This is a genomic window from Candidatus Saccharibacteria bacterium oral taxon 488 (assembly GCA_010202465.1).
Taxonomy (GTDB): domain Bacteria; phylum Patescibacteriota; class Saccharimonadia; order Saccharimonadales; family Saccharimonadaceae; genus Nanosynbacter.
In genome coordinates this window covers 572,982-630,652 of record CP047919.1, presented here as the reverse complement: position 1 = coordinate 630,652, position 57,671 = coordinate 572,982, and the positions used below count along the sequence as shown (strand labels likewise).

Genomic DNA, 57,671 nt, shown 5'->3' with positions numbered 1-57,671 from the left:
TCAAGACTTATGTCACTAAGCAGGGCGATACAATTGACTCGATTGCTAAGAAGTTTAATGTGACGGCCCAGACGGTGCGCTGGGCGAACAATACGACATCTGATGCGGTTGAAGCTGGCAAAACATTGATTATCCCGATGGTTGACGGCGTGGTCTACACTGTTAAGGACGGCGACACCGTCGAAAAATTGGCAGAAAAGTATAAAGCAAATCCTGAACGAGTGGCATTGTATAACGACTTGGCAAATGGGGCGGCACTAGCCAAAGATACACGAATTGTTCTGCCGGGTGGCGTATTGCCAGAAAATGAGCAGCCAGGTTACGTGGCGTCCCGCTCTGGCCGTCGGGGCTATGCAGGGCGGACAACGGGCGGCGCAGTCAGTGGTATCAGCTATGGTTACGCTCGAGCATCAGTTGGCAACCGATACGCTCTTGGCAACTGTACATGGTACGTGTACGAGCGGCGGGCAGCACTTGGTCGACCAATTGGTAGCTTCTGGGGCAACGCGACGTCGTGGGCAGCAAGTGCTCGGGCAGCCGGTTTTGTCGTTAATCATACGCCGGCACCAGGGGCAATCTTCCAGACAACATGGGGCGGTGGTGGTCTTGGTCACGTCGGTATGGTCGAGCGGGTTGAAGGTGGCACGATCTACGTTAGCGATATGAATTACGCTGGGTATAACGTCGTGACGCATCGAACGATCCCGATGTCTGAGGTTGGTCGATATAACTTTATTCACTAGGATGCTCTAAGGCAATAAAGCGCCTCCGCTATCTCTCGGGGGTGCTTTTTGATATACTAAAATTATGTTTGTAGATACAGCGAAAGTATTAGTGCGAGCTGGCAAGGGTGGTAACGGCGCAGTCAGTTTTCGGCATGAGAAATATGTTGATAAGGGTGGTCCTGATGGTGGCGATGGTGGCCGCGGCGGTGATGTTGTGTTTTTGGCGACCAAAGACCTGAATACACTGCTGAATTTTCGGTACAAACCAGAGCTAAAAGCAGAAAATGGCGGCGATGGCAGTAAGCGCAACAAGCGCGGCAAAAGCGGTTCGCCACTGGTCGTCAAAGTGCCAATGGGCACGTTAGTCAAGCGCGACGGCAAGGTAGTGGCAGATTTGACAGCAGACCAGCAACAAGCAGTGGTCGCTCGTGGTGGTGATGGCGGCTTTGGTAACGCACACTTTACGTCCAGTACGCGCCAAGCACCAAAGATGGCTGAGCTTGGCGAGGCGGGTGAAGAATTTGAGGCTGAGTTGGAGCTAAAATTGCTGGCCGATGTTGGTTTGGTTGGTTTCCCTAATGCTGGTAAATCGACGTTCCTTAGTGTGGTTTCTAATGCTCGCCCGGAAATTGCTAATTATGAATTTACGACGTTGACGCCAAATCTGGGCGTGGCGGATGTGGATGATGGTTCAGTGTTGATTGCTGACATCCCGGGTCTGATTGAAGGCGCTTCGGAAGGTAAGGGTTTGGGCGATCAGTTCCTGCGCCACGTTGAGCGGACAGCCGTGTTGCTTCACATGATTGATGCGTATAGTGACGACCCGGCGGAAAAATACCAGACTATTCGCCGTGAGCTGGAAAAATATTCCGAGGAATTGGCGACGCGCCCAGAGATTATCGCTTTGACGAAATGTGAAGGATTGGATGATGAAATCATTGCCATGCAGTCGACAGCGTTACACAATGTAGCCAATGGTTCGCCAGTGGTGGCGATCTCCTCTCAGACACATGCCGGCGTGACGGAATTGCTACGCCTACTGCGTCGTGAGGTCACGAATTATCGAGTACGGGAAGCTGAGTTGACCGAAGAAGAGGACAGCGATTTGCCGGTTATTGCATTGGATGCACAAGCAGCGTCTGACGCCTGGACGGTAGAACGGGTGGTTGGCGCGGAGCCTGAAAATGCGGACGATGAAGATGCGGTCAGTTTCATTATCCACGGTGTTAAAATTGAAAAGTTTGCTCGTCGTACTAACTTTGATCAATTTGAATCGGTCAATCGCCTGCGCGACATCATGCGAAAAATGGGTATCACTCACGAGCTAATCCGTCAGGGCGCAGTCGGCGAGACCGTGGTGCAGATTGGCGAATCGACGCCGTTTACGTTGGTTGAGTAGTAGGTTTGGGTGTCATCTCGTAGCTTTGCTATACTATAGGTATGGCGCAAACATTTTTCTTCTACGACCTCGAGACGAGTGGATTAAATCCACGGCAAGACCGCATCATGCAGTTTGCTGGGCAGCGGACGGACATGAATCTCGAGCCGATTGGTGAGCCGTATAATCTATTGGTGACGCTGAATGATGATACGTTGCCGAGTCCTGATGCACTAATGGTGACTGGCATCACACCGCAAAAAACGGTTGAAGAAGGTTACACCGAGGCGCAGTTTGCCCGGATGTTGAGCGAGGAGATTTTTACGCCGGACACCATCGCGGTTGGCTTCAATAATATTCGGTTTGACGACGAATTTATTCGTCATTTGTTGTGGCGTAATTTTCATGATCCGTACGAGTGGAGCTGGAAAGGCGGTCGCTCGCGTTGGGATTTGCTGGATGTAGTTCGGCTGACTAGGGCACTGAGGCCGGAGGGAATCGAGTGGCCGCTTGATGACAAGGGTGAGCCAAGCAACCGCCTGGAATTGATCACTAGCGCCAACGGTATTGCGCATGAGAATGCTCACGACGCTCTAGCGGACGTGACAGCGCTGATTGCCGTGACGAAATTGATTAAGCAAAAGCAGCCACAGCTGTATGATTACTTGCTAAAAATGCGTGACAAAAAAGCAGTCCAACAGCTGGTCAACGTGGATGACAAAAAACCGTTTGTTTACGCCAGCGGGCGTTACGACAAAGAGTTCGCCAAAACCACGGTGGCCTTTCCACTGACGACCAGTCGAAACGGCGGTGTGGTCGTCTATGACTTGCGGTATGATCCGATACCGTTTGTTGGGCTGAGTGCGGAGGAATTAACAAAGAAAATCTTTGCGTCGTGGGAGGAGCGGCAGGCTGAGGATTTCGTCAAATTGCCAGTCAAAGAGCTGCAGTACAATCGCTGTCCGGCGGTGGCACCGCTGGGTGTGCTGGAGCAGGGCGATGGCTGGCAGAAAATTTCGCTTAGCACAGAAATTATCCAACAGCATCAAAATATTTTGCTGAATCACCCAGATTTTGCCGAAAAATTGCGCAGTATTTTTGAAAATAAACCAGCCTTCAAAAAGATGCCCGATCCAGAAGCACAACTGTACGATGGCTTTTTGCATGACCGCGATCGTATCCGTGTCGAAGCGGTGCGTAATGCTGATGAGCGCGAGCTGGCTGATTTTCATCCAGAATTCCAGGACGAGCGGCTGGCGTCACTACTGCTGCACTACAAAGCGCGCAACTTTCCGCGCTCGCTCAGCGAAGATGATTTAGTGCAATGGGAAGCATGGCGGGCTCAGCATCTGCAGGCGCAGCTACCGCAGTTTATGGCGTCTCTACAGCGGTTGGCGCCGACAGCGACTGACGAGCAGCAGTTTATCTTGCAGGAATTACAGCTATGGGCGGAGGCGATACTGCCCACTGAGGACTAAGATGCGGTACTTAATTTATGGTGCGGGAACAATCGGTCTGACGTATGCACATTTATTAGCGGTACACCATGATGTGGATGTGCTCGTATTGCCTGAGCGGTATGAAGAGGTGTCGCAAGGCGTGCCACTTGCTATAAAGGATTTGCGTCAGCGTGACAATACGTATCAGTCGACGGTATTTTACCCACAGTGTGTCACATCGCCAGTAGGTTATTACGACGTTATATTAGTAACGGTTAATCGCTGTCAACTTCAATCGGTACTGCCGATACTAGCAAAGTATCAGCCGAAGGCTAGGTGGATTGGATTTATGCAAAATAATTGGAATCTGGCCAGTGAGGTTGATCAATATATATCGCCTGATGATTATTTTATTGCCTTCCCTTCCAGTATTGGCGGTGGGCGAGATAATAATGGCGTGAAGGTTATTATATTTCCAACACCGACGCGGGTTGGTGGTGCAAGGGCGGGAGCAAAGTTATTCATGCAGCACTTAAAAGAAGCTGGGGTAGCGAGCAGCTATGATGCTCGTCTGCTTGATTGGATGAAAGTTCATTATCTCCAGCAATCAGCAACTGCTGGCGCCATAGCTAGTAGTGGCAGTTTTTCGGCATTAACGCATGATCCAGGGGCGATTCGTCAGCTAATTATGGCACTTCGTGACGGTATGTCTCTATGTCGTCACCAAGGTGTTGCGGTGTGGCGAGTTTTCCCTTTCAATGTACTATCAATGATGCCGCTAAGGGTAGCTACTGCAATAATGCGGCATGCACTTCAACAGCCCGATGTAGTCGATATGGTAACGGGTCATATGAAGCACGGATTTAACGAATGGCTAGCTGGGTATGATGAAGTATTGGCTGACGGCAGGCGGTTAGGGGTTTTGATGCCGGCATGGCAGGCATATAATCCGGCTGTTCAGCGCTATAAGACAACTATACACTAAGTTTATAATAACCCTTGCGATAGCTAGTCACGTGGTGTATAGTAAGAGTATGAATGCACAGTACACACTTCTTGGGTTTTTAGCGTAAGGATCAAACTATGGATATGAGTTAAAGAAGAAGTACGATGACTACTTTGGTAAAGATAAGCCAATTCTAGCCGGGTAGGTATATTCAATATTGGCGCGGTCAAAACATGATGGCAAGGTTAAAGAAATTGTCGATACTGGCACCTCAGGTGGTCCAGACAGAGTTCGTTATGCTATCACTAAAAAGGACATTATGAGCTACAAGCATGGTTGGAGACTCCTGAAGCACCATCACCCCAACTACAGGCAACGATGTACATTAAGTCGGTACTCGCCATTCTCAAGGAGGGAGACGCTGCACCATACCTCGATAATCAGCGTACCGCACATATCCAACGCATGCGTGAGCTGACTGTTCAGCGGCGCGATAGTGACTTGTCAAATATGCTATTGATTGATCATGCGTTATTTCATTTGGAGGCAGATTTACGATGGATTGAACTGACTATCTCACGCCTAACAAAGTTAAAGGAGGAATTATTACATGGGCAAGCCAATTATTAGTGCGAGGAATATCAAGAAATCATTTGGACAGGCGCAAGCGCTGCGTGGTGTATCGCTTGATGTTATGGCCGGCGAGGTGCTAGCAATTATGGGGCCAAGTGGCTCGGGCAAATCAACATTATTGCACAGTCTAGCAGCGGTTATCGGTGTTGATAGTGGCGAGATTCATTTTGATGGTCACCGTATTGATGCAATGAATGATGATAAACGTAGTATCTTGCGGCGGACTCGCTTTGGTTTCGTTTTTCAGTTTGGACAGCTCGTGCCAGAATTGACCAGTCTCGATAATGTAGCCCTGCCTCTGCTGCTCAATGGTGCTAAGCGACAGGAGGCTTACAAGCAAGCTGAGCACTGGCTCAAAGCGGTCGGACTCAGCGACAAGGCTGGCAGCATGCTTGGTGAATTATCGGGTGGTCAGATGCAACGTGTAGCGATTGCTCGTGCTATGGTGACCAATCCAACCGTACTGTTTGCCGACGAGCCAACCGGATCGTTGGATAGCCTTAACTCGGAGAAGATTACGGAGTTATTTATTGCAACCGCTAAAGAGCATGGAACAACGGTTATCATGGTGACCCATGAACCGACGATTGCTGCGTATGCAGACCGTGAGATCATTGTTCGTGATGGTCAAATTGCAAGCGCTGGACATGTACAATCAGTGAGCTCTGATGCTCATAGCAGGAGGGTTATATAATGAGCATTAGTTGGATGCTTCTTCGTAAATCTGGTCGCCAATCAATGGCCCGCCTCGTGCTGACATCGGCAGCTATCGCACTTGGTATAGTGTTGGTTTGTTATTTTGTAGCCGGTGTAAACGGTCTACTGAAACGGACCGACCGTGCGATTATTAATACGGCTAAAGAATGCTGCACCGCAGCAGCGACAACGAGACACCACCGTCAAGCCGCTAAAGGCGTCAAACGTACAGCTAGGTAATTTGACGAAATGGCGCGATAAAAAAATTGATGTACTGTCACTCTATGGCGTAGAAGGGTCGGTCCAGCTTGCTCAATTACCAACACCAGCATCTGGTGAATATTATATGTCAAAAGCTCTGGCCGAGAGGGTCGCCCAGCATCCCGAGGATAAGATTATTGATAGATTTGGCAAGCATACAAAGTATCTTGGTACGATCCCTGATGCGTACCTACAAAGTCCAGACGCACTGATGCTTATTCGAGGGGTGAGTACTGAGGAAGTTGCCGCCACGGATAAGGTTGCTCAGTCTCGTGGGCAATCATCATACTTTACCGATATATACTAAACTGATGCAACGGCTGGTCATCGCCAAACAATTAGGTGGCGTACAGCGTGAGAAACGCTATGCAGCCTTGCGGTTGATTGGCGCCACAAAAAAGCAAGTGACACGCGTGATTCTCCTCGAGTCACTCATAGCCTCAATTGTCGGAGTTGTTATCGGTCTCGTAGCGTTTTGGCTGTTTCAAGCACCGCTACAGAATTTTGAGATGGGTGGTGTACGATTCTGGCCGGCCGATTTGCAGCTAACCTGGCTACAGTATCTGTTAATCATTGCATTGACACTGGCGTTAACTATTGGTGTGAGCTGGCGGCGGATGCGGCGAGCACAGATTTCACCGCTTGGCGTAGCCCGGACACAAGAAAAAGTAAAGAAGTTGCGCATTTGGCGAGTACTGCCACTAGCAATAGGTCTTGGTATCTTTGCCTGGGCCTCAACCCCTGCGGGACATCAGTGGCTTCATGAGCAAGCAGATAGTTCATTAGGAGCAATGATGGTGCTCGCAGCGGGAGTGATGCTTGTTATGTTTGGCCTGGTATTGGCCGGTGGTTGGCTGACGAATTGTATCGCACGATGGTGTGCTCGGTGGGCACGCAGCGGTTTGGTGTTGATCGCAAGTAAGCGCATTGCGGTACATTCACGGGCTGTATTTCGCAGCGTCAGTGGCGTCGTCTTGGCACTATCTGCAGGGAGTTTTTATCTAACGGCAGTTAGTGGCATTGAAATGCTGAGCGCATCATCAGTTAATAATAATGGCTACTCACAGCTGAAGGGTAATACCGCGATAATTATCGGTGATTCACTGCCGCAGTCAATGCAGCAAATGCTTAATAGGCAGCAATATATCGTAAATAGTGCAGCAGTATATCCTCTCGAAAAAGGCCACGCTATGCGGTGTAGCGATTTAGCATCATACACTGAGCATACGTGCCCAAGTGGTGCTCGTCCAGATCAATTTGCACTCATTAATTTTGATGCGCCAGTTACGAAGTCGGTGACATTGATGGATACTGTTGAGACAAAGGGTAACGTTAATTATCTCGTAACTCTACAAAATGCAGTTGATGTTGATCAGTTACGAGGCCTAGTTGGCGAGCGGCTACAGTCAGCCAATCCAATGTGGATCGTTAGTGGTACTGATGCTAAACGGCCAGCCATTAATCCAGTCATCAAAAACTTCGCTGATCTTGCCTATGTTGGTATGGGCGTGACACTGTTTGTCGCTGTGGCAAGTTTAATTGTATCGACGATTGGTGGACTCTTGGAGCGACGGAGATCACTGTTTACGTTGCGACTAGGTGGGATGAAACTCAGTCAACTAAAGCGCCTTATCGGCTTTGAGTCATTAGTGCCGTTGGTGAGTGTCTCCCTACTCTCGTGTGCTATCGGTGTGTGGATGGGCTTGGTATTTATTAGTATTCTTCCAACCTCGCTAAAGCCAGTTATCACACCATTATATTGCCTGATTGTTGGCGCTGGATTAGCAATGGCCATTGTCGGTATCTATATCATATTGCCAATGATCAAGAAGCTGACATCACCAGAAGCAAATCAGACTGAGTAAGCGGTGTGGGCTGATATCTTTAATTTGTTGCGACGGCCAATCGTGCTGTAGATTGGTCGTCAACCTTGGGAGCGGCATCGGCTTGCGCTAGATGGCGTTGCGTTATGACGAGCCATGTTGCAACCATAGCCAGACTGACATGCTGTACTGTCGCGTGACGAGAATTTGCTGCTAGACGGAATTGTCGATTGATGCGACGCTGATCAAACTTTCCGAGCATCTCGATGCTGCTCCAAAATGCAGCACTAATCGATTTTGCCCAGATAATACATACCGGCACAATGATCATCCAAAAACCCATCATCACAGCCGCTGGCAGAATGATACCGGTGAACGGAAGTCTGCCGATAACCACGAATGAAAACCACTCCTCGCGGGTCAGGTAAAATAAGGTTGCGACGGCAACGGCAATTCCACAGATGATCACAAACCTCTTCATGTGTTTTACTATAACAGCCGATTATTATATTTGCAATCATAAGCTTAATATGTTTTTATAAATACATTTATAGTGTGGTGCCAGGGGAAATTATCTCGCCCACTGCAACTGGAAAAATGAACGTCTATTCGGTATAATAGACCAGATATGCCAGAGGTAATTCGCGTCAAGGGCGCTCGTGAACATAATCTGAAAAACATTGACGTGGAGATCCCGCGCGATAAATTAGTGGTGATCACTGGTCTCAGTGGCAGTGGTAAGTCGTCGCTAGCGTTTGATACGATTTACGCCGAGGGGCAGCGCCGCTATGTTGAAAGTCTGTCGAGTTATGCGCGGCAATTTTTAGGCATTATGGATAAACCGGATGTTGATAGCATCGAGGGGTTGAGTCCGGCAATCTCAATTGACCAAAAATCAACCAGCCGCAATCCGCGCTCGACTGTGGCAACGGTAACTGAGATTTATGATTATTTGCGCCTCCTATTTGCGCGGATTGGTACACCACATTGTCCGGCTCTTAGGCCAGACGGCACGCGCTGCCATAAACCAGTGTCGCGCCGTACAGCCGAGGCGATCATTCAGGAGATCGCCAAGCAATATGAGGGTAAGCGATTGCTGCTGCTCGCACCAATTGTCAAAAATAAGAAGGGTGAATTTGCGCATATTCCAGAGCAGTATCGGCGGTTAGGTTACGCCCGGGTGCGCGTGGATGGCGTGGTGTATGCGCTGGATGAGTTTCCGCAGTTACAGAAAAGCTACAAGCACAGCGTTGAGTTAGTGGTTGATCGCCTAGTGGTGAACAATGACCTGACTAGCCGGTTGAGCCAGAGCGTCGAGCAGGCACTGGAGCTTGGCCAGGGCGTGGTTGAGGTGTTGGATGCTGATACGGATGAATTAAAGACGTTTTCGCAGCGTTATGCCTGTGTTGATCATCCGGATGAGGAGATTCCAGAGCTTGAGCCGCGTCTATTTAGTTTTAATGCACCGCAAGGGGCCTGTCCGAGCTGTACTGGACTAGGTAGCCGGCTGGAGGTCGATCCTAATTTAGTACTGAATGAGAATCTGACGATTGCCGAGGGTGCGATTCGGCCATACAACCGGATCAATGTCGATAACTTTTACATGCGCAAGATTTCGGCGGTAGCCGAGGCGCATGGTTTCAGTATCCGGACACCGGTCGGGCAGTTGTCTGATGAGGCGCGCCAGAAGGTACTCTACGGTACGGGCGATCAGAAATATCCAGTACAGCTTGGCAATGGGCGGCATTACGATACAACCTATGAAGGAGTGATTCCCAATTTGGAGCGGCGCTGGAAAGAAACCGATAGCGAATTTATGCGTAAGGACATTGAGCGGTTTATGCGCCAGCGGGATTGTTATGTTTGCGGCGGTGCGCGGCTGAAGCCGGTTGTCCTGGCGGTAGCGGTGCAGGGTCTGAATATTATGGATATTTGCGATCTTGGCGTTGATGACGCGCTTGATTTGTTCACTCACAAGTTAACATTAAACGATCAGCAGGCAATGATCGCGCGGCTTATTTTGAAAGAGATTACCGCCCGCCTCGGCTTTATGAGTAATGTCGGGCTGAACTATTTGGAGTTAGGGCGCGCGGCTAATACACTAAGCGGTGGCGAGGCGCAGCGAATTCGGCTGGCGACACAAATTGGTAGCGGCCTGCAGGGTGTGCTGTATGTGCTGGATGAGCCATCAATTGGCCTACATCAGCGCGATAATGATCGGCTGATTGCTACCCTGAAGCGTCTGCGCGACCTCGGTAATACAGTGCTGGTAGTCGAGCATGACGAAGATACCATTCGCCAGAGTGACTTTTTGATTGATATGGGCCCAGGCGCTGGTGTGCATGGCGGCTCGGTGGTGGCACTGGGTTCTCCTGAAGAGGTAGCCAAATGTGCAGATAGCGTGACTGGCCGGTATCTGTCGGGTGCAGAAAAAATTGCCGTACCAAAACATCGCCGCCAGGTTGATGCCGGCCGCCAGCTGATCGTCCGCGGCGCTCGTGAGAATAATTTGAAGCATATCGACGTGGCGTTCCCCTTGGGCCTGATAACAGTGGTGTCAGGTGTCTCAGGTAGCGGTAAGTCGACGTTGGTTAATGATATTGTTGCCAAGGAATTAGCAGCACGGCTCAATCGAGCCAGTGATGTGCCAGGGGCACACGATAAAATTGAGGGTATCAAGCAGCTAGACAAAGCCATCGTCATTGATCAGTCACCAATTGGCCGCACACCGCGCTCCAACCCGGCGACCTACACTGGTATTTTTACGCCAATTCGTGAACTGTTTGCCAGCACCCCTGAGGCTAATGTCCGCGGTTATAAAGCGGGTCGGTTCAGCTTTAATGTTAAGGGCGGCCGCTGCGAAAATTGCCAAGGCGACGGTATGATCAAGATTGAAATGCATTTCTTGCCGGATGTCTACGTCCAGTGCGACGAATGCCATGGCCAGCGCTATAACCGTGAGGCGTTGGAAATTAAGTATAAAAATAAGACGATTGCTGACGTGCTGAACATGACAGTTGAGCAGGCAGCCGATTTCTTTGATAGCGTACCAAATATCGCTCGGAAACTACAAACGCTGGTGGAAGTTGGCCTTGGTTATATCAAGCTCGGTCAGCCGGCAACCACCTTTTCGGGCGGCGAGGCGCAGCGGATTAAACTGGCGACGGAACTGTCCAGGCGCTCGACGGGCAAGACGATGTACATTCTGGACGAGCCGACAACTGGGCTACATTCTGCCGACGTCAAGCGGCTGCTGGGGATTTTGCAACAACTGGTTGACGGTGGTAATAGCATGATTATTATTGAGCACAATTTGGATGTCATCAAATCGGCTGACTGGATTATCGATATGGGGCCTGAGGGTGGCCTCGGCGGCGGTACGGTGGTGGCAAGCGGCACGCCAGAAGAAGTCGCCAACGTGCCAGAATCATTTACTGGTATGTATCTGAAAAGTTTGCTCTAGTTGGACGTATAGCTACTAACGAGCAGGCTTCATCATGAAGGCTTATTGCTTTTTGCGGCGAGTCTCGCCGAGCAGGACTGATACTTGTTGGCGTAGCGCCGCGCGAGTGTGCTCCTGCTTGAGGGCATGAATGATCATTGGCAGCACTGACAAGAAGATGATAATTAGTGCGGCGACTTCTATATTAACACCAGCGTCGGTAAGCGCCTTGCCAGCAAAGAATCCGAGGTAGGTGAAAAGTGTGGCCCAAATAACGCCACCGATAATATTAAAAATAATAAAAGTTCGATAGTGCATCTTGCTAGCGCCGGCCACGATTGGCGCAAACGTACGCACAATCGGTACAAACCGCGCCAGCACCACAGTAAGTGAACCATGCTTTTCGTAAAACTTTTCGGCTTGCACGAGATATTTCTTCTTAAAGAAGCGAGAGTTTTTGCGTTCAAATAATTTACGGCCAACTTTATGTCCAAATGCGTAACCGACGCTATCGCCAAGGATAGCCATTAGCGAGAGTAACAGCGCAAAGAAGTGGATGTCAATTGGTAGAATATGCTGCTGCACCATATAGCCAGCCGTGAACAGCAGACTGTCACCCGGAAAGATGAAACCAAAGAGTAGGCCCGATTCGGCGAAGACAACCAGCAAAATCGCGACAACACCAAAATGAACAATAAAATCAATAAACGCGTGCATCATATCATTATGCATTATAGCATACTATCTAGAGACTGTGCTGGTTAGGCGTCAATAAAGCCGCCAGATTGATGCTGCCACAGTTTTGCGTAGTGGCCGCCATGCTTAATGAGCTGCTCATGTGAGCCATCCTCGACTATCTTGCCATTATGCATCACGATGATTCGATCAAGCTTGGCGATTGTTGAAAGTCGATGAGCGATGACGATTGAGGTACGGTTTTTCATCAGTGCCTTGAGTGATTTTTGGATCAGAACTTCTGATTCAGAATCAAGCGCCGAGGTCGCCTCGTCGAGGACCAAGATTGGCGCATCTTTCACGATGGCCCGAGCGATAGCGATGCGCTGGCGCTGTCCGCCCGATAACTTTACGCCGCGCTCACCGACTAGTGTGTCAAAGCCATCCTGCAACTGAGTAATAAAATCATAGGCCCCCGCCTTTTTGGCTGCTTGTTCAATCTCGGCATCAGTAGCGTCGGCCTTGCCATAGGCAATGTTCTCACGCACCGAACGGTGAAACAGCAGTGGCTCCTGTGGCACGTAAGCGATCTGCGAACGGAGGCTGGCCTGTGTGACCTCGGCAATGTCCTGCTCGTCAATCATGATTGTGCCCGAGTCGATGTCGGCAAATCTCAGCAGCAATTTCGTCAGAGTCGTCTTGCCCGAACCACTAGAACCAACCAACCCGACCTTTTCGCCCGGCGTAATATGCAGTGAAAAATTGTGGAACAACGTTGCGCCTTTACCCTCGTCATGCGTAAAGGTCACGGCATCAAAATCAATGACACCGCGATCAACATGAAGCTTTTTATCACTTCTATCAACAAGTGATGTTGGTGTGTGTAATATCTCGACCATCTCATGGGCGTCACCAATAATACGGTTATAATTGCGCATAATGCTATTCATATTCCACAGCTCACGAGCGACACTGCCAGTGTAGGTGATGATTAAGTACACCGCTGCAACCGAAACGATATTATGCTGTGCTGCATAAATAGCGAACACGATAGCGCCGATTCGGATGCTGGTATTTATTGTTGAGTAAACACTGCTGACAGTGAGGAATCCTCGCATGGTGGCCAGGCTAGCCTTGCGCCATGCACGATTCGTTTTATCAAATCGCTGCTGCTCGATTTTTTCAGCGCTGGATGACTTGACAGCAAGCACATTTGACACCATGTCAGCAAGGTTGCCGCTTACTTTGTTGCTGGCCTCCGCCTCATGTCTACTTAATTTGGCCATCGGGCGCGATCCAAAGAAGACGGCTACGCCAAAGATGATTGAGAACATGAATAGAAAGAGTGCGTACTGCCAGAGTAACATTGACAGGATAACAATTGATCCGGTGAGTGAGATGACCAGCGGCAGTACTGCCCATACTAGCTCATCCCAAAATCGTTCAACACAGCTACTGAGCTTGCTGTTTTGGCTGACAAGCGAGCCACCAAATTTGTTGGAGTGGAAAAACATGGTCTCACCAGATAGCTTGGCGAATACCTTGTTTGCGATGTCGCGCTGCATAATGGTTTCTAGCGTCCACATCAAATATAGTACTATCCGCCACCCAATAATCTCTGACCATAGTTGACTGAGGCCATAGAGAATCACAAGCGTCCACACAGAGCCGGTCTGTAGCTGACCATGTTGAATCATATCCAGGAGCTGTGCGATAATCAGTGGCCCGACAATCGTACCTACCGCTAAGGTTAAGGTAGCTGTAATGAGCGCTAGATTGCGTCGCCATTTGTACGGACGTGACGCTCGCCATAGTAATTGTAATGTTGTTTTTGCGTGTTGTTGTCGCAAGGTAAAACTCCTTAGATTTATATTTTGATATAAAGATAGGTCATCCACGACCCGCTATGGTGGGATCGGGTGGCCAAGACTCACGATAATAATGCAAACTTCATTGTATAACAGAGGTGGGTCGGCTGTCAACTGATGGGAGAATTGTCAGAGTTACTATTTATTACCCGATAAATATGGTATAATAAAAACATGGAACGCGAAATTAAAAAAATCTTTACCGAAGATGGCCGTAAAATACTAACGCAAGAAGCGATACCGGTCAAACATGAGGACATAGGGAGCGATCATGTGCAGCAGACCATAACAGATATGCTTGATACGCTGCGTTCACAGGGTCCCGAGGGCGTAGGTATCGCTGCCAATCAAATTGGGAGCAATCTCGCGATCTTTGTTATCGATGTGCGGCCGCCCGAGGATGCTGAAGCCGAGCCATTTCGGCTCGTGGCAATTAACCCCAAGATCGTTAAATATAGCGGCAAACCTGTGGAGAGCTCAAACCCAGAGGGCTGCCTGAGCGGAGTGACGGGTGATCCCAAAACGACACCAATGGGCTTTACCACGCGTTACCCTAAGGTGACGTTGCGATGGACAGACGAGCGGGGCGAGACGCATGAACAGGACTTTGTTGGTATGTTTGCTTGGGTTATCCAGCACGAGATAGATCATCTGAAGGGTATCTTTTTTACAGACAGGATAGAACGTGGGCCGCGGACAGAGGAGGCCGCCCTGGCTGAGTTTGCGATCCGCAGCGCGTCGGCTGACAGTACTCAGGAATGATGTAGCTATTGAGATTATCTAATCTCTGATTTTATGAGAGGAGTGTGACGCCTCTACACTAGGGAAGTCGACTTCCCTAGTTTTTCTAACCTGATCGCGCTACACTAGAGCCAAAAGGAGGCGATATGAGTTTTGAAGCAAAGATCCATGAGGCACAAACGAAAATTTTGCGGGAATTGTTATTTTTGCCAGCGGCTAATTTCGCAACACTACAAAAAGCGAGCGGCCTGGAAAGCGATCATATCAAATTTCATATCAAACGGCTCGTTGAGCTAGGTTATGTGCAGAAAGTCGACGGCGGGTACTGTCTCTCGGTCAAGGGCAAGGAGTACGCGAATAAGCTTGATACTGATGCCGGTGTTATTGAGCGGCAGCCAAAGGTGGCGGTTATGCTCGTTATCGAGCGTGAGCGTAATGGAGAAAAACAGTATTTATTGCAGCAGCGGCTCAAGCACCCCTACTATGGGTTTTGGGGTGCGCCTACTGGCAAAGTGCGGTGGGCCGAGTCAATCGTCGATGCGGCCTCGCGTGAATTGATTGAGGAGACGGGTTTACGGGGTGAGTTTGTTCATCGCGGGGTGTACCATGAACGTGTGCGCCATGCGCAAACAGGTGAAATTATCGAAGACAAGATCTTTCACCTGATGTTTTGCAAGGTATTTTCGGGTAAATTGGTCGTACAGTTTGAGGGCGGCAGAAATGCCTGGCGTACACTCGACGAGATGCGTGATGAGCCAAAAAAGTACAAGAGTTTTTTGCGAGAAATCACGGCGTGTATCAACGGGTGCGGCGAGTTGACTGAAATAATATATGAATATGGTAGTGCGGAGTTCTAGGCCGCGGGCAGCACGTGCGGTATTGTGTGGGTCGTACAGGCGCGATATTGACGGGTTGCAGCGAGCTTATGATGAGCTAGCCGTAACTGGCTGTCAGGTATTGTCACCGCGACGAGTGGACTTTAGGGACGGTGAATTTGTTGTTGATGCTGCAGAAGTTGGCCTGTCGCCTCGAGAGATAGAAAACTGGCATTTACGGGCTATTGAGCAGTCTGACTTTATCTTACTGCATGCCCCCAAAGGCTATGTTGGCATAAGTGCTGCGATGGAGATCGGTTATGCTCTCGCATTAAAGAAACCGATCTTTTCACGAACAGCACCGGTTGATATCATGCTGCGCGAACTAGTTTACGTTGTTCCGAGCGTGTATGATGCATTATGCACCTTGGGATTTCGTAGCTAATAAATAGATTTACGTCCATAACTTGCATGGGGGTGTATAATAAAGTCTATGAACAAATCAATGACGATAGTAAGACGGGAAGTTTGCCGACTGCTTGGCGGCGATACGTCAGGCCATAGCGACGATCACGTTGAGCGTGTAGCACGACTAGCGGAGCGATTCGCGAATGAGCATAAAGAAGCGGTTGTGATGGACGAAGTGCTACTGACGGCATGGCTGCACGATGTTGATGATTATAAAATAGTTGGCAAAAAGCAAGCGGATGAACTCAATAATGCCACGTCAATTATGGTAAAAGCTGGTGTTGCGGCTGATTTGCAGGATGCGGTGCGTCATAATATTGCTCGGATTGGCTATAGCCGTTATCTACATGGTGTGCGGCCAGAGCGTCTAGCTGGTCAGCTGGTGTCTGACGCTGATATGTGTGATGCGATTGGGGCGTGCGGTATTGAGCGGGCGCTTATTTATGCGGTGAATCACGATAGCTGCCCAATATTTGATCCAACTGTTTGGCCTGATGTGAACATTGATGCGCATCGATATAACGCCAATGGTGGCACGCATGATGGCGATAGCTTTATTAATTATTTCTTTGAGAAGTTGTTGAAGCTACCAAAGATTATGATGACCGACCCGGGCCGAGACGAAGCGTTAATTCGTCAGCAAACTATGGTTACTTTTCTTCGTGCCTATTTTCGAGAAAAGAATGTACCGGAGTGGAGCAATTTCCTGGAGGAATATCTTATCTCGCTGGATGAGTAGAGGTATATTGTTCTTCCCAGGTCGTTATAGCCTGCCAAGTTGTTTCGTTGATTACACTGCATAGCTCAGCTACCGTGGCGATATCCGATGAAAACTCACTGTCTGCTTGTTCGGCTGATGCTGCATGTAATTCGTCAGCCAGTTTGTCGAATAGCAGCATACGTTGTTGGACATAGGTGACCAGTGGCTTGATAGTAAAGGCGATATGCTGCCGCCGTGAACTGTCTGTCCGGTAGGAGATCATATCAAGTGTCTCTAGGTAGCGTAGTCCACCGGTGATAGCTGCTTTGCTAAAGCCAGTTTGCTCATGCAGGCTTGTGTGGCTATGGTGGTACGGTGGGGCGATAAGGAGGCAATGGATGATTGTCGCTGAGGCTGGTGGGATGCCGAGCGAGGTCAAGGTAGCTATGATATTTTTCGAGTTTACATCCATATGAACAATATATCATATAATATTAATGAAGGGTAGCCTATAGCGTGAATAGTATAATAATAATTGTGATATACTGACGTAATGACTAGGCCGTTGCTATATGATGAAATCAATCAAGATAGTATGAATGCCTCGTTTCACTATCGTGGTTGGCCGCCAGTCTATACCGCTTCGCCCCGCTCACGTATCGTGCTGGTTGGTCAGGCACCGGGACGAATAGCGCAGGAAACACGCACGCCATGGAATGATGCCAGTGGTCGCACGTTGCGTCAGTGGCTGGGGGTTACCGATGAACAATTTTATGATCCTGATTTGTTTGCTCTAATGCCAATGGATTTTTATTATCCAGGTAAGTCCACGCACGGCGATTTACCACCGCGACCGGAGTTTGCCAAAAAGTGGCATCCACGACTACTAGCGCGGATGCCAGATGTGAGACTGACGATTTTAGTTGGTGCTCATGCTCAGAAATACTATCTCAATAAGCAGGCGAAGCGCAACCTGACCGAAACAGTTGCGCATTATGCGGAGTATCTGCCTCATTATTTTCCGCTTGTCCATCCATCACCGCTTAACTTCCGCTGGCGGGCGCGCAATCCATGGTTCGAAATGAACGTCATTCCGATTCTGTCTAAGATGGTCAAAGAATTAGCACAGTAGTCAAGATCATGGTAGGGTATTCATACTAACATAGCTTCGCGGTCAATCTTTTTGTAGCACGAGGCCACTTCGTGTCGGTATGTATACACGTATAATATGCTCGTTGCCATGTGGCGTCGTAAAGTAGCGGCCGTTAGGATTAACCCGGCCCTGCCCGCCAAATTGCTTGTCGTCGCTGTCCAAAATTACACTGTATGACCCAGCCGCCGCTGGTATGCCGTAATCCGTCCGCGACTGGCTGGGCGAAAAGTTCATAATAAACAGCAGATCGCCGCGTATGAAACTAACCACATGGTCGTGTTGGTGAACGGTGAGGCAGTGAATGCCCGAGTCGTCAACGGTTTTAATGAGCTTCATCAGGCTCGCGTCAAATTCGCCCAGCCATTGGTATTTGAGAAAACCATTGTCGCGTAAACTCCATTGTCTGCGAGCATGCTTGAACGACCAATGATTACCCTGGCGCGGAAAGTCGATCCACTCGGGATGTCCAAATTCATTGCCCATGAAATTAAGGTAGCCGCCGCCGTGCAGTCCGGCGGTCAGCAGTCGAATTAGTTTATGTAGTGCCACGCCGCGCTCCACCGTCAGGTTGGGGTCAGCTTTATCCATATGCCAATACATTTCTTTATCGACCAGCCGAAAAATCAGTGTCTTGTCGCCAACCAAGGCCTGGTCGTGACTTTCGGCGTACGTGATGACTTTTTCCTCTGGGCGGTGCGAACTCAGCGTATGCACCAGCTCGCCCAAATCCCAATCTTCATCGCGCTTTTCTTTCAATGTCTTGATCCAGAGGTCGGGCGCACCCATCGCCAATCGATAATCAAAGCCTAGGCCGCCGTGTTCTGTCGGTGCCGCCAAGCCCGGTAGTCCGCTCATTTCCTCAGCAATGGTCGTGGCATCGGGGCGAACGGCGTGAATGATGTCATTGGCCAGTCTGAGATAGACCAAGGCGTCCTTATCGACATCATCAGTAAAATAATCATCATAGCTGGTGAAACTTTTGCCTAGACCGTGGTCGTGATATAGCATGCTGGTCACGCCATCAAACCGAAAACCGTCAACGTGGTATTCATCCAACCACCAGCGGCAATTGCTGGCCAAAAAGTGCAGTACTTCCGGCTTACCATAATCAAACAGCCGCGAATCCCACGCTGGATGGTCGAGAGCTTTGAAATACTGCGTTAGGCTGCCCACGAAATTGCCGAGGCCCTCGACTTCATTTTTAGCGGCATGAGCATGGACGATATCAATGATGACGCGCAGCCCCAGTCCGTGTGCTATGTCAACTAATCGCTTGAAATCATCCGGTGTGCCAAACCGTGATGACACCGCGAAAAAGTTGCTGACGTGATAGCCGAAACTGCCATAGTACGGGTGCTCGGCGATGGCCATCAGTTGGATGGTGTTGTAGCCGGCTTGTTTGATGCGCGGTAGGACGCCCGCGGTAAATTCATTGAAAGTGGCGACCTTTTCCTCCTCGCTGCTCATACCAACATGGGCCTCATAGATTAGTGGTACGTTTGGTGCAGGCGGAACGTCATGCTGCCACCGATATGGCTCATCAGGCTGCCAAATTACAGCCGAAAAGTCCACCGAATCATCATCTTGAACAACATAGGTGGCGTATGATGGTAGACGCCATCCGTCGCCATTTGGCCAATAGACGCGTAGTTTATAGCTCTGGCCGTGGTGCAGCGCGTCTTTCGGCAAATCAACACTCCATTCGCCATGTGCACCGCGCTGTAAACTAAATTCCTCACGCTCCTGCCAATCGGAAAATTCGCCAACCATCACTATGCGCGTAGCATTCGGTGCCCATTCGCGAAACGTCCAGCCTGCCGCCGTCTGATGTAAGCCAAAATGATGAAACCCCAGCACAAACTCCGCTGGCGATTTACCGTCCAGAACTTTCTCGAGCGTCGACGAAACATACGCCTCACGTGACTTGATGATAGGTCCATGCGGCGCCAGCCACGGATCAAGGTCAACCAGCGTTTTCTTGCTCATGCTTCTAGTGTAGCGGAAAAAACTGATATAATCTATCAAATGAAACCGTTTTCTTTTGAGATCACTTCTAGGCTTGACGACACGCTGGCGCGCACTGGCATTATTCACACGCCGCACGGGGATATCACAACACCGGCGTTTATCGTGGTTGGAACTAAGGCTAATGTCAAGGCGATGGTGCCAGAAATGGTGGCGGATGTCAGCGCGCAGGCAGTGCTGGCAAATGCCTATCATCTATATTTGCAGCCGGGTCATGAACTTATCGAGAAGGCTGGCTATTTGGGCAAGTTTATGCACTGGGATGGGCCGACGTTCACTGATAGCGGCGGCTTTCAGGTGCTGAGTCTGGGCTCGGGCTTTAAGAAAGTATTGGCGATGAGTACGGATGTTGATGAGGAAATCGCCATCGCTAAAAAATCGTCGCGCCACGCTTGGGTGGACGAAAACGGCGTAATGTTCAAATCGCATCTGGACGGCTCGTACCATAAATTTACGCCAGAATTATCTATGCAAATCCAAGCCGGGATCGGTGCGGATATTACTTTCGCCTTTGATGAACTGACCTCGCTGATTGATCCGTATGACTATCAAGTCGAGGCCTTGGCGCGAACGCATGCCTGGGCGGAGCGGAGTTTAGCGGAGGTTAAGCGCCTGCGTGCAGCCCGTCCCGACAAGCCATATCAAGCATTGTTTGGCGTGCTGCAGGGTGCGAATTATGAAGATTTACGCAAGCAAACGGCTGCGTTTTTAGGTGCGATGGATTTTGACGGCTATGGTATCGGCGGTGCGCTGGAAAAGGAAACTATGACCCAGACGATTCAGTGGGTCAATCAAATCTTGCCCGAGAACAAGCCGCGGCATTTACTCGGCATTTCTGAGCCGGACGACATCTTTGCGGCAATTGAGCAGGGAATCGACACCTTTGACTGTGTCAGCCCAACGCGCGTGGCCAGAAACGGTGCCGCCTATACGCCATTTGGCCGGGCTAATGTCCGCGGGAGAAAATACCGCGAAATGTTTGAGCCAATTATGGAAGATTGCGACTGCTATACTTGCCGCCACTACACCGCCGCCTATCTCTGTCATCTGCTACACGCCCGCGAATCTCTGGCTGGCACGCTATTATCAATCCATAACGAGCGATTTATCGTTAAACTGGTTGATGATATCCGCGCCAGCCTAGAGGATGGGACATTTTACGAGTTTCGTGAAGAGTTTTTGGCGACGTACTATCGCCGCTAATGCGAGAGCATTATTCGACCGTCACGCTCTTGGCCAGATTGCGTGGCTGATCGACGTCATGATCGCGCTTGACGGCCACGTGATAGGCTAGGAGTTGCGACACGACATTGAACAGAAGTGGCGTGAGGTGCGATAGCTTTGTCGAGATGCGGATCACCGTTTCGCCCGGCACCTTTTTCGTCGTGTCGGTGATGACAATGGCGTGAGCACCGCGAGTATTCATCTCGATCAAGTTGCTCTGGGATTTTTCGTATAACCAATTGTCTTGGATATAGCAGACTTCAAAGAAATGGTCATCAATCAGGGCGATCGGACCGTGTTTCAGCTCACCGGCGGCATACGCTTCGGCGTGAATGTAACTTACTTCTTTAAGTTTCAGTGCACCCTCCATGGCAATCGGATACAGCGTATCGCGGCCGATGTAGAGTGCGTGATTGTAATCAGCATATGCCCTAGCGATGGAAGGTATCTCGGCACCTTGTTTATCAAGGACTTTTTGGATCTCACTTGGTAGTATCGCTAATTCTTGCACAAATTCATCAATAAATTGTGGGTTGGTACCCTTGGCATTGGCGAGCATAATACCAAAGATCGTCAGAGCAGCAACCTGTGAGGTAAAGGCCTTGGTACTGGCGACGCTAATCTCGGCACCGACGTGCAAGTACACGCCGCCATCAACTGCTCGGGCGATCGTACTGCCGACGGCGTTGACGACGCCGAGGCATTTAACACCACGTCGCTTCAATTCATTCAAGCAGGCCAGGGTATCAGCCGTTTCACCGCTCTGGCTAACGATTATAGCGACCGAGTGTTCGGGCACGTTGAATGCGCGGTAGCGTAGCTCGCTGGCGATCTCGACGCTGATAGTCACATCATCGGTCAGTTGCTCAATAAAGTAGCTGGCCTGCACACCAGCAAAGTAGGCAGTGCCGCAGCCAACGATGATGATGTGCTTGACGTGGCGCAGTTCATCATCGCTCATGTTGAGACCGCCCAGGCGCGCATATTTTTGGTCGGGTAGTACGCGACCGGCCAGGGTGGACGTGAGACTGGTTGGCTGTTCGTAAATTTCTTTGGCGAGGAAATGGTCAAAGCCCTGCTTCTGAATCGCTTGCATATCCATGTCGAGCATTTCGATCTTGACGTCAAGCTTTCGTGATTCGATTGTCTGTAACTCTAGCCCGCTACGAGTACAGCGGCCGATTTCACCATCGTGCAAATACACCACTTGATTGGTGTAGCCAACCAGCGCTGAAGCGTCACTGGCGATATATGTTTCGCCGTCTCCGACGCCAATGATCAACGGGCTACCTTGGCGAGCCACGATAATTTCTTCGGGGTTCGTGGTGTCAAGTACCGCAATGCCATACGCACCAACTACCATCTTCAATGCGCCGGTGACTGCTGTCAGTAAATCCGGTGAGTCACGCCGCAGATAGTCAATCAAGGCCGCCAATACCTCGCTATCGGTATCGCTCTTAAACTCGTACTCATGACCGGAAAGCATCGTTTTAAGGTCTTGGTAGTTCTCAATGATGCCGTTATGTACCAGATAAATCTCACCAACGTGGTGTGGATGGGCGTTGCGCTTACTTGGTTCACCATGTGTTGCCCAGCGGGTGTGTCCGATGCCGACCGTATCGCTCGTCTTATGTTGTCCGACGAGCTCTTCCAGTGCCGCCACCTTGCCTTTGGTGCGCAGCAGGGTTGGTGTGGCGGAGTCCGATAGGGTGACAATTCCGGCACTGTCATAGCCGCGGTACTCAAGCCGCTTAAGCTCAGCAACGAGGATATTCTGCGCCTCGCGTTCACCGATATAGCCAACAATTCCACACATAGATTATTTCTCCTTTAGCATTAACTGATACACGCTTCTCAGTATAAGACATCATAGAGAAAATAACCAACAGAAAGTAATAATTACAACAATTTACTACTGTAAGAAAGTGTTGTATATAATACAATAACTACTATTACCACTCAAAATGAATGCAACATTTAGCAAGTATACTCGTCGCAATGTAGTGTCCACTAGCAGCGATTAACAAAACTGAAACCGGTAATGACAGAAGTGCATGAAAAGGAGCGATACCAAGTTGGTGGCAGCACCCGAGTATGACGCCAACGAGCGTGAGGTAAATAATAACAAACTTTGTACCGCTAACGCTCAGCCTATCGAGAATACGCTTAACATAGAAAAATGTGACACCGTAGCAGATTGCGATGAGGATAAAGAGAAAGAATAACAGAAAAATAGCAGACTGTCCGCTCGTTTTAATGAATAAGGTAGTGAGCTTGATAAGCACCCAAGCTATAGAGAGGGTCATTGTCAGGATAAGAGCAATACCCAACGAAGGTAGCTTTGGTAAGTTGGTTTGACGGCGACGATCATATTCGGCATTTAGTTCCCGACGCTCGTCATATGATAATCGTTTTGGATATACACTAGTGCGGGTTGCTTCAGGTGTTGCTTTCTTAGAAAAGATACTCATGCTCATAGTATAAACCCTATTTACAACAGTTTGCAAACCAGTTATAATTAGCCCATACGCCGTGGAGCCTTTTTCGGGGGCTTATCGCGTGAAAATATTATTAAAAAAGGAGAACTTCTACAAATGGCAGATGCATTTGACCGAAGCAAGCCGCACGTTAACGTGGGTACAATGGGCCACGTTGACCACGGTAAGACGACACTGACCGCCGCAATTACGGCAGTGCTCGCAAAGCGCCTTCCAAGCGCAGTCAACAAACCAATTGCGTACGACCAGATCGATAACGCACCAGAAGAGCGCCAGCGTGGTATTACTATCGCCAGCTCACACCAAGAATACGAGTCACCGAACCGTCACTACGCGCACGTTGATATGCCAGGCCACGCTGACTACGTCAAGAACATGATCACCGGTGCTGCCCAGGTTGATGGCGCGATCCTCGTGATTGCAGCAACCGACGGCCCGATGCCACAAACCCGCGAGCACGTGCTGCTGGCGAAGCAGGTTGGCGTGCCAAAGATCGTTGTCTTCCTTAACAAGATGGACATGGCTGACGCAGATATGGTCGAGCTGATCGAAGAAGAAGTTCGTGAGCTGCTTGCCAAGAACGGCTTTGACGAGAATGCTCCAATTATCAAGGGTTCGGCTCTTAAGGCATTGGAGGGCGATGAGAAGTACGAAGACGCCATCATGGAGCTGGTTGATGCTATGGATAGCTATATCCCAGAGCCACCACGCGACATGGACAAGCCATTCATTATGCCAATTGAGGACGTCTTCTCGATCAAGGGTCGCGGTACTGTGGCAACTGGTCGTATCGAGCAGGGTGTTGTTAAGCTGAACGACGAGGTTGAAATCGTTGGTATCCGCCCAACTCAGAAATCAGTAGTCACTGGTATTGAGGCGTTTAAGAAGTCTCTGGATCAGGGTCAAGCAGGTGACAATGCCGGCGTTTTGCTACGCGGTATTGAGCGCAGCGACATTGAGCGCGGTCAGGTTTTGGCTAAGCCAGGTACGATTACACCACACACCGAGTTTGAAGCTGAGGTGTACATCCTGAAGAAGGAAGAAGGCGGTCGCCACACTCCATTCTCCAAGGGTTACAAGCCACAGTTCTACTTCCGCACCACTGACGTGACGGGTGAAGTTGAGCTGCCAGCTGACAAAGAAATGGTCATGCCAGGCGACACCGTAACCTTCAAGGTTAAGTTGCTTGCCCCAATCGCTATGGAGCAAGGTTTGAACTTTGCCATCCGCGAAGGTGGCCGTACCGTTGGTGCTGGTGTGGTGACAAAGATTAACAAATAGTCTTTACACTGCAGCCCAAAAATCCCCCGGTTTCCGGGGATTTTTAATGATATATTACTATGAGTATCTTGACAAAACAACAAGATAGCGTTACAGTAGAGAAGTTATCGCAATAAAAATTAGGAGACAAACATGAATAAACAGAAGTTGGTGATCGTCGGTGCGGGTGGCATGGTCGGTGCGACGGCGGCGTACGCCTGTGCACTGCGGAGTGTAGTTGAGGAAATTGTGTTGATCGACCGCAACCCTGACTTGGCGTGGGGGCAGGCGGCTGATATCAATGACGCAATGGGAATTGATCGGTGTGTTGTGGTGCGGCCAGGCAGTTATGACGATATCAAGACTGATGATATCGTGGTTATCACCGCTGGTGCGCCGCAGCAGCCGGGGCAGACACGATTGGAGTTACTTGGCGTGAACGCTGAGATTATGCGTGGGACAGTGAGAAATATTATGAGAAACGGTGCCCGTCCGTATATCCTTGTAGTGTCGAATCCGGTCGATGCATTAACGTATGTGGCGCTGAAGGAATCGGGCTTGCCAAAGGGTCGGGTGTTTGGTACCGGAACGACGCTCGATACGTCGCGGCTTAAGTCGTATATCGCGGATCAGCTAGATGTACATAGTCGAGAGGTTGATGCCTATATTTTAGGGGAGCATGGTGATTCATCATTTGCGACAATTGAATCAGCGCAAGTCGGTGAGGTACCACTTGCTGATTATCCGGGATTTAAGCCAGCGATGGTCGACGGTATTGAGGAGAAAATTCGTCAGCGGGCATACCGGGTGATCGAGACCAAGCGGTCGACGTATTATGCAATTGGTTTCGTTATCTCCAAGATTGTCTCGGCACTACGCTCATCGTCGCGTTCAGTATATCCAGTTTGCTCACTGGTTGAGGGCGAGTATGGACTGCACGATGTAGTGCTTGGCCTACCGTCAACGATTTGTGCAGATGGTGTAAAAATCTTGACAGGGTATCCGCTTAATGAGCGCGAGCAGGCGGCGCTACGTCATTCGGCCGAGGTGGTAACGGAGGCAATTCGTAGTTTAGAGTAATGCTTGACGGAATAAATATTATATGTTACAGTATAGATTACTATGGAAGAGTTGTCGCACAAAAAAGCGCAAAAATTAAGAGTCGAAACACTTGGTGAGTATATCAATCCGCTAGCAGGTGATATTTACGAGACCGCCTTGAATTTGTTTCCGGCTCGGACACTAGAGGAGATGCAAATTGTTATTGATGAGAACAGTGGTGACTTCAGAGGTGGTGAGGGCGAAGCATGGGATGGTGAGAAAATTCCAATGATTGTCATCGGCACGAGGGAGACGCTGTCTAGTCCGAATCTTATAGCACGGATGTCGTCTCGATTGGGTGTGCCACGTGAGCGACTTGAGGATGCAGAAATAGGTCGTCAAATCGTCGGGTTGATAGCGTTTTGTCATGAGTTAGGGCACGTAATCCAGCTTGACAAAAAGGTAATGCAGGTTTTTGGTGAGATAGATAATACCATCGTACCTCTACCGGTGGACTATACTAGTGAACAATACCAAGAATATGTCCGGTCTGACCACGAAGCTAATGCCGATTATATTGCAGCCTGTATTTTGGCGGCGAGCCAGTTAGGTGAAGCTATGGGTTATCGGCCACCGATTGAAGATGTCGCGCAGTGGCGCCAGTGGGTGGCAGCAAATCCGGTGGTTCTTGACTAGCCATACTTCAGGTATTGTGATATAATTGCCGGGCAGTATTAATTTACTCCGAGAACTCGGCCGTCCGCGAGGCATGGACGTGAGCAGAGGTTACGGAGTCGCACATAAAGGAGGAGCTATGGCTCAAGACACTGGTATCAAGATTCGTATTCGCCTGAAAGCGTACGACCATAAAGTCATCGACCAGTCAGCAAAACAAATTATCGATACGGCAATTCGCACCGGCGCGAGCGTAGCTGGCCCTGTGCCGCTGCCGACTCGTCGCAGCACCTACACGGTGGTAAAGAGCCCGCACGTCTACAAAATGGGCGGCGAGAGTTACGAGATGCGCACCCATAAGCGCCTTATTGACATTACCAATGCCACACCAAAAACGATTGATAGCCTGCAGAATCTGAGCTTACCGGCTGGTGTTGACGCTGAGATTCGGATGTAATTTTCCTAATCGTACAGCAGAATTTACCACGATCCCGCTTGATAAGCATAAGCGGGATTGTTTTTATGTAGAAAACGTAGTACGGTAGGAGTGTACTAAATAAATACCGTCTATGACGGTGGAGGGATGTATGGGAATACTAAAGAAAACAGTAACGGTGCTCGGGCTGTCGGCGACGGTGTTTGGCTTGGTGCTGAGTGGTGCACCGGTTGCGAATGCTATCGAGAATGTCGCTGCTTTCAGTGATGCGATTGGCCTGAATAAGGACGGCTCGTTGTGGCTGTATCAGAATAACGCTATTCCGGGCTGGCCATTTAGCGGCGGTTCAACAAAGATCGGTCAGGGATTTGACGGGTACACAAACATTACATTCGCCGATATGGACGGTGATGGTCGTCCGGATATTGTTGCCTACCCAAAAAATCAAAAGGCTCAAGTGTTCCGCAATAATGGCTCCACGACGACACCATTTGCTGACAAGCCAGTCGCCAGCGATATCGACTATCAGGGTGATGCAGTGTTCGCCAAGCTGCACGGTAAAGACAGCCCGGCCTCACATGTTTATGTTGATAACAACGGTAACCTGATGGCAGGCAAAGTTTATCTACGCTACAAGAAGCTTGAAGGAGTGTATGATTTTGTGTCAGATGAGGCTCGTCAGATTGGTTATGGCTGGAAGAATTTTCGATCAATTATCGCTGGTGACTTAAATGGGGATGGCTATGATGACATCGTCGCGGTACACCGGGACGGTACGATGTGGGCATATCTCAATCGTGGACGCGACAACAAGACAACAATGTTTGAGAGTGGTCGTCAAATCGGTCACGGCTGGAATGGATTTGATACTATTATGCTCGGTAATATGAATGCCGATAGCTTGGCGGATATTGTTGGCCGGACGAAAGATGGACGGTTGCTGCAATATACAAATAGCGGCAATATGAATTGGCCGTTTAGTAGTGGTTCAATAGAAGTTGGTCACGGCTGGAATGGATTTAAGTCGGTCCACCTGACAAATATGTGGTAATTTATTTCTCGTAACCTAAACTTAGGGCAGCCTCGCTTTGTGTGCGGGGCTGCTTTGCTATGGTGCGCCTGGTATGATATGATAAAAAAGCTTATGGCAAAACAAAAATCACGAACGTACGCTCGTAATCGCTCAAAGGCAAGTATCATTACCAACCGCAAAGGTCGGGAGCGGCTGTATGAAAATGACAGCACCTTTTTCGTAAAGTTGGTGGTGTGTGTCGTGCTGGCGGCATTGTGGTTGCGACTGAAGCAGCCGATTGAGCTGGGTGTGGTAGCGATCCAGGCGCTGCCGGTTGGACTGATTGTCGGCCTGCTTTTAGTGGTGTCGGTCGAGAAGTATCAATTTAATCGCAAGATTTGGTACGTGACGCTGATTTTAATGGCAATTGTGACATCATTTACGCCCGTAGGGATTATGATCTAGCCCGGGGTTATATTTAGCGAAAAACAGAGGCCGTAGAGTGCGATACCGGCCGCAACTGAGACATTAAATGACTCTTTAGCACCCTGCATGGGGATTTCGACAATGTGATCGCACCGCGCTAGAATGTCCGGCTCAATGCCATAGACCTCCTCGCCGAGGAGTAGGGCAAAGCGGGTTGGTGGCCGGAACGTATTGAGCTCTGTGCTCGACGCTGACTGCTCTAGGGCAATCACAGGTAAGCGTTCCCTGCTGGCATTCTCCGCCAACCACTGGTGAATATCAACTACGTAGCTAAAGGGCAGCATTGTTTCTGCGCCTAGCGCAGTCTTGTGAATCTGGGCGGTCAACCTTTCGGTAATGTGCGGCAGCCTTGGATCGATAGACCGGGGATCGGCTAATCGTAAATCGGGGTACGGCGTATAGCCGCTAAAGATAATTTGTCTGACGCCAAAGCCTTCGGCTGTTCTCATAATTGCACCGACATTGTACGTCGAGCGAATATTGTGCATGAGGAGGGTAATTTCTGGCATGATATCATTATAGCACTCGCCCAAGGATAAGCTTTTTGCTATAATAAGGTTGATGGATGAAGATCGAATTCAACAACAACGTCGCGATCAAGATGAAGACGCGACCCGGAAACGAGCGGCGATTTTAGGCCTGCAGTATCTGGATGCTCGCGAGTTTGAGCAGACAATTCCGCTGATTCGTGATATTTTGACGATTGAAGAGATGTATAACGGACACGTTGTGCCGCTGGCGATAAACCCTGACGAGCAGTCATATCGGTTTGGCATTACGTCACAGACACCACAATCATTAGTAGCAACGATGACTAATAACTACCGCGAGCAGGGTATTATTGCTAAGTTCTTTCTAATATCGGCCTCGGGCTTTAGGTCGTTAATGCTGCGATTTGATCCGCCAAAGAAAGTGATTTATGATAATATCGAAATTGCCAAAGAGGGTGATAGTGACACACTCCAGCAGGTCAGCCAGACATTAGCGACCGTCGGCACGAACGACGTGTTTAACTATTTGATCGATCAGGCGGATCGGCTGAATGCGTCGGATATTCATATTGAGAATCAGCGCGATACTATTCGGGTGCGGATGCGCGTTGATGGCGCGCTGCACTCGGTGGCGGAGCTGGGCCGTGATCGTTATCGAGTTATCATGGCGGCGCTGGCTTCGCGAGCAAATATTTCGACGGCGTCCAATGAGCCGCAGTCGGGGCACATGCAGCAAGAAATCCATCGTGACGGTATATCACACCTCCTTAACCTCCGTGTCGAAGCAGTGCCAACCATGTATGGTCAAGACGTAGTGCTGCGCTTATTTAATTTTGACACCTCGATGTTGAACCTAGACTTGCTCAGTATCGGTGCGGCTGAGCGGGCGCAAATTGATGAGATCATTTCCCATCCGCGTGGTCTGGTGCTGTTAGTTGGGCCAACTGGCTCGGGTAAGTCAACGACTTTGTACAGCATTCTCAATGCGCTCAATACGCCGGATCGTAAAGTGATTACACTGGAAGATCCAGTAGAAAATACCATTCCCGGCATTACGCAGATCCCGATTGATACGGCGGCTGGCCAGCGGTTTGATGATGGGCTGCGTAGCGTGTTACGTCTTGACCCAGACGTGGTGATGGTTGGTGAGATTCGTGATCAGGAAACCGCCAAGACAGCAATTCAGGCGTCGATTACCGGGCATCTGGTGCTGTCAAGCTTTCATGCTAACTCGACGTCAGCGGCGTTTAGTCGAATTATTGATATGATCGGGCAGAATCCAATTTTTAGTTCAGCGGTGCGACTACTGATCGCTCAGCGGCTGGTGCGGCGCCTGCATGATGAGAGCAAGGAAGAGTATGAACCAGATGAGGCAACACGCAACTGGGTAAAGGAGGTCTTGCGGGATCTACCGTCACATGTTGATTGTCCTGATCTTGATACGTTCAAGCTGTGGCGACCCGTGGCGACCGACGAGGTGCCGTTTGGCTACAAGGGGCGTATCCCAGTGATGGAGCAATTGGTGGTGACTGAGGAAATTCAGAAGTTTCTACGTGGCGATATTGCTGATGTGCACACCGAGGCGATTGAGGCTACAGCCAAGAAACATGGCATGGTGACGCTGCTGCAGGCGGGCGTGCTAGCGGCTTTGCGCGGCGAGACGACACTTGAGGAAGTTAATCGAGTTATCTAGTGGACATCAAAAAGCCACGCTAAGGCCATCACTCCGACGGTTTCCATTATGATTGTTAGCATATGCGAATAGGGTTATGTGATAACACGAGCGACGGTTGACGGCACTCGCTCATCAAATGGCGAAGGAATGACTTCATCGGCCGTTGGGTTTTCAACTAGTGCCGCCAGTGCTTTGGCTGCTGCGAGTTTGTGCTGGTCGGTGATTTTTTTCACACCATGATCGAGCGCCCCGCGGAAGATACCTGGGAAGGCCAGGGAATTATTAATTTGGTTTGGAAAATCGCTGCGGCCAGTAGCGATGACTGCTACGCCCGCCTCTCGGGCGACGTCTGGCATGATTTCTGGTACCGGGTTTGCCAGGGCAAAGATGATTGGATCCTCGGCCATTTTCTGTACCAATTCAGGTGTGAGCAGCCCAGCGCGCGACACACCAATAAATACGTCAGCATCGGTGATGGCGTCGTCAATGGAGCCGGATTGTGAAGCGTCGACGTATTCTAACAGTGCAGTTTTTTCCGCATTCAAATCAGTGCGAGACGCACCAACAATGCCGCGGCTATCTACTGCCATGATGCTCCTCGCGCCGTATAAGTGCAATAATTTGATGATGGCCGTACCGGCTGCGCCCGCGCCAATGACTACAAATTTACAGTCTGCCAAATTTCGTCTCGTCAATTTCGCGGCATTGATCAGCCCCGCCAACACCACTATCGCTGTACCATGTTGGTCGTCATGAAACACGGGGATGTCCAGCTCAGCCTTCAGGCGCTCTTCAATCTCAAAACATTTTGGTGCGGCGATGTCTTCCAGGTTAATCGCCCCAAAGCTCGGTGCGATTGCCTTGATCGTGGCAATAATTTCTTCTGGTTGGTGAACGTCCAGTACAACCGGCACAGCGTCGACATTAGCGAAATGCTTGAACAGCAGCGCCTTGCCTTCCATCACCGGCATGGCGGCTTTCGGTCCCAAATCGCCCAAGCCTAAAATCGCTGAGCCGTCAGAAATCACGCCGACTAGATTATTCGTCCAGGTGTACTTTGGTAAATCCGCTGGGTTTTCGGCAATCGCCTGGCTGACCGCACCCACGCCTGGGCTGTAATAGGCGCTTAATTTGTCACGGTCCAGTTTCTCCTGGTCGCGCAAGCTGGTAGTAATTTTACCCTTATATTTCTTGTGTAATTCAAGTGCTAGTGTATTGTAATCCATGCGGTCAATTATAGCGCAGTTTGGTGAAGTTTTCAGGAGTTGCTATCTTTGGGTAATTGTGCTAGAATTGATAACTAATTGTATCGGTGACATTAAATATCGAGTCTTTCAGTGTGGAGCTATAGGGATACAACTATATGGCCAGCTGTTAAGATCCCGAAACAGAGGAAAACAGTATGAGTTTTGAACTAATCAACAAAGTCAATCAAGCACAGAAAAAGCAAGCAGTTGTTGATGTCCGCAGTGGTGACACCGTGCGTGTGTACCAGAAAATTAAGGAAGGCAACAAAGAGCGTATCCAGATGTTTGAAGGTGTGGTTATTCGCACCGACAACAAACAGTCACACACCTCACGCATCACCGTTCGTAAAATTGCCTCAGGCGTTGGCGTGGAAAAATCATTCTTGCTGCACAGTCCGCTGATCGAGAAAGTGGAAATTGTTCGCCGCGCTAAGGTTCGCCGCAAGTTCCTCAGCTTCTTGCGTAAGCGCTCTGGTAAATCAGCTCGCTTGACTGCCAAAAACTTTGACCGCGTAGCTGTCAACAACGTGCATGACGCCAAGGCTGAAGCAGAAGCTGAACGCTTGAAAGAGGAGGCCGCACAGGCTGCCGCTGCCAAGCAAGCCGAAAAAGACGCTGCTCAGGCAGAACTTGACGTCAAGGCTGCCGAGGTCGCAGCTCGCCACAAAGAAGCGTAATTAGTTTTGAGACACATAGGCCGCTCTCTCTGGGGGGCGGTTTTCTCATGGTATAATGCCAATATGTCGATCTTTCACTATATCTCTGTATTTGTTCCGGTGACTTTGGCATTTGCGGTGCCGTACGTGTTGCGCCGCCAGGGTTTTACCGATGAAGTAAAGTACCGCTGGCTGCTATATGTTGCGTGCGTGCTGTTTTTCATCTCGTGGTATTTGCCGTCGCCGCTGATTGAGGGGCGAGACACCAGTTTTACGACGCATTTCGTGGGCGGCGGGTTGTTTACGGGACTAGTGTGGGTATATTTGGTGCTGGCGACACGCTGGCGGGCGCACTGGTTGGTGATGGCGTTCTCGGTGTTTGCGTTGGTGTCGGCGCTGGGCTGTATCAATGAACTGGCGGAATTATTGATGGTTAAGGTAGGGCTGGCGCGTATCACGCTGGACGATACCAATTGGGATATTTTGGCAAATACGCTGGGTGCGACGGCGGTGTGGATCGGCTGGGTGCTCATACGTTCGGGCGTAAAAAAGGATGTGAAAAAGGGTCAGCGCGCGCATGATTCTCGGCATTGATGAAGTTGGGCGCGGTCCGTGGGCTGGGCCATTGGTGGTGGGCGCAGTGATTTTGGGTGGTGCTGAGATTGAAGGGCTAAACGACAGTAAAAAATTGACTAAAAAACGCCGCGAGGTTTTAGATGGGGTGATTCGCGAGCAGGCGGCTGCCTGGGCGCTGGGCTGGGTGAGTGCCAGGGAATTGGACGACGTTGGCATGAGCCAGGCGTTGCGACTGGCAACGCGGCGGGCGGTCAAGCAAATTCAGTTGCAATGCAAAGCGAATAATGTGGCGTTTGATGAAATTATCATTGACGGGACGGTGAATTTCTTAGCGGATACGGCGCTAGAGCAATACGTGACAGTGATGGCCAAGGCCGATGGTTTGATCCCCGGTGTGTCGGCGGCATCGATTATCGCTAAAGTAGCGCGCGACCAGTTTATGGCCGAGCAAGACGTGGTCTATCCAGGGTATGGCTTCGCGTCAAATGCTGGCTATGGCGTGGCCAAGCACCGTACGGCAATTGAGCGGTTGGGCGTGACGCCGCTGCATCGGCTGAGTTTTGCACCGCTACAGAAGTATGTGGGTAGCATGAATTCACAGAATCTGCACCGAAAAAAGTCAAGTGCTCTACCGAATGAGTCGCCTGTCGGATATCCTCAGAAAATAATTCGGGACCCACGTAAAGTTGCCCAAATTTTTTCCGAGGATATCACTCCAGTCGATTTTGTAGGCACCGAAGATGTTATGCAAATCGATGTACCAAATACCGCTCCAGAAACGGAAAAATTAGCAACAACTCGCCAAATTGGGGATAGGGGTGAGCAAGTAGCAGCGGATCAGCTAGTGGCGGACGGACATGAGATCATTGCCCGCAACTGGCGGACACGGTACTGCGAGATTGACATCGTCAGCATAAAAGATGATGTGCTGTATTTCTCCGAAGTCAAATATCGCAAGAATTCCAGATATGGTGATGGCTTGGCGGCGATTACCAACAAAAAACAGCGACAAATGCGCTTTGCAGCTGAGCTATTTATGATAAAACATCCGCAACACGAGGGGCGTGATATGCGGATGTTAGCTATAGCTGTTGACAGGGATTACAACACCGAATGCCTAGTGGTGTAGGGTATAAATTTGGCGATGTGTCGTTAGTTAGGGTCTCGGTTGATTACTGCACTTTCGATAGAACAGTCTTCTATGGTGGCTTCAAATATATTGTTACCGGCTGGCGTGTCGATAACGCGTGTTTTGAAGCCTGTGTCGCCTCGTGAGCAAAGGGCGGTTATCTCAAGAGTATGTGGAAATAGCTCACCCCTTGGCGTAGGATTACTGCTTGGTTCATTTATACCAGTAACTATGACATTGCCGCCGCCGGGGCAACCAACAGTAACTACTCCGAGCCTTGGCTCTCTAGTTATATTATATTCGTAAGTTTCAGCACTCTCAATCTGCGGTACTGCTAACGAATCGTGGCCGCAAGCCACGGAGACAGTCTTGTGTTCGGTGGTTCTCTTCCCTGAGCAGCCTACGACTCCAAATGCGGCTGTGCCAGCCATTAAAGCCCAAGCCACGGCCTTTTGCCCCAGCCTACGCGCGGTGTCAGCTATTTGGTGTAGTGTATCTCTCCGGTCTCCCTGGCTACCAATAGTGTTGTGATTTCCCATAGAATCTCCTTAAATTGAGTTAATTTATTACCTCAAACACGTGCCAACTCCACTCAGTGTGACTAAATGTTTATCCGTGATTATACCACTTGATATTAAATAAGTCAACTGTAAAAGCGTATAATTCAACATTACCTATCAAGAGCATCAATAACCGCGGCCTGATCCCGCTCAATCAGTGCTACTCTGCCAGCGATTTCGCGGATGCCCAGATCAATGGTGCGGGTCAGGGCTGGTTCGGCGCGCAGCGGCGTGGTAAATTCGGTGAAATCGTTTAGCTCATCACGGGTCAACAGAGCGCTGGCGGCGTAGCGGATAAAAGTATCGTAGCTTTTATCGCCGCCAAAGGTATCTTTCACCCACGACCAATTTTCTTTCAGCCAATTCCAAGCAATTTGCCGGTTTTCCCGCGTACGGATCAGATAAATAAACCAGCGGCTGGCATCTTGTGGACGTATGATAGTAGTATCCTTGATCGCTGTTAAAATTTGCTCGGTAGTTGCTGGATTCTTCGTCGAGGTCAAGCTTAGTGCGATATCAACCTGCAGGTCGGCTGACGGCGTATTCTGATATATCGTAAAAAGCTTGTCAATCATTTCTGGCGTCTCAAACTGTCTGACATTGGCGTTGATGATCAGCGGGCGAATCTCAGCTGGTAAATCATCTGGGTCGGTTTCGTCAAAACGTCGTTTGGCCTCCGTGAGCGCTACTGAATCCTCACCATATAACATCAAACCCAGCGCTGCCGTGCGCCGCTTGCGATCATCATCAGACTCGCCGCTCCGTTCATCCCAGCCAAGTTCCATGAAGGTATCGTGGGCAAATTCAGCAGAAATCTGCTTTAGCCGAGCACGTCCTGCTTCGTTATCGTCAACAAATTTCCGTAATTCCGCCAGCGCACCGGCCGCCATACTAAAAACCTTCTCATTGGTCTCGTGCTGAAAAACGCGTGCCAGCGGTAGCAGCGCCGCCGAACTTTCTCGTCCAGCCCGTGTTAGCAGCGTCATGTCTTGCAGTAAGCAAATTTTATCTAATGTCGGTAATTCTGCCGCCTTTTCGATCAATCGGTCTCGCATTACTGAGTCGTAATGCGTTACGAAATGTCCGTTCAGTCCGCAGTTCAGTCGAACGTCGCTATTTATCGTAAATGTTTTCTCGCGCTCGGTCAGAATATCATCAAGCGGCTGATTGGCGAACAGCGGAATCGGCCACAGGACGTCGGACGGCTGATGATCACCGATGAAAAAGCGTTCCTGGCGCAGGGTGGCGGTAGGTTGTCTATCAGAACTATCTTGCTCGACCTGTACAATCGGCAAACCTGGCTGCGAAATCCAAGTGTTCATCAAGTCAACAATCGGCTGTTCGCTGGCGGTTTCTAGCTCCTGCCATAAATCATTACCAACAGTGTTTTGGTAAGCAAATTTTTCAAAATATGACTTCAGCCCTGCACGAAACGCCTCCTCGCCGATCAGCCGCCGTACCATCACCAGTAGACGCCCGCCCTTTGCATAGACAATTGCTGGGTCAAACAACGTGCTGATCTCATCCGGATGATTAACGTCGGCCTGCACTGGCTGGACACCGTCCAGGCTATCGCGCCGCAGTGCCGCGGTGACCTCGCTTGTCGCAAATTCCTCCCACATCCGCCACTCAGGGTGTAGTGCGTCGATCGCCACGTATTCCATCATGTTAGCGAAACTTTCGTTCAGCCACAGGTCATTCCACCACTGCATGGTCACCAAATTACCAAACCACTGGTGGCTGAGTTCGTGAGAGATGACGGTGGCGATAAAGCGTTTGGACGATTCCGGCGTTAATTTCGGATCAGCCAGCAGGCAACTTTCGCGGTAGGTGATGAGTCCCCAGTTTTCCATGGCGCCCGAAGAGAAATCTGGCAGCGCTACGTGATCGGATTTTGGCAGCGGATATGGCACGCCAAAATATTCATCGTAAAAATCAATGGAGCGCGTGGCGATATCTAGCGCAAAATCTAGGGTCTCCTCGCTCTGAGCTGGTGTGGCCCAGACATTTACCTCGACGCCAGATTTAGTGCGGGCAGTTTTCTTGTGCAGTTCGCCGACAACGAAAGCCAGTAAGTAGCTGCTCATCCGTGGTGTGGTGGCGAAGGTGGTTGTTAGCACGCCGTCGTCTTTAGAAGATTTGGCGACGGGCATGTTGCCTAGGACGGTTAGTTCCGGAGCAGTCACAAGCGTGACGTCATAGGTGGCTTTGGCAGCTGGCTCATCAACACACGGAAAGACTTCGCGGGCATGGTGCGATTCAAATTGGGTGGCAAACAATTGCTTTTTCACGCCGTCGTGGGTAAAGTAGCACGGATACAGTCCATGCATGGCGTCGGTGATAGTGCCAGAAAACTCAACACGAACGGTGCGCTGGCCGCTGGATAAATCTGGGCGTGATAGGCGCAGCTCATCAAATTCATCATGGGAAAACTCAGCTGGCTGATCGTCAATTAACGCTGAATGAATGGTCAAGTCTTTGGTGTGTAGCGAAATTAATTCATTAGTTGACTCGCCAGAAATGATTACCGTGCCAGAAAACACTTTTTCTTCAGCGTGCGTCAGATCGAGAGTTAATGTGTAATGATGTGGTATAAAGGTGTCGAGTAGGCGTGGAACTGTTTTCATACTTTCATTATAATATAGATTATGGCAACGGGGAAAATAAGGCGTCGGCAAATCATGGTACTGCTTGTCATGGCGGTGGTGGGTGCAGTAGTGTGGGCGGTGCAGCTGCAGCAGCCGCGGGTTGCGCCGACTTCGCCGTCTATGCAGCAGCAATTGTTTGGTGATTCAAACGCTCAAGCGGAGTTAGCTAAACTAGAGGTTAAAGGTCGCGCACCTAAAACGGGCTACAGCCGCAAACAATTTAGTGATGGTTGGGGTAAAATGAGTGGCTGCTCGGTGCGTGAAGTAATTTTGGCGCGGGATCTAACGGAAACAAAAATTGACGATAAATGTCGCGTGCTGGCCGGGACACTACGTGACCCGTATACCGGCCGAACGATCAAGTTTCAGCGCGGGCCAGAGACCTCGTCGAAAGTACAAATCGATCACGTGGTGGCGTTGAGTGATGCGTGGCAGAAAGGTGCACAGCAACTACCACGTGAGGAACGAGAAAAATTGGCAAACGATCCGCTGAATTTGTTGGCTGCTGATGGTCCGGCCAACCAAGCCAAAGGCGATGGCGACGCCGCAACCTGGCTGCCTCCTAACAAACCGTTTCGCTGTCAGTACATTGAACGACAGGTAGCGATCAAGCGTAAATATCGTCTGTGGGTAACAAATGCAGAAAAAGAGGCGATGGGCAAGGTGTTGGCCAGCTGCGGCTCGACGTGATGAGTTGAGCTTCCAAGGACTTGATTAGTTGCAAATATCGCCCAAACCGCTTATACTAAACCCATGAAGATTTATCTTGGCTCAGATCATCGAGGGTTTGCATTGAAAGAAAAAGTATTTGCGTATTTGGCAAAGAATGGTTACGTGGTCGAAGATGTCGGTGGTCGTGAGCTCAATCCTGATGACGACTTTCCGCAGTTTGCAGCAGCGGCAGCGCTGCGAGTGATTGGTGATGGCGAGGATGAGCCACGGGCAATTTTAATTTGCGGCGGCGGTCAAGGCATGTGCATGGCGGCGAATCGTTTTAAGGGGATCCGCGCCAGTGTGATTTGGGATGCACATGAAGCGAGGATGACACGGCGTGACAATAATTCGAATGTACTATGTCTGCCGGCTAGGGTTCTCGAGGATAACGAAGTTGCCTGGAAGGGCATTGTTGAAACGTGGCTCAATACTGCATACGCGGATGCCCCGCGGTATAATCGGCGCAATGCGCAACTGGATGAAATCGTATGAGTAGTGTTATCGCCCCGGCAATTTTGGCAGAAAATGCCCAGCAATACAAAGAGCAGGTTGATAGAATCACTGGCTTTGCCGAGCGGGTACATATTGATTTGACTGATGGTGAATTTGCGCCAACCGTTACGATTGGTATTCCAGAGTTATGGGCGCCAGAAGGTTGGACGATTGATATTCATGCCATGGTAAACAAGCTGGATGAGTATGTGCCGAAGTTGATCACGCTGAGGCCGCACTTGATTATCATTCATGCTGAGGCCAAAGGCGACGTGCTGGGGGCACTCAAGGAAATTAAGCGTTCAGGTATCATGGCTGGATTGGCACTATTGAGACCAACGGTGCCGCAAACTGTTGAAGAACTTATTAAGGAAGCAGAGCATGTCTTGATTTTCAGCGGTGAGCTAGGCAAATTTGGCGGAACAGCCAGCCTGATACAGCTGGAAAAAATTCGGCTCGTCAAGATGATTAATCCGAACGTTGAAATTGGCTGGGATGGTGGTGTGATGGTCGACAATGCTTATAGCCTTGTTCAGGGCGGTGTGAACATACTGAATGTTGGCGGGACAATTCAAAAAGCGACTGATCCGCCGGCAATGTTTGCTAAACTCCAGCAGGAAATTAGCAAGACGGGTGTGCTCGGGTAGTTTGCTATGAGCGAACTCACGATTGGCCGGCTAGAAGAGAGGGCGCGAGAACTACGACAGCTGGTTATTCGTCAAGTAGCAGCCGCCGGCAGCGGTCATGTGGCGGGACCGCTGGGGTTTGCTGATGTGATGGCGGTGTTGTATTTTCAGATGCTTAGATTGCGGCCAGAAGAGCCGGATTGGTCTGATCGCGATCTGTTCGTCATGAGTAACGGCCATTATGCGCCACTGCTATACGCAGCGATGGCGATGCGCGGATTTTTATCGGAATCAGAGTTAATGAGTTTGCGGCAGTTGGGCTCGCGGCTACAAGGGCATCCGGAGCGAGTGAAATTACCAGGGCTAGAGACGACCAGTGGGCCGTTAGGCTGCGGTCTCAGCCAGGCTGCTGGCATGGCGTACTATCTGCAGCACTTACAGAGCTCAGATCGCCTTGTATATTGTAGTTTAGGTGACGGTGAACTTAATGAAGGCAATATTTGGGAGGCAGCGATGTTTGCAGCTAAGTATAAATTAGGTCGCCTAATCGCCATCATTGACCGTAATACTATTCAAATTGGCGGCAGTACTGAGCAGGTCATGCCGCTGGATGATTTGGGCGAGAAATGGCGCAGTTTCGGCTGGCAGGTGCAGGAAATTGACGGGCATGACATGGCGCGAATTATCGCGGCAATTGAAGCAGCACAGGCAGTGCGCGAGCAGCCGAGCATTATCATCGCGCATACGATACCCGGGCGCGGCGTTGATTTTATGGAGGGTGATTATCGGTGGCACGGCAAGGCGCCGAATGCTGAGCAGGCCGCCGCAGCGCTGGCACAATTGGGTTTACTGGCTAAGAAACAACCGGAAGAAGGGATGGGCGTATGAGCGCATTGCGGGACGATTGGCGCATGGGGAATACCGCGTCGATGCGGCTCGGTTTTGGCCATGGGTTAGTTCACGCGGCATTGAACAATCCCCAAATTGTGGCCTTAAGCGCTGACCTGGCAGATAGCGTCGGCTTTGGCGAATTTGCTGAGCAAATCGGTGCACCGCGGTTTATTGAGGTTGGTGTGGCAGAGCAAAATTTGGTAACAGTAGCGTCAGGGTTAGCAGCGATGGGTAATATCCCGTTTGCGGCCAGTTATGCGGCGTTCAGTCCAGGGCGTAATTGGGAGCAAATTCGGACGACGATTTGTCTGAATGATCAGCCGGTCAAGCTGGTCGGTTCACATGCCGGGCTGAATGTTGGTGCGGACGGTGCGACGCACCAAATGCTGGAGGACATCGCCCTGATGCGGAGTTTACCAAACATGGTAGTCTTGGCCCCGGGTGATGCCTACGAGGCCGAAATGATGGCAGCAGCGATGGCGGCTGATCCGCGACCAAACTATGTGCGATTGCCGCGAGCTGACATGCCGCTGTTTTTGGATGGCGAAGCGCCGATTGGCCAGGCGTCTGTACTGCGGCAGGGTACCGATGTGGCGTTACTCGGTACTGGCACGATGACGTATCAGCTGCTCATGGCGGCAGAACAATTGGCGTACGCCGGCGTTCGGGCAGAAGTCGTGCATTTTAACACTATCAAGCCGCTGGACGAAGCAGCGGTCGTTGCCGCCGCCCAAAAATGCGGCCGTGTGGTGACAGCAGAAGAAGGGCAAATCACCGGCGGATTTGGCAGTGCGGTGGCGGAAGTACTTAGTGAAAAATTGCCAGTCAAAATAAAGCGCATCGGCGTCCGCGACCAGTTCGGCGAAAGCGGCTCGGTAGCTGAATTATGGCAAAAGCATGGACTAGATGTTGAAGCAGTTGTCCGGCACGTAAAAGATGACCTGTCATTTATTTAGGCTTGCGCAGACGCCAGGGAATTTCTCGAGCGTCCACAGCTATACAGGAAATTGTCACGAGTGTCGCCATCTCCCATGCTGCTGCATAAGTAAAAATACCAAGTTCCCTTATCAGGATTGACCCCATGATGAACCAAAAGATAAGGCCAGCATTTTGACGAAAGCCGTACAAAAATAAATCGTAAAACCCCTTCGCCTCTTTTCATTTTCCGTCACCGCTGCTATAATAACCATAAGTAATATGGAGGATAAAGCGAGGTTATGGGACTGACAATTTCTGACATTCGGCGCAATACCACGCATGCACGCCATTTGATGCAGCGGACACGGGCGCAGCACTTTGCGGTCGGTGCGTTTAATATTGATAATCAAGAAACGCTGATCGCGGTGGCGCGAGCGGCGCAGAAGCTCCAATCACCGGTGCTGGTCGAAGTGTCAGACGCTGAGGTGAAGGCTATGGGGCTGGAGAATGTGCGCGATTTAGTGGATAATTACAAGGCCGAATACGGCATCGAGATGTATTTGAACCTGGATCACGGGCCGACAGTGGAGGGCTGTAAACGGGCGATTGACGCGGGTTATGAGTTTGTACATATCGATATTTCTCAGGCAAATCATGATGCCTCGGACGAGGAGATTATTGCCAAAACCCGTGAGGTTGTCGAGTATGCCAAGTTCACCGGTGCGTTGGTGGAAGCCGAGCCGCATTATTTTTGGGGTTCGTCAAACGTCCACACCGAGGCGATTGACTATGAAGAAATTAAGAAAACTTTCTCTACGCCAGAAGGCGCGCGTGATTTCGTAGAGGCAACGGGAATTGACACCTTTGCGGCGGCAGTTGGTAATTTGCATGGGCTGTATCCGGTGCCGAAAGTGTTGGATTTGGAATTATTAGGACGCATCCGCGAGGCGCTGTACTGTCAGATTTCGCTTCATGGCGGATCAGGCACGCCGCTGCATTATTTTAAGGATGCGGCGAAAATTGGCGTTTCTAAGATTAATATCAATTCCGATATGCGTTACGCTTTCCGCACGACGCTGGAAAAGACCTTGCGTGAAAATCCGAACGAATACGCCATCGTCAAACTGATGCCACCGGTATATGCTGCTGTTCAGGAAGTAGTTGAGGCGAAAATTCAAGCCTTTGGCTCAGCCGGAAAGGCAGTGGTGTAGTGGCAAAAATTATTACTGTTGGTGCTGGTGTGCAAGATGTTTTTTTAAGTCAGTCGGACGCATTGAAACCGGTGTGTGAGAGCCCAGAACGTTGTTTTGCTAAGTTAGAACTTGGCGCCAAGGCAGACGTCAACCAGATCCATTTTTCGACGGGTGGTGGTGCGACGAATGCCGCCGTGACCTTTGCCAGGCAGGGCCACGAAGTGATGTTTTTGGGCGTTGTCGGCCGTGATCCGGCTGGCCAGGCGGTGTTGGATGATCTGGACGCCGAGAATGTTGATACGCGATATGTTCAATTTTCCCAGCAATATAATACGGGCTACTCAGTCTTGCTGTTGGCACCAAACGGCGAACGGACAATCTTGACGTATCGCGGTGCATCGACGCATTATCACGCGGCTGATTTTACCGTAGCGGATATTGAGGCTGATTGGCTATATGTGTCGACGCTGGCAGGTCAGATGACGGTCTTGGATAAGGTGTTCCGTGAGGCGCGAGCAGCTGGTATGAAAATTTGCTTTAATCCAGGTAAGCGAGAGCTAGTACAGCGCGATAAGTTAATGGGACTGCTGGATGATGTGGAGGTATTGGCGCTGAATAAAGAAGAGATGCAACAGTTAGTGCCGGGTGATGATCTGGAACAGCTGGTGCGGCGAGCGAAAGAGCTCGTACCGGTAGTGTTGCTGACAGACGGTGTGAACGGTTCGATGGCGTCTGATGGCGTAACGATTGTCAGAGCGGCGATGTACGAGGACGTGCCAGCAATTGATCGGACTGGTGCAGGTGATGCATTTGCCAGTGGCTTTTTGAGTCAGTGGGCTCATGGCGCCCAGTTGAAGGACGCAGTAGTATTTGCCAGCGCAAATTCAAGCTCGGTCGTCAATCATATCGGTGCTAAGACCGGTATCTTATATCAAGGTGCACGACTACATGCCATGCCACTAAGCGAAAAGGAGTTTTAATGTCAAGAAACTTAACAAAATTATTGGGTGATTCAGTGCAGACACGGATTGCCGTGAGCGAGCTCAGACGAATGGCCGGCGATGATAGCGATGTGAGGTTGATTACTGAGATTTTAGCTCGGGCTCATTCAATTATCCGTGCGCTTGGGCTTGATCCGGCGGACACGACGGGCAGAGAAGTGTATCAGGCGCTAATGGCTGCTGCGCCGCGGATTGATCAGACAGCCTGGGCGAGAGCTAGCGACTGGGTGATGATGGATTTTGACGGACAGATCATCTCATTTCATCCGGTGGATATCGTCGAAAATTATCATCATCAGTTACCCTACGGCCAGCACCGTATCGAATCCGGTAAGCGCGGGCTTGGCTATGAAATTACCCGTCGTTTTTCAGCTCATCCGTGCACGCACACGCCGACTGTTGAGCGCGTTGTCTGCGAGGGCGGGATTTGCTATGTTGCCTCGGCCGTCAGTGAGCCAGTCAAGTCCGCGTCGCCGTTCCAGCTACCGGTAGCTAACGCTAAACCAAAACGCCGCAAGTCAGCTGCCGCGCCTGTAAAATCTAAAAAATCTGCTAGCAAAAAACCTCATAAAAAGTCCCAGCAAAACGCAAATACTCCGAAGAAATCCCAAAAAGTCTGAATTGACACGATAGGTGATCAGCAATAGGTCTTATTTGCTTGTACCAGCTCAATGATCTCGTCAACGCTATCGGTGATAGTATAAATATCCAGGTCTTTTTCGACGATAGCCCCCTCGGCCAGCATATGGTTGCGGAAAAAGGCATCCAAATCGCTCCAAAACGCTGTGTCGAACAAGATCACCGGCGCACGGTTGGCTTTTTCAGTCTGGATCAGCGTCAATATTTCCGCCAGCTCGTCCAACGTACCGAAGCCGCCCGGGAAGTAAATATAGGCATTGGCAAACATAGTCATGACGATCTTCCGCGGCGCAAAGTGCTGAAACTCGAATACCTCGGTGGCATATTTATTGACTTCCTGTTCGTGCGGCAGTCGGATGTTGAAGGCAATCGACTCACCGCCAGCAGCCCGTGCACCCTCCTGGACGGCTTTGTTGGCACCTTCATTAGCAGCGCCCATAATGCCGTGCCCGCCGCCGGAAACGATGGCATAGCCGAGCTTGGCTAGCCGTTCAGCTGTTTCTTTTGCAGCGTGATAATAAGCACTATTTGGATCGGTGCGCGCCGAGCCAAAGATGGTTATTGTTTTCTGATATTTCCGGAGGATCTCGTAGCCGCTCTGAATTTCATCTTCCATCTTGCCGAGGCGGAACATCGCCGCCTGTAGCTGCACATCGCGCGGAATACATGTATGTTGTGGAGTCATTGAAGTGCCCTTTTTGTTTTATAGCTAATAACTGGTTAACTATATCATGAAAAGTTGTTATTTGTCAATAATGCTACAATAGTAACGACATGAGTGCCTTTAATCTCGTCTCCAACTATCGGCCGACCGGCGACCAGCCGACGGCGATTGCTCAGTTGGTGAACGGTTTGGAGCGGGGCGAGCGCGAGCAAACTCTATTGGGCGTGACCGGTTCGGGTAAGACGTTTACTATGGCGAATATCATTGCCCAAGCTAATGTACCGACGTTGATACTGGCGCACAACAAAACTTTGGCGGCGCAGCTATTCTCTGAGTTTAAGGAGTTCTTCCCAGACAATGAAGTCCATTATTTCGTCAGCTATTTTGATTATTATCAGCCAGAGGCTTACATTGCCAGTAGCGATACCTACATTGAGAAAGACTCGAAGATCAATGATGAAATCGATCGGCTGCGGCATGCCGCAACGTCGGCGCTGCTAACGCGGCGCGATGTGATCATTGTGGCCAGCGTGTCCTGTATTTATGGCATCGGTTCGCCAGAGACGTATGCTGACATGGCCATTCAATTGACGGTCGGCGAGCGGCGGGTTCAGGATAAGTTTATTCGCTTACTAACTGACATTCAGTATAAACGTAATGACATTGATTTTGCACGCGGCACTTTCAGGGTGCGCGGCGATGTGGTGGATATTTTCCCGGCTGGGCAGGACACGGCGGTGCGGGTGGAATTTTTTGGCGATGAAGTTGAGAGACTCACGCGAATTGATCCGCTGACGGGCGAGATTTTGGATCAGCCAAAGCAACTGACGATTTTCCCGTCTAGTCACTATTCGACGCCGCGTGAACGAATTGAAAAAGCCATCATTGGCATCGAAAAGGAGTTTGACGAGCGGCTGAAGTGGTTTGAATCACACGATAAGTTACTGGAGGCACAGCGCCTCAGTCAACGCACCAAATATGACCTGGAGATGCTCAAAGAAACTGGTTTTGTCAAAGGCATTGAGAATTATTCGCGCTATTTGACTGACCGCGAGCCGGGCGAGCAACCAGCGACCTTGATTGATTATTTTCCGGACGATTGGCTGCTGCTGGTCGATGAGTCACATATGACCTTGCCCCAAGTCCGCGGTATGTATAACGGCGATCGGGCGCGTAAGGAAGTGTTGGTGGAGCACGGGTTTCGTCTGCCGAGTGCGTTAGATAACCGTCCGCTGAGGTTTGATGAGTTTGATCAGCATATTCATCAGGCGATTTATGTGTCGGCTACGCCGGGCGACTATGAAATTGCTCATTCGCCAAAGCCGGCTGAGCAGTTGATTCGGCCGACCGGGTTGCTTGATCCGCCAATTGAGGTGCGGCCGACTGAGGGGCAGGTTGATGATTTGATGGAGGAGATTCGCCAGACTATCGCCAAGGGCCATCGCGTATTGGTGACCACCTTGACCAAGCGCATGGCCGAGGACTTAAGCGCTTATTTGACCGACAATGGCGTGAAAACGGCGTATCTACACAGTGAGATTGACACACTGGAACGCGGCGATATCTTGAAAGATCTGCGACTGGGGACGTACGATGTCTTGGTTGGTATCAATCTGCTGCGCGAGGGGTTGGATCTGCCAGAAGTCAGCCTGGTGGCGATTATGGACGCCGATAAAGAAGGTTTCTTGCGTAGTGAACAGGCACTGATTCAGACGATTGGCCGGGCGGCGCGGCACGTGGACGGGCGGGTGCTGATGTATGGCGATAACGTAACTGACAGCATGCGCCGAGCGATTGATGAGACCAATCGTCGGCGGCACATTCAGCAGCAATATAACGAAGCGCACGGCATCACGCCGCAAACCATCCAGAAGAAGATTGACGATGGCCTGCGCTCCATCATCCCGCAAAAAGAATCGGACAAAAAGCCGAAGCTTGATTTGAAGAAGATTCCAAAGGACGAATATCCAACGCTGGTCAAGGAGCTGACTGGTCAAATGGAACTCCATAGTGCTAATCTGGAGTTTGAAAAAGCCGCTCAGCTGCGCGATTTGATTGCAGAAATTCGCCAGACCATGTAGAATGAGGTTAGCATAAGCGGAGGTAATAATTATGACACAAAAGAAAACAGCATCAACACCAGAGATGGTGCAGCCGGTACAGGACACGGGCGCTCCACCAGTTCCACAATATGCTCCACAACCGACAGCGTACTATCCCCAGGCTGCTACCGATCCGGATCGCGGTAAGGCAAAATGGCTGACATTTGAGTATTTACTAGCAATGGTATCGACGGTCGTATCGGCGGTATTGTTTGCGCAAGTACTGGGGTCGTTGTTTACTGCTTGGGCAAAGGTTAATGGTGCAACGACAACGACGATAACTTCGATTGGCGGTTGGCTGGCCGATATATTATCGATAAACATGGTAACGCCGGGAACGGGTATAGTGATGGCGGGTGTATTGGCAACACTGTTTGCAATCGTTGCGCTCATCACATTTGGTCGCGTCTCACGGGCTATTCCAGATCGTGACAGCTACACCAGTAGTACGGCGTATAAAGTAGTAACATATGGTGCATTTGGTGCTTTGGTAATTCCAGCAATTGTACTGACGGCAAAGTTAGTAACAGTCCTCATCAGCTCGCTACTATTTGTCGGCGCTGGTGACGCTGGTACAGTGTATGGCGCGCTGTATCTCGGTGAGTTTGTACCATATCTCCTAGGGCTAGGAGTAATCGGTGCGACGCTGTGGATGCTTAAGGGGATTATCTCTGGCCGCAACACATCTAAGACGATGTCTCTGATCCTGTTGGGCGCAACAGGGGTGGTGCTGATTGCTGGAGCTATCACGGTAGCCGTTCAGGTGCACGATACTGGGTCCACATACACTAAAACCAATGTACAGCGCAATGTTCGTTCGACGATGTGCGATAAATACGGAGTCGGATGTGACTAATAAGACATCTGGGTGGGATAAGGACGGTGGGTTTGTGTTGCCGACCGTCCTTGTGGCGAGCATTATGCTGCTGCTGATCTTGCTAGCTGGTCTCCAGCTGGCGTCGGCAGCAGCTAATGCCTTGATGGAGCAGTATTATAATCAGCTGGCGCGTGAAGCGGCTGAGGCCGGCGTGGTGCGGATGAATGAATGTATCAGTCGTGGTCATGACAGCGCCATTGCCTCGGGCGTGCGTCCAGGTACCGATTGCCGCGGCAATGGTACGGCGATTGACGTATTTCGTAATGACAAATTACGTTCGTATTTTATTGGTGAATACACCTCAACAACTAACCCGCGGCGTGCTGATGTCAAGGGTTACCTTGAGTTGATTCGAAAATCTGATGGCCGCCCGTATAAAACCTATATTTACAATTCACGCCAGCAAGCTATCCCGGAAGTTGATTTTAAGGGAACGCGCGCCAGTAAGCGCTGGTGGTGTATCGGCGGGTCAGTCTGTCTCGATTTCGGTGTGGGCGGGTCAAATAAACCGACTCCACACCCTCATCCAACACACTCAAGTGGCCCATCCCATGAGGGTCTAACGACGATTTCCGATCGTAATGGTAATTTGAAATTCTACTCTGACGGACTTCGTATCTGGAACTCGGCACGGAATATTATGCAGGTTGATAGCTCGGCTCCCGATGGCAATCCAACATGTGACGATGGTCAAACAGCATACTATAGTGAATCACCACAGGGATTATGCGGTTCGCGTACTGGTACGCAGGCGGTGGTTGCTTTCCCGATCAATAAGGAAGAGTCTAAATATCTCGTAGTATCAAACTCGGCAAATGGTCGTGAGCGGGCAAAATTCGGCACGCTATACTACCACGTCGTTGATTTTACCAATGATCCACTCGGACGAGTGACGAAAAAGAACATGTCTATTGGCATGGCGGGCAGTTTTTCGCGCAACTATTCTGGCGAGGCGATGAATGCCGTGCCGAATAATGCGGGAAATGGTGCGGTGGTGTATACCTATCGGCCGGGTTCACCGAATCAAGTCTATGCCTTCAATATTTTCTCGACTGACAACGGAGCAACTATTCAGACGCCAAATGCAGCAGTGTATAATGTACCGTCTGGCCCGGCTCAGCCGTGTATCGTGCAACCAAATCCATCAAGCCCTTCACGAACGGGATTCGGCTCGATTAACTTTAACAACGAGGCTACCAAAATGTTAGTGTTTATGGGTGGTAGTGCCTGTCCAAATCGTAATGGTAACGCTGGAGTATTACACGTATTTGATATATCTGGGGCTGATACCAATATGACACCAATAGCTCACTGGTCAGTTGGCGTGCATAACAACAACCCACTTGACAGTAGCTTAGGATATGCTGCTGATTTCTCGCCAAATGGTGACCACGTCTACGTCTCGAAGTTGTATATTGGTGAATTATTCCGCTATGATATAACAAGTCGTAATAGTAGCACTATTAAAGCGAGCGAGCGATTCATCGGCTTCACTAGCTGTGAGCATTTCAGGGACTGTGCGGTTGCCGACTCTCTACCAAACTCGTCAGTGCCGAATCAACCTAGCTGGATGGGTCCTGGCTTTGGTGGCGATGGCGGCGGACAAGTTTTACGTGGCCCGGATGGTCGAGTATATGTGGCAGATCGTGGTGCCAACAAGATTAGTTATATTGAACGACCAGACGCACCAAATGCGGCAACCGATGCAGCAACGGCGGCAGCTATCGGCTGGAACCGCGGTGGGTTATCGCTTGGTTCTGGGATCAGTAGATATGGCCTACCACAGATGGTGACGCTCCATTCGCCGCGACTGCTAAGTTATTAGATTTTCCTCGAGACAGTGCTATAATAAACTGCATGACAACTATTTCTACCAGTGACATTCAGCACCTGGCGAGTTTGAGTAGTCTGGCATTAGCCGATGATGAAGTTGATGGACTGCGCCAGGATTTGGAAAACATAATTAGCTACATTGAGCAGCTGAGTAAGCTTGACACAGCTGGCGTAGAGCCGACCTATCAAGTAACGGGGCTGGCGAATGTCTGGCGCGAAGATGAGGTCCAGTCAGGGATTTCTCGAGACGAGTTGCTTGAGCTGGCGCCTGAAAAGCAGAACAATCAAGTGAAAGTGCCGCAGGTGCTGTGATGAGCCAGATTAGTGATTTTGCCGGAAAAAGTGCGGTCGAAAATGTTAAAGAAACACTGCGGCGGGCGCGCGACATTGAAGAATACCATGCACTACTCAGTTTAGCGGAAGAGCGGGCGCTGGAGCGTGCCGAACTGGTGGATAAGGGTGAGATTTCTGGCCGGCTGGCTGGTGTGCCGTTTGTGGTGAAAGACAATTTCTTGGCCTTTGGAGCGCCGACGACTGCTGCCTCGAAGATGCTCGAGAATTTTAACGCACCATTGCAGGCCACGGCCGTTGAAAAACTAGAGGCTGAAGGCGCAATTTGCATCGGCAAGGCGAACTTGGATGCCTTTGCTCACGGCGGTTCGACGGAAAATTCAGCCTTTGGTCCGACCAAAAACGCTACGGATAAAACTCGGGTAGCCGGCGGTTCGTCAGGCGGCTCGGCGGTGGTGACGGCGCTTGATGTGGTGCCGTTTGCGTTGGGTACCGACACTGGCGGGTCAATTCGCCAGCCAGCCAGTTTTAACGGTGTGGTCGGTGTCAAGCCAACCTACGGCGCAGTCAGCCGTTACGGTGTGGTAGCCATGGCCTCGAGTACGGACACCATTGGTTGTTTCGCCACGAACGCTGATGACGCTAATGTGGTGATGGAAATTATGGCGGGCCGCGACGACAAGGATACGACGACGCTGCCTGACTTTTGGCGGAACCAGCCAGGCTTTAGAAAGAAAAAGATTGGCTTGGTTAAGCAATGTATGACTGACGATGTGGACGCGGCAGTTCGCCAGAAAACTCTTGATTATGCTGAAAAATTAAAACAGCTGGGCTATGAAATTGAAGAAGTAGGTCTGAGTATGATGCAATATTCGCTGGCGATGTACTATATTATTGTGCCGGCAGAGTTGTCGTCAAATCTAGCGCGCTATGATGGCGTGCGTTATGGTCACCGAGCGGCCGAGGTAAAAACGCTGGCGGAATTGTACGGCCGCAGCCGTAACGAAGGTTTTATGACGGAGAATAAGCGGCGGATTATGATCGGTAGCTTCGTGTTGTCGAGCGGCTTTTTTGACGCTTATTATATGCAGGCGCAAAAAGCGCGCACGCTGCTCATCAACGAGTTCAAGGAATTGTTTACTGAGTACGATGCGCTGCTGACGCCGACGGCACCAACGCCGGCATTCAAGCTTGGCGAGAACACTAGTGATCCGATCAAGATGTATCTGTCTGATATCATGACCGTGCCGGCCAGTCTGGCCGGACTGCCAGCAATTTCTGTGCCAGCTGGAAATAATGACGAAGGATTACCGATCGGCGTGCAGCTAGTTGGTAATTACCGTTCGGACGGAAGCCTGCTGAAACTGGCGGCGGAAGTGGGGGTCATCTGATGGATGGATTGTTGATCGCGCTAGTGGTAGCGGCGCTGGTGATTGGTGGCCTATTGATGCTGTTTATTCAGTTGACGTCGAAGCGAACAGAGAAGCTCGACCGGGAACTATACCGAAGAGTCTGGCAGGCGGTGCAGCGTGTGGCTGATACAAACAACCCCGACAGTCTGCAAATGGCGATTATCAAAGCTGACAAGCTGCTCGACCGGGCGATGCGCGAATATGGCGTTAGCGGCACGACGATGGGTGAACGACTCAAGGCGCGGCGTGGTCTGTGGACACATGAGGACGCGATTTGGTCGGCACATAAACTGCGTAATCAAATTGCCCACGAAAGTCGAGTCACCATCACCACCCAGACATTCAAGCGGGCAATGGCCGCATTTGAGCAAGCATTAAAAGATTTGGGAGCGTTATGATGAGTGTATATGATGAATATGAAATGACCATTGGTATCGAGTGCCACGTCCAGCTGGCGACCAAAACTAAGCTGTTTAGCCCGGCTGATAACGACGCTCGCGACGCTGAGCCGAACGAAAAAACGCACGAGATTGACTTTGGCCTGCCAGGAATGCTGCCGGTGCTGAATAAACACGCTGTCGAGCTGGCGGTGCGTGCTGGCAAGGCGTTGAATGCGCCGATTGCCCGCGTTAGCCGGTTTGATCGCAAGCATTATTTCTACCCTGACCTGCCAAAGGGCTATCAAACCTCGCAGATGTACCAGCCGATCATCTTGGCTGGCTATGTTGACGCGCCACTAGAAGACGGTTCGCTCAAACGAGTGCGAATTCATCACGCGCACATGGAAGAGGATGCTGGCAAATTGACGCACCACGACGGGTACTCGTTGGTCGACCTCAACCGCGCTGGTACGCCGCTGATTGAAATCGTTTCTGAACCGGATATTCATTCTGCCGAGGAGGCCAAAGCGTACGCTTCGGAGTTGCACAAATTGATGGTCTACGCAGGTGTGACGCACGGTGATTTGTATCACGGCAATATGCGGTTTGATGTCAATATTTCGGTGGCCAAGAAAGGAGCGACCGAACTCGGCAAGCGCGCCGAAGTCAAAAACCTCAACTCTTTCCGTAGCGTGGAGCGTGCCGCTGAGTACGAGTTCAAGCGCCAAGTTGACCTATTGGAGCGTGGTGAACAGGTAGCTCAGGAAACCCGCGGCTGGAGTGATGACAAGCAAGTCACCACTCCACAGCGCTCGAAAGAGGACGCGCAGGATTACCGCTACATGCCTGATCCGGACATTCCGCCGATTGTGTTGACTGACGAGGAAATCGCTAGTATGCAGGAACATATGCCACTGATGCCGGGCGAGTGCCGAGAGCGTTGGGCTGATCTGGGGTTGGATCATTCGGTGATTACGACGATACTCGGCCATCAGCCGCTCGCGATATTGCTTGATGCTATCAAGACGCTGACGGTACATAACGAGCAGGCTGTCCTTGATGAGCTAGGAGTTGACAAGATAAAATATCAGCGGCTGGTCAAGCGGATCTTTAACTGGTTTGCCTCGACGCCGGAGGATCTAATTGATATGGATCTCATCAATGAGGGTCATGTTGGGCCGCGTCGGTTGACGGAGTTATCACTGCTTGTTGAGGATGACGAGGTCAGTTCAACTGGTGGCAAAGAGATTTTCCTTAGTCTATTCGACCGACAATATCTCAAACAGGGGCCGCGTGAGATTGCTCAAATCAAGAACTTGCTGCAGGTGTCTGACGAGGGGTGATCGCAGCCATCGTTGACGAAGTATTGAATGACCCAGCCTCGGTGGCATCCATCGCTGATATTCGCTCGGGCAAAGACAAAGCCATCGGCTATCTCGTCGGTCAAGTCATGAAGCGTTCTAAGGGTCAGGCCAATCCAAGCTTGGCACAAAAACTAATTCGGGAGCGGCTATAGCATGAAAACATTCACACGTATTCAACCAACCACCACGCAAACAGTCGGCGAGGCGTTCAAGTGTTCGGCCGTCATCAAGCGGTATCAAACAGAGGATGGTGAGCAGCATGAGTTTACAACCTTCTTTTCTGAGGAGTTAGTGTCAGTGTTGGTGGTGGCAGTGACGACGGATAACAAGATCGCTATGACCTATCAGTTTCGAGCTGGCCCAGAGAGGTGGCTCTATGATTTTCCCGGTGGTGACGGGGAGCCGGGCGAATCAGTAGAAACAGTGGCGCGGCGTGAGCTAGTGGAAGAGACTGGTTGTACACCGGGGCACTTTGAATATATTGGTGAATGTTATGAGGGCCCGTACATTAACATCAAGATTGCAGTGTACTTGGCGACTGATTGCGTGTACAATGAGGATACAATTCACCTTGATGAAGCTGAAAGTAGCCAGGGCGCTGAACTACGGTTTGTTTCAGCGGCAGAGTTGTTTGCTATCGCTCGGCGGGTAATTTATGTGTGACAGGGCCATTCGCGCTTTTGTTTGATTATTTAGATAACCTACGACAGGAGGAACTATCATGAAAAAACCAACCAAGGCTATCATCGCTGCCGCCGGCTTCGGTACGCGGTTCTTGCCGCAGACCAAGGCCATGCCAAAAGAAATGATGCCGCTGATCGACAAGCCGATTATCCAATACGTCGTCGAGGAATTAGTCGAGGCCGGCATCAAAGATATCATTATCATCGGTAGCGCCAACAAACGAGCAATTGAGGATCATTTTGACAGGCCGAACGAGGAGCTGCTAGTCAATCTGCGGGCGGGCGGCGCCAAGAAGCAGCCACTGATTGACATCGTGAATAATTTGTCAGAAATGGCTAACTTTGTCTATATCCGCCAGAAAGGCCCGTACGGCAATGCCACGCCGTTGACCTGCGCCGCACATTTGATCAATGGTGATGAGCCGGTTATTTATACGTTTGCGGATGACTTTATCGCTGCTAGCCCTAGCCGATTTCGCCAGATGATCACTGCGGCGCAAAAATTAGACGGCGCGGTGCTATCGTGCAAGAAGATTATTGATGATGCTGAATTTGATCGCTACGGCGTGGTTAACGGTGAGCAGGTTGCTGACGGTGTGATCAAGATGACGAACATTGTTGAAAAACCAGGCAAAGCTAATGCCCCATCCGATCTCGCGAGTGTCAGTAGCTATCTGCTGCCGGGCGAGTTCTTTACCTATCTCGATAAGGCCAAACATGCGTTTGATGGTCACGGCGAATTTACAGTGCAGCCGATTATGCAGAGTATGATTGATGACGGCCATAGTTTTTATGGCGTGGAAATTACCAATGGCATGTACTATGACACTGGCGACAAGCTAGAGTATCTCAAGACAGTGATCGATTTTGGCATGCGTGATCCGAAGCTTGGTGCGAGCCTTCGTGAATATCTAGTCAAGCGGCTTGAGGAAAATGGCGCCAACTAAATCGTCAAGAGAAAGTGGCCATGAGGACAAGAAGGCCGCCGACCCACGTCCCTCGGTAGCCCGCCGAGCCATTCATCGCATCAAGCGTGACAATGAAAACGGCGCTCGGCAAGCAATGATTGAAGACTTGTTTTTTGATTTTCATCGATCGCGGCGGCAAATCTATTGGATAAACTTTTGGCGCGGCTTTTTCTTTGGCATGGGTAGCCTCGTGGGTGTGACGGTGTTGATCATGGTGTCGGCTTGGCTGCTGGGCGGTTTGCCGACGTCTTTCCAGCGCTGGCGGATTTTCTCAATCAGTTGATTGATACCATGCAGCGCCGGCGCTAACATGCTATACTTGGTGGAGAAAGAGGAGGTGGCGCCCAAGGAGGCGTGATAGATAATGGCTACCAAACATACGACAGCTTCAGTCCAAGCCGCGGCCGCGTTGCAGCCGTCTGATTACGTACACCTACACAATCACACCCACCATTCGCTTCTGGATGGGCTGACTAAAATTCCTGACATGGTGGCGCGGGTGAAGGAGCTGGGTATGGAGGCCTGTGCCATTACTGACCACGGCACGATGTCGGGCGCGATTGAGTTTTATAAAGCAGCCAAGAATGTTGGTATCAAGCCAATCATCGGTATCGAAACCTATGTGGCAGCCCGCACTCGTCATGACCGCGACCCAGCTAAGGACAAGGCACGCTATCACCTGACGCTACTGGCCATGAATCACAAGGGCTATCAAAATCTGATGCAGCTCAGCACCATCGCTAACCTCGAAGGTGTCTATTACAAGCCGCGCATTGACCACGAGCTACTGGAGCAATACAACGAAGGCATCATCTGTATGTCTGGTTGTATCGGTGGTGAGCTGGGTGAGAATTTGCGCAATGATGATTATGAAAAGGCCAAGGAAATCGCTGGCTGGTACAAGTCGGTGTTTGGTGATCGCTACTACATGGAGCTACAAGATCACGGTCATCCCGAGGCGCGCAGTCACTGGCCGGAGCAGAAAAAAGTCAATGATTACATCGAGCGCATCAGCGAGGAACTAGACATTCCTGTGTGGTGACCAGCGACGGCCATTACCTCAATCACGAAGACCAAGAGGCACATGAGATTCTGCTATGCGTTGGTACCGGCGCATATTTGAGTGATGAAAAGCGGATGAGCTTGAAGGACTTTGAGCTGCATTTGACCACACCAGAAGACATCATTTCGCGGTGGCAAACCACCAATCCGCAGGCAATTGCCAATACCAAAGCCATCGCCGATCGGTGCGACGTAGAAATTAAACTTGGTGATATTCTCATCCCGAAATTCCCAACGCCAAACGGTGAGTCCGAGAAAGAATATCTGGATCACCTAGTGTATAGCGGTATGGCAGCACGGTATGCTGGTATGAAGCTGGAGGATGCAAAGAAGCTGCCAAATGATCAGCTGCGAGCCAAGTTATCAGAGGCGCAGCTAGAGCGACTAGATATGGAATTCGGCGTGCTCGACAACATGGGCTATAACGGCTACTTTTTGATCGTCCAGGACTTTATCAACTGGGGCAAATCTCAAGGAATTATTTTTGGCCCGGGCGTGGCTCAGCAGCTGGCTCTATCATCGCCTATGCTCTAAACATCACCGACCTTGATCCGCTGCATTATGACCTGCTGTTTGAGCGCTTCCTTAACCCGGATCGTATTTCCATGCCCGACATCGATATCGACATTCAAGACACCCGCCGCGGTGAGGTGATTGAATATTGTGCCAAGAAATATGGCCCAGAACGAGTGGCTAACATCTGTACCTTTGGTACCATGGCGGCGCGTGCTTCGGTGCGTGACGTGGCGCGGGTGCTGCAGGTACCATATGGCGAGTCGGACCGGCTGGCCAAGCTCATTCCACCGCCCGTTCAGGGCCGGCATGTGCCTATCAAAAAGTCGCTCGAGGAAGATCCTGACCTTAAAAAGAATACGAAACCAACCCGACTGCCAAAACGGTTTATGACTTTGCGTCGCAGCTGGAAGGACGATTCGTTCGCACGGTGTGCATGCCGCCGGCGTGGTGATTGCGCCGGATGATTTGGTGAAATACGTGCCGCTCGAGATGGCGCAAAAGGCGTGGTGGCAACGCAGTATCCGATGGGCCCGGTGGAAGAGCTTGGGCTGCTGAAGATGGACTTTTGGTCTGTCTAACTTGTCCATCATCAACAACGCCCTGCGTATTATTCGTAAAGTCTACAAAACGGATATTGATTTATCAACACTGCCGCTGGATGATGAAGAAACCTACAAATTATTCCAGCGCGGCGACACCACTGGCGTGTTCCAGTTGGAATCGGCTGGCATGAAGCGGTACCTGCGCGATCTCAAGCCGAGTGTCTTTGAAGACATCATCGCCATGGTGGCGTTGTACGCCCGGGCCGATGCAGTTTATCGACTCATTCATCAAGCGCAAGCACGGCGAAGAAGAAATCACCTACTTGCACCCCGGTATGGAAAACTCGCTGAAGAATACGTACGGCATCTTGGTCTATCAGGAGCAGTTTATGCAGATTTCCAAAGAGTGGTGTGGCTTTACCGGTGGCCAAGCCGACACCCTGCGTAAGGCAGTCGGTAAAAGAAAATGACCTGATGAAAAGGTCAAGCCAGAGTTTGTCGAAGGCGCGGTCAAGGTTGGTGGTGCGACTAAGGAAATCGCTGAGCAGTTTTGGGATGCATTGGAAGAATTTGCTAACTACTGTTTCAATAAGAGTCACGCGGCGTGTTATGGCTTGATCGCCTATTGGACGGCGTATCTCAAGGCGCATTACCCTGACGCTTTCATGGCGGCGTGATGACCAGTGATCAGGACGACACCGAGCGCCTGGCCATCGAGATGACCGAGTGTAAGCACATGGCATTGAAGTGCTTAACCCGGATGTTAATGAGTCATTTGTCGAGTTCGCGGTGGTGCCTGGTGAAAAGAAGATTCGTTTTGGTATGGCAGCGGTCAAGGGCGTCGGTGTCGGCGCGGTGGAAGAAATTATTCGTGCTCGCGAGGCTGATGGCCCGTTCAAGTCGGTCGAAGATTTTGCCAAGCGAGTGTCGACCAGCAAGTTTAACCGCAAGGCTTGGAGTCGCTGATCAAAACTGGTGCTTTGATAGCTTTGGTGATCGGTCTGATTTATTATTTAATCTTGATACCATTGTCGCCTTTGCTCAAAAGACTCAGAAAGAGGCCGCGTCGGGGCAGACTGACCTGTTTGGTATGCTTGGTGA

General features: G+C 50.4%; 60 protein-coding genes and 2 pseudogenes (2 of these 62 cut by a window edge). 50 read left to right on the top strand and 12 right to left on the bottom strand.

Features of this window, described 5'->3' with window-relative positions; translation table 11 throughout:
* The 8 genes and pseudogenes from GWK76_03420 to GWK76_03385 all read left to right on the top strand — a co-directional run.
* A protein-coding gene (locus tag GWK76_03420; protein ID QHU92343.1) for a LysM peptidoglycan-binding domain-containing protein crosses the window boundary here: on the top strand, positions 1-743 show its 3' portion. It extends 211 nt beyond the left edge of the window; the window shows 743 of its 954 coding nt (coding positions 212-954); the start codon falls outside the window, past its left edge; the stop codon is at positions 741-743.
* A gap of 64 nt (positions 744-807) precedes the next feature.
* A complete protein-coding gene (gene obgE, locus GWK76_03415; GenBank protein ID QHU92342.1) occupies positions 808-2,124 on the top strand; it encodes a GTPase ObgE in 1,317 nt (438 codons plus the stop codon).
* A gap of 41 nt (positions 2,125-2,165) precedes the next feature.
* On the top strand, positions 2,166-3,581 hold the full coding sequence (gene sbcB, locus GWK76_03410) for an exodeoxyribonuclease I (protein QHU92341.1): 1,416 nt from the start codon (positions 2,166-2,168) through the stop codon (positions 3,579-3,581).
* Between the two features lies 1 nt (position 3,582).
* The gene (locus GWK76_03405; protein QHU92340.1) at positions 3,583-4,527 is read left to right on the top strand and encodes a ketopantoate reductase; all 945 of its coding nucleotides are present in this window, start codon (positions 3,583-3,585) and stop codon (positions 4,525-4,527) included.
* 49 nt (positions 4,528-4,576) lie between these two features.
* A pseudogene (locus GWK76_03400) lies at positions 4,577-5,118 on the top strand (PadR family transcriptional regulator).
* A complete protein-coding gene (locus GWK76_03395) occupies positions 5,099-5,815 on the top strand; it encodes an ATP-binding cassette domain-containing protein (GenBank protein QHU92339.1) in 717 nt (238 codons plus the stop codon). The pseudogene GWK76_03400 and the gene GWK76_03395 overlap by 20 nt, the downstream one beginning before the upstream one ends.
* Before the next feature lie 144 nt (positions 5,816-5,959).
* The gene (locus tag GWK76_03390; GenBank protein QHU92338.1) at positions 5,960-6,385 is read left to right on the top strand and encodes a hypothetical protein; all 426 of its coding nucleotides are present in this window, start codon (positions 5,960-5,962) and stop codon (positions 6,383-6,385) included.
* A 4-nt stretch (positions 6,386-6,389) separates the two neighbouring features.
* A complete protein-coding gene (locus GWK76_03385; protein ID QHU92337.1) occupies positions 6,390-7,943 on the top strand; it encodes an FtsX-like permease family protein in 1,554 nt (517 codons plus the stop codon).
* 19 nt (positions 7,944-7,962) lie between these two features.
* On the opposite strand, the gene GWK76_03380 is transcribed toward GWK76_03385, so the two are convergent.
* A complete protein-coding gene (locus tag GWK76_03380; protein ID QHU92336.1) occupies positions 7,963-8,382 on the bottom strand; it encodes a hypothetical protein in 420 nt (139 codons plus the stop codon).
* A 147-nt stretch (positions 8,383-8,529) separates the two neighbouring features.
* On the opposite strand from GWK76_03380, the gene uvrA reads away from it, so the two are divergent.
* Positions 8,530-11,364, top strand: coding sequence for an excinuclease ABC subunit UvrA (gene uvrA, locus GWK76_03375; GenBank protein QHU92335.1), 2,835 nt, complete (start codon positions 8,530-8,532; stop codon positions 11,362-11,364).
* A 42-nt stretch (positions 11,365-11,406) separates the two neighbouring features.
* On the opposite strand, the gene GWK76_03370 is transcribed toward uvrA, so the two are convergent.
* Both GWK76_03370 and GWK76_03365 read right to left on the bottom strand, forming a co-directional pair.
* On the bottom strand, positions 11,407-12,060 hold the full coding sequence (locus GWK76_03370; GenBank protein ID QHU92569.1) for a DedA family protein: 654 nt from the start codon (positions 12,058-12,060) through the stop codon (positions 11,407-11,409).
* Positions 12,061-12,104: 44 nt separating this feature from the next.
* A complete protein-coding gene (locus GWK76_03365) occupies positions 12,105-13,868 on the bottom strand; it encodes an ATP-binding cassette domain-containing protein (GenBank protein QHU92334.1) in 1,764 nt (587 codons plus the stop codon).
* A 192-nt stretch (positions 13,869-14,060) separates the two neighbouring features.
* Here GWK76_03365 and def point away from each other — a divergent pair, with 192 nt between their 5' ends.
* The 4 genes from def (at position 14,061) to GWK76_03345 (ending at position 16,649) form a co-directional block, all read left to right on the top strand.
* Complete coding sequence (def, locus tag GWK76_03360; GenBank protein QHU92333.1) at positions 14,061-14,648, top strand: peptide deformylase; 588 nt, start codon at positions 14,061-14,063, stop codon at positions 14,646-14,648.
* Positions 14,649-14,773: 125 nt separating this feature from the next.
* Positions 14,774-15,484, top strand: coding sequence for an NUDIX domain-containing protein (locus GWK76_03355; protein QHU92332.1), 711 nt, complete (start codon positions 14,774-14,776; stop codon positions 15,482-15,484).
* On the top strand, positions 15,471-15,887 hold the full coding sequence (locus GWK76_03350; GenBank protein ID QHU92331.1) for a hypothetical protein: 417 nt from the start codon (positions 15,471-15,473) through the stop codon (positions 15,885-15,887). The genes GWK76_03355 and GWK76_03350 overlap by 14 nt, the downstream gene beginning before the upstream one ends.
* Positions 15,888-15,947: 60 nt before the next feature.
* Positions 15,948-16,649 (top strand): hypothetical protein, encoded by a 702-nt coding sequence (locus GWK76_03345; protein QHU92330.1) that lies wholly within the window; start codon positions 15,948-15,950, stop codon positions 16,647-16,649.
* On the opposite strand, the gene GWK76_03340 is transcribed toward GWK76_03345, so the two are convergent.
* Positions 16,630-17,082: a hypothetical protein gene (locus GWK76_03340; protein ID QHU92329.1), complete on the bottom strand. Its 453-nt coding sequence runs from the start codon at positions 17,080-17,082 to the stop codon at positions 16,630-16,632. The genes GWK76_03345 and GWK76_03340 overlap by 20 nt on opposite strands.
* An 81-nt stretch (positions 17,083-17,163) precedes the next feature.
* On the opposite strand from GWK76_03340, the gene GWK76_03335 reads away from it, so the two are divergent.
* The gene (locus tag GWK76_03335; protein ID QHU92328.1) at positions 17,164-17,742 is read left to right on the top strand and encodes a uracil-DNA glycosylase family protein; all 579 of its coding nucleotides are present in this window, start codon (positions 17,164-17,166) and stop codon (positions 17,740-17,742) included.
* 42 nt (positions 17,743-17,784) lie between these two features.
* Here the strand turns inward: GWK76_03335 and GWK76_03330 are convergent, their stop codons facing one another.
* Positions 17,785-19,749 carry a 1,4-alpha-glucan-branching enzyme gene (locus GWK76_03330; protein ID QHU92327.1) on the bottom strand — a complete coding sequence of 655 codons (1,965 nt, stop codon included), beginning with the start codon at positions 19,747-19,749 and terminating at the stop codon, positions 17,785-17,787.
* A gap of 39 nt (positions 19,750-19,788) precedes the next feature.
* Here GWK76_03330 and tgt point away from each other — a divergent pair, with 39 nt between their 5' ends.
* Complete coding sequence (tgt, locus tag GWK76_03325; GenBank protein QHU92326.1) at positions 19,789-20,991, top strand: tRNA guanosine(34) transglycosylase Tgt; 1,203 nt, start codon at positions 19,789-19,791, stop codon at positions 20,989-20,991.
* Positions 20,992-21,001: 10 nt separating this feature from the next.
* On the opposite strand, the gene glmS is transcribed toward tgt, so the two are convergent.
* Positions 21,002-22,828, bottom strand: a complete 1,827-nt coding sequence (gene glmS, locus GWK76_03320) for a glutamine--fructose-6-phosphate transaminase (isomerizing) (protein ID QHU92325.1) — start codon at positions 22,826-22,828, stop codon at positions 21,002-21,004.
* Positions 22,829-22,964: 136 nt separating this feature from the next.
* Positions 22,965-23,489 carry a hypothetical protein gene (locus tag GWK76_03315; protein ID QHU92324.1) on the bottom strand — a complete coding sequence of 175 codons (525 nt, stop codon included), beginning with the start codon at positions 23,487-23,489 and terminating at the stop codon, positions 22,965-22,967.
* A 117-nt stretch (positions 23,490-23,606) separates the two neighbouring features.
* Here GWK76_03315 and tuf point away from each other — a divergent pair, with 117 nt between their 5' ends.
* From tuf to GWK76_03285, 6 genes are all read left to right on the top strand, one after another.
* The gene (gene tuf / locus GWK76_03310; GenBank protein QHU92323.1) at positions 23,607-24,791 is read left to right on the top strand and encodes an elongation factor Tu; all 1,185 of its coding nucleotides are present in this window, start codon (positions 23,607-23,609) and stop codon (positions 24,789-24,791) included.
* Positions 24,792-24,923: 132 nt separating this feature from the next.
* On the top strand, positions 24,924-25,850 hold the full coding sequence (locus tag GWK76_03305; GenBank protein QHU92322.1) for an L-lactate dehydrogenase: 927 nt from the start codon (positions 24,924-24,926) through the stop codon (positions 25,848-25,850).
* 42 nt (positions 25,851-25,892) lie between these two features.
* A complete protein-coding gene (locus tag GWK76_03300; GenBank protein ID QHU92321.1) occupies positions 25,893-26,507 on the top strand; it encodes a hypothetical protein in 615 nt (204 codons plus the stop codon).
* 118 nt (positions 26,508-26,625) lie between these two features.
* Positions 26,626-26,943: a 30S ribosomal protein S10 gene (gene rpsJ / locus GWK76_03295; protein ID QHU92320.1), complete on the top strand. Its 318-nt coding sequence runs from the start codon at positions 26,626-26,628 to the stop codon at positions 26,941-26,943.
* 130 nt (positions 26,944-27,073) lie between these two features.
* Complete coding sequence (locus tag GWK76_03290; protein ID QHU92319.1) at positions 27,074-27,973, top strand: hypothetical protein; 900 nt, start codon at positions 27,074-27,076, stop codon at positions 27,971-27,973.
* A gap of 93 nt (positions 27,974-28,066) precedes the next feature.
* Positions 28,067-28,399: a hypothetical protein gene (locus GWK76_03285; protein ID QHU92318.1), complete on the top strand. Its 333-nt coding sequence runs from the start codon at positions 28,067-28,069 to the stop codon at positions 28,397-28,399.
* On the opposite strand, the gene GWK76_03280 is transcribed toward GWK76_03285, so the two are convergent.
* Positions 28,396-28,929 (bottom strand): TrmH family RNA methyltransferase, encoded by a 534-nt coding sequence (locus GWK76_03280; GenBank protein QHU92317.1) that lies wholly within the window; start codon positions 28,927-28,929, stop codon positions 28,396-28,398. The genes GWK76_03285 and GWK76_03280 overlap by 4 nt on opposite strands.
* A gap of 52 nt (positions 28,930-28,981) precedes the next feature.
* Between GWK76_03280 and GWK76_03275 the strand changes: the two genes are divergently transcribed.
* Positions 28,982-30,604 (top strand): hypothetical protein, encoded by a 1,623-nt coding sequence (locus GWK76_03275; protein QHU92316.1) that lies wholly within the window; start codon positions 28,982-28,984, stop codon positions 30,602-30,604.
* A 74-nt stretch (positions 30,605-30,678) separates the two neighbouring features.
* Here GWK76_03275 and GWK76_03270 read toward each other — a convergent pair whose 3' ends face one another.
* Positions 30,679-31,812 (bottom strand): NAD-dependent malic enzyme, encoded by a 1,134-nt coding sequence (locus tag GWK76_03270; protein ID QHU92315.1) that lies wholly within the window; start codon positions 31,810-31,812, stop codon positions 30,679-30,681.
* A gap of 176 nt (positions 31,813-31,988) precedes the next feature.
* On the opposite strand from GWK76_03270, the gene rplS reads away from it, so the two are divergent.
* The 3 genes from rplS to GWK76_03255 all read left to right on the top strand — a co-directional run bounded on the left by rplS (position 31,989) and on the right by GWK76_03255 (position 34,194).
* Complete coding sequence (gene rplS / locus GWK76_03265) at positions 31,989-32,510, top strand: 50S ribosomal protein L19 (protein ID QHU92314.1); 522 nt, start codon at positions 31,989-31,991, stop codon at positions 32,508-32,510.
* Positions 32,511-32,573: 63 nt separating this feature from the next.
* Positions 32,574-33,083 carry a hypothetical protein gene (locus tag GWK76_03260; GenBank protein ID QHU92313.1) on the top strand — a complete coding sequence of 170 codons (510 nt, stop codon included), beginning with the start codon at positions 32,574-32,576 and terminating at the stop codon, positions 33,081-33,083.
* A complete protein-coding gene (locus GWK76_03255) occupies positions 33,067-34,194 on the top strand; it encodes a ribonuclease HII (protein QHU92312.1) in 1,128 nt (375 codons plus the stop codon). Before GWK76_03260 ends, GWK76_03255 begins: the two co-directional genes overlap by 17 nt.
* Before the next feature lie 23 nt (positions 34,195-34,217).
* Here the strand turns inward: GWK76_03255 and GWK76_03250 are convergent, their stop codons facing one another.
* Both GWK76_03250 and GWK76_03245 read right to left on the bottom strand, forming a co-directional pair.
* A complete protein-coding gene (locus tag GWK76_03250) occupies positions 34,218-34,733 on the bottom strand; it encodes a hypothetical protein (GenBank protein ID QHU92311.1) in 516 nt (171 codons plus the stop codon).
* 131 nt (positions 34,734-34,864) lie between these two features.
* Positions 34,865-37,381 carry an aminopeptidase gene (locus GWK76_03245; protein QHU92310.1) on the bottom strand — a complete coding sequence of 839 codons (2,517 nt, stop codon included), beginning with the start codon at positions 37,379-37,381 and terminating at the stop codon, positions 34,865-34,867.
* A gap of 21 nt (positions 37,382-37,402) precedes the next feature.
* Here GWK76_03245 and GWK76_03240 point away from each other — a divergent pair, with 21 nt between their 5' ends.
* The 8 genes from GWK76_03240 (at position 37,403) to GWK76_03205 (ending at position 43,857) form a co-directional block, all read left to right on the top strand.
* Complete coding sequence (locus tag GWK76_03240; GenBank protein ID QHU92309.1) at positions 37,403-38,092, top strand: DUF1524 domain-containing protein; 690 nt, start codon at positions 37,403-37,405, stop codon at positions 38,090-38,092.
* 63 nt (positions 38,093-38,155) lie between these two features.
* Positions 38,156-38,608 carry an RpiB/LacA/LacB family sugar-phosphate isomerase gene (locus GWK76_03235; protein ID QHU92308.1) on the top strand — a complete coding sequence of 151 codons (453 nt, stop codon included), beginning with the start codon at positions 38,156-38,158 and terminating at the stop codon, positions 38,606-38,608.
* The gene (locus tag GWK76_03230) at positions 38,605-39,255 is read left to right on the top strand and encodes a hypothetical protein (GenBank protein ID QHU92307.1); all 651 of its coding nucleotides are present in this window, start codon (positions 38,605-38,607) and stop codon (positions 39,253-39,255) included. The genes GWK76_03235 and GWK76_03230 overlap by 4 nt, the downstream gene beginning before the upstream one ends.
* Positions 39,256-39,261: 6 nt before the next feature.
* Positions 39,262-40,122, top strand: coding sequence for a transketolase (locus GWK76_03225; GenBank protein QHU92306.1), 861 nt, complete (start codon positions 39,262-39,264; stop codon positions 40,120-40,122).
* On the top strand, positions 40,119-41,081 hold the full coding sequence (locus tag GWK76_03220) for a transketolase family protein (protein ID QHU92305.1): 963 nt from the start codon (positions 40,119-40,121) through the stop codon (positions 41,079-41,081). The genes GWK76_03225 and GWK76_03220 overlap by 4 nt, the downstream gene beginning before the upstream one ends.
* A 261-nt stretch (positions 41,082-41,342) precedes the next feature.
* Entirely contained in the window at positions 41,343-42,254 is a 912-nt protein-coding gene (locus GWK76_03215; protein ID QHU92304.1) for a class II fructose-bisphosphate aldolase, read from the top strand.
* Positions 42,254-43,216: a hypothetical protein gene (locus GWK76_03210; GenBank protein QHU92303.1), complete on the top strand. Its 963-nt coding sequence runs from the start codon at positions 42,254-42,256 to the stop codon at positions 43,214-43,216. The genes GWK76_03215 and GWK76_03210 overlap by 1 nt, the downstream gene beginning before the upstream one ends.
* The gene (locus tag GWK76_03205) at positions 43,216-43,857 is read left to right on the top strand and encodes a hypothetical protein (GenBank protein ID QHU92302.1); all 642 of its coding nucleotides are present in this window, start codon (positions 43,216-43,218) and stop codon (positions 43,855-43,857) included. Before GWK76_03210 ends, GWK76_03205 begins: the two co-directional genes overlap by 1 nt.
* A gap of 17 nt (positions 43,858-43,874) precedes the next feature.
* On the opposite strand, the gene GWK76_03200 is transcribed toward GWK76_03205, so the two are convergent.
* On the bottom strand, positions 43,875-44,561 hold the full coding sequence (locus GWK76_03200) for a TIGR00730 family Rossman fold protein (protein ID QHU92301.1): 687 nt from the start codon (positions 44,559-44,561) through the stop codon (positions 43,875-43,877).
* 89 nt (positions 44,562-44,650) lie between these two features.
* Between GWK76_03200 and uvrB the strand changes: the two genes are divergently transcribed.
* The 17 genes and pseudogenes from uvrB to GWK76_03115 all read left to right on the top strand — a co-directional run.
* On the top strand, positions 44,651-46,621 hold the full coding sequence (gene uvrB, locus GWK76_03195) for an excinuclease ABC subunit UvrB (protein QHU92300.1): 1,971 nt from the start codon (positions 44,651-44,653) through the stop codon (positions 46,619-46,621).
* Positions 46,622-46,652: 31 nt separating this feature from the next.
* On the top strand, positions 46,653-47,498 hold the full coding sequence (locus tag GWK76_03190; protein ID QHU92299.1) for a hypothetical protein: 846 nt from the start codon (positions 46,653-46,655) through the stop codon (positions 47,496-47,498).
* A complete protein-coding gene (locus GWK76_03185) occupies positions 47,491-49,344 on the top strand; it encodes a hypothetical protein (GenBank protein QHU92298.1) in 1,854 nt (617 codons plus the stop codon). Before GWK76_03190 ends, GWK76_03185 begins: the two co-directional genes overlap by 8 nt.
* A 32-nt stretch (positions 49,345-49,376) precedes the next feature.
* Positions 49,377-49,664, top strand: coding sequence for an Asp-tRNA(Asn)/Glu-tRNA(Gln) amidotransferase subunit GatC (gatC, locus tag GWK76_03180; GenBank protein ID QHU92297.1), 288 nt, complete (start codon positions 49,377-49,379; stop codon positions 49,662-49,664).
* Positions 49,664-51,034, top strand: coding sequence for an Asp-tRNA(Asn)/Glu-tRNA(Gln) amidotransferase subunit GatA (gatA, locus tag GWK76_03175; protein ID QHU92296.1), 1,371 nt, complete (start codon positions 49,664-49,666; stop codon positions 51,032-51,034). Before gatC ends, gatA begins: the two co-directional genes overlap by 1 nt.
* The gene (locus GWK76_03170; GenBank protein QHU92295.1) at positions 51,034-51,453 is read left to right on the top strand and encodes a hypothetical protein; all 420 of its coding nucleotides are present in this window, start codon (positions 51,034-51,036) and stop codon (positions 51,451-51,453) included. The genes gatA and GWK76_03170 overlap by 1 nt, the downstream gene beginning before the upstream one ends.
* Positions 51,450-52,951 (top strand): annotated as a pseudogene (gatB, locus tag GWK76_03165) (Asp-tRNA(Asn)/Glu-tRNA(Gln) amidotransferase subunit GatB). The gene GWK76_03170 and the pseudogene gatB overlap by 4 nt, the downstream one beginning before the upstream one ends.
* A 1-nt stretch (position 52,952) precedes the next feature.
* Positions 52,953-53,462 (top strand): NUDIX domain-containing protein, encoded by a 510-nt coding sequence (locus GWK76_03160; GenBank protein QHU92294.1) that lies wholly within the window; start codon positions 52,953-52,955, stop codon positions 53,460-53,462.
* Between the two features lie 58 nt (positions 53,463-53,520).
* Positions 53,521-54,429 carry an NTP transferase domain-containing protein gene (locus GWK76_03155; protein QHU92293.1) on the top strand — a complete coding sequence of 303 codons (909 nt, stop codon included), beginning with the start codon at positions 53,521-53,523 and terminating at the stop codon, positions 54,427-54,429.
* On the top strand, positions 54,416-54,733 hold the full coding sequence (locus GWK76_03150) for a hypothetical protein (GenBank protein ID QHU92292.1): 318 nt from the start codon (positions 54,416-54,418) through the stop codon (positions 54,731-54,733). The genes GWK76_03155 and GWK76_03150 overlap by 14 nt, the downstream gene beginning before the upstream one ends.
* An 81-nt stretch (positions 54,734-54,814) precedes the next feature.
* On the top strand, positions 54,815-55,492 hold the full coding sequence (locus GWK76_03145) for a PHP domain-containing protein (GenBank protein QHU92291.1): 678 nt from the start codon (positions 54,815-54,817) through the stop codon (positions 55,490-55,492).
* Positions 55,486-56,046 (top strand): hypothetical protein, encoded by a 561-nt coding sequence (locus GWK76_03140; GenBank protein QHU92290.1) that lies wholly within the window; start codon positions 55,486-55,488, stop codon positions 56,044-56,046. Before GWK76_03145 ends, GWK76_03140 begins: the two co-directional genes overlap by 7 nt.
* Complete coding sequence (locus GWK76_03135) at positions 55,971-56,492, top strand: hypothetical protein (GenBank protein QHU92568.1); 522 nt, start codon at positions 55,971-55,973, stop codon at positions 56,490-56,492. Before GWK76_03140 ends, GWK76_03135 begins: the two co-directional genes overlap by 76 nt.
* On the top strand, positions 56,473-56,583 hold the full coding sequence (locus GWK76_03130) for a hypothetical protein (GenBank protein QHU92289.1): 111 nt from the start codon (positions 56,473-56,475) through the stop codon (positions 56,581-56,583). The genes GWK76_03135 and GWK76_03130 overlap by 20 nt, the downstream gene beginning before the upstream one ends.
* Before the next feature lie 24 nt (positions 56,584-56,607).
* Positions 56,608-57,018, top strand: a complete 411-nt coding sequence (locus GWK76_03125) for a hypothetical protein (protein QHU92288.1) — start codon at positions 56,608-56,610, stop codon at positions 57,016-57,018.
* 299 nt (positions 57,019-57,317) lie between these two features.
* On the top strand, positions 57,318-57,536 hold the full coding sequence (locus GWK76_03120; protein QHU92287.1) for a hypothetical protein: 219 nt from the start codon (positions 57,318-57,320) through the stop codon (positions 57,534-57,536).
* Positions 57,457-57,671 carry the 5' portion of a hypothetical protein gene (locus tag GWK76_03115; GenBank protein ID QHU92286.1) on the top strand. The gene runs 163 nt beyond the window's last position, so the window shows 215 of its 378 coding nt (coding positions 1-215); the start codon lies at positions 57,457-57,459; its stop codon lies off the right edge, out of view. The genes GWK76_03120 and GWK76_03115 overlap by 80 nt, the downstream gene beginning before the upstream one ends.

Bases quoted from the DNA above. Each gene is read 5' to 3' on its own strand.
- obgE (QHU92342.1), top strand. From the start codon at position 808: ATGTTTGTAGATACAGCGAAAGTATTAGTGCGAGCTGGCAAGGGTGGT.
- sbcB (QHU92341.1), top strand. From the start codon at position 2,166: ATGGCGCAAACATTTTTCTTCTACGACCTCGAGACGAGTGGATTAAAT.
- GWK76_03405 (QHU92340.1), top strand. From the start codon at position 3,583: ATGCGGTACTTAATTTATGGTGCGGGAACAATCGGTCTGACGTATGCA.
- GWK76_03395 (QHU92339.1), top strand. From the start codon at position 5,099: ATGGGCAAGCCAATTATTAGTGCGAGGAATATCAAGAAATCATTTGGA.
- GWK76_03385 (QHU92337.1), top strand. From the start codon at position 6,390: ATGCAACGGCTGGTCATCGCCAAACAATTAGGTGGCGTACAGCGTGAG.
- GWK76_03380 (QHU92336.1), bottom strand. From the start codon at position 8,382: ATGAAGAGGTTTGTGATCATCTGTGGAATTGCCGTTGCCGTCGCAACC.
- uvrA (QHU92335.1), top strand. From the start codon at position 8,530: ATGCCAGAGGTAATTCGCGTCAAGGGCGCTCGTGAACATAATCTGAAA.
- GWK76_03370 (QHU92569.1), bottom strand. From the start codon at position 12,060: ATGCACGCGTTTATTGATTTTATTGTTCATTTTGGTGTTGTCGCGATT.
- def (QHU92333.1), top strand. From the start codon at position 14,061: ATGGAACGCGAAATTAAAAAAATCTTTACCGAAGATGGCCGTAAAATA.
- GWK76_03355 (QHU92332.1), top strand. From the start codon at position 14,774: ATGAGTTTTGAAGCAAAGATCCATGAGGCACAAACGAAAATTTTGCGG.
- GWK76_03345 (QHU92330.1), top strand. From the start codon at position 15,948: ATGACGATAGTAAGACGGGAAGTTTGCCGACTGCTTGGCGGCGATACG.
- GWK76_03340 (QHU92329.1), bottom strand. From the start codon at position 17,082: ATGGATGTAAACTCGAAAAATATCATAGCTACCTTGACCTCGCTCGGC.
- GWK76_03335 (QHU92328.1), top strand. From the start codon at position 17,164: ATGACTAGGCCGTTGCTATATGATGAAATCAATCAAGATAGTATGAAT.
- GWK76_03330 (QHU92327.1), bottom strand. From the start codon at position 19,749: ATGAGCAAGAAAACGCTGGTTGACCTTGATCCGTGGCTGGCGCCGCAT.
- tgt (QHU92326.1), top strand. From the start codon at position 19,789: ATGAAACCGTTTTCTTTTGAGATCACTTCTAGGCTTGACGACACGCTG.
- glmS (QHU92325.1), bottom strand. From the start codon at position 22,828: ATGTGTGGAATTGTTGGCTATATCGGTGAACGCGAGGCGCAGAATATC.
- GWK76_03315 (QHU92324.1), bottom strand. From the start codon at position 23,489: ATGAGCATGAGTATCTTTTCTAAGAAAGCAACACCTGAAGCAACCCGC.
- tuf (QHU92323.1), top strand. From the start codon at position 23,607: ATGGCAGATGCATTTGACCGAAGCAAGCCGCACGTTAACGTGGGTACA.
- GWK76_03305 (QHU92322.1), top strand. From the start codon at position 24,924: ATGAATAAACAGAAGTTGGTGATCGTCGGTGCGGGTGGCATGGTCGGT.
- GWK76_03300 (QHU92321.1), top strand. From the start codon at position 25,893: ATGGAAGAGTTGTCGCACAAAAAAGCGCAAAAATTAAGAGTCGAAACA.
- rpsJ (QHU92320.1), top strand. From the start codon at position 26,626: ATGGCTCAAGACACTGGTATCAAGATTCGTATTCGCCTGAAAGCGTAC.
- GWK76_03290 (QHU92319.1), top strand. From the start codon at position 27,074: ATGGGAATACTAAAGAAAACAGTAACGGTGCTCGGGCTGTCGGCGACG.
- GWK76_03285 (QHU92318.1), top strand. From the start codon at position 28,067: ATGGCAAAACAAAAATCACGAACGTACGCTCGTAATCGCTCAAAGGCA.
- GWK76_03280 (QHU92317.1), bottom strand. From the start codon at position 28,929: ATGCCAGAAATTACCCTCCTCATGCACAATATTCGCTCGACGTACAAT.
- GWK76_03275 (QHU92316.1), top strand. From the start codon at position 28,982: ATGGATGAAGATCGAATTCAACAACAACGTCGCGATCAAGATGAAGAC.
- GWK76_03270 (QHU92315.1), bottom strand. From the start codon at position 31,812: ATGGATTACAATACACTAGCACTTGAATTACACAAGAAATATAAGGGT.
- rplS (QHU92314.1), top strand. From the start codon at position 31,989: ATGAGTTTTGAACTAATCAACAAAGTCAATCAAGCACAGAAAAAGCAA.
- GWK76_03260 (QHU92313.1), top strand. From the start codon at position 32,574: ATGTCGATCTTTCACTATATCTCTGTATTTGTTCCGGTGACTTTGGCA.
- GWK76_03255 (QHU92312.1), top strand. From the start codon at position 33,067: ATGATTCTCGGCATTGATGAAGTTGGGCGCGGTCCGTGGGCTGGGCCA.
- GWK76_03250 (QHU92311.1), bottom strand. From the start codon at position 34,733: ATGGGAAATCACAACACTATTGGTAGCCAGGGAGACCGGAGAGATACA.
- GWK76_03245 (QHU92310.1), bottom strand. From the start codon at position 37,381: ATGAAAACAGTTCCACGCCTACTCGACACCTTTATACCACATCATTAC.
- GWK76_03240 (QHU92309.1), top strand. From the start codon at position 37,403: ATGGCAACGGGGAAAATAAGGCGTCGGCAAATCATGGTACTGCTTGTC.
- GWK76_03235 (QHU92308.1), top strand. From the start codon at position 38,156: ATGAAGATTTATCTTGGCTCAGATCATCGAGGGTTTGCATTGAAAGAA.
- GWK76_03230 (QHU92307.1), top strand. From the start codon at position 38,605: ATGAGTAGTGTTATCGCCCCGGCAATTTTGGCAGAAAATGCCCAGCAA.
- GWK76_03225 (QHU92306.1), top strand. From the start codon at position 39,262: ATGAGCGAACTCACGATTGGCCGGCTAGAAGAGAGGGCGCGAGAACTA.
- GWK76_03220 (QHU92305.1), top strand. From the start codon at position 40,119: ATGAGCGCATTGCGGGACGATTGGCGCATGGGGAATACCGCGTCGATG.
- GWK76_03215 (QHU92304.1), top strand. From the start codon at position 41,343: ATGGGACTGACAATTTCTGACATTCGGCGCAATACCACGCATGCACGC.
- GWK76_03205 (QHU92302.1), top strand. From the start codon at position 43,216: ATGTCAAGAAACTTAACAAAATTATTGGGTGATTCAGTGCAGACACGG.
- GWK76_03200 (QHU92301.1), bottom strand. From the start codon at position 44,561: ATGACTCCACAACATACATGTATTCCGCGCGATGTGCAGCTACAGGCG.
- uvrB (QHU92300.1), top strand. From the start codon at position 44,651: ATGAGTGCCTTTAATCTCGTCTCCAACTATCGGCCGACCGGCGACCAG.
- GWK76_03190 (QHU92299.1), top strand. From the start codon at position 46,653: ATGACACAAAAGAAAACAGCATCAACACCAGAGATGGTGCAGCCGGTA.
- gatC (QHU92297.1), top strand. From the start codon at position 49,377: ATGACAACTATTTCTACCAGTGACATTCAGCACCTGGCGAGTTTGAGT.
- gatA (QHU92296.1), top strand. From the start codon at position 49,664: ATGAGCCAGATTAGTGATTTTGCCGGAAAAAGTGCGGTCGAAAATGTT.
- GWK76_03170 (QHU92295.1), top strand. From the start codon at position 51,034: ATGGATGGATTGTTGATCGCGCTAGTGGTAGCGGCGCTGGTGATTGGT.
- GWK76_03160 (QHU92294.1), top strand. From the start codon at position 52,953: ATGAAAACATTCACACGTATTCAACCAACCACCACGCAAACAGTCGGC.
- GWK76_03155 (QHU92293.1), top strand. From the start codon at position 53,521: ATGAAAAAACCAACCAAGGCTATCATCGCTGCCGCCGGCTTCGGTACG.
- GWK76_03150 (QHU92292.1), top strand. From the start codon at position 54,416: ATGGCGCCAACTAAATCGTCAAGAGAAAGTGGCCATGAGGACAAGAAG.
- GWK76_03145 (QHU92291.1), top strand. From the start codon at position 54,815: ATGGCTACCAAACATACGACAGCTTCAGTCCAAGCCGCGGCCGCGTTG.